Below are 57,355 nucleotides of genomic sequence, written 5' to 3'. Positions count from 1 at the left end.
CGTCGGCGGAGACCCAGGTCCCCAAGGACCTGAGCGGCGCCGCGCTGAACAAGTGGGTGGCCCGGCACCCGGACCGCCAGGAGGTGCGGATGACCGTCGCCGTGCTGCGGACCGGCGCCCGGGAGGCGGCGATCCGGCTGCGCGAGAAGGACTCGCCGACCGAGGTGCTGACCGGCCCGGACCTGGTGCCGGGGCTCGCCGACGCGCTGGCCGCGACCTTCGAGGGCTGAGCGGTACGGGTACGGGGCCCCGGGCGGGGTCCCGTACCGGCTCAGCTCTTCGAGCAGGTCGGCAGGTTCGCCGTGTCGCCCTCGCGGAGCTTCTCCAGGGACTTCGTCGCGTCGTCGATGGTGTCGACCTTGACGAGGGTGAGCCCGTCCGGCGTGTCACCGGCGGCGGTGGCGCAGTTGTCGGCCGGGGTGAGGAAGTACTCGGCGCCCGCGTTCCGCGCGCCGACCAGCTTCATCTGGATGCCGCCGATCGGGCCGACCTTGCCGTCGTCGTCGATGGTGCCGGTGCCGGCGACGAACTTGCCGCCGGTCAGGCTCTCCGGGGTCAGCTTGTCGACGATGCCGAGGGCGAACATCAGGCCGGCGCTGGGGCCGCCGACGTCGGCGAGCTTGATGTCGATGGTGAACGGGAAGACGTGGTCGGTGCCGGCCTGGATGCCGACGATCGCCCGGTCGCCCTCCTCGGACTTCACTGTGGTGATGGCCACCTTCCGGGTGACGGTGGCCTCCTTGTGCGCCTTCTCGGCGGCCGCCGCCTCCTTCGCCGGGACGATGGTGAACTCGACCTTGTCGCCCGGCTTCCGCTTCGTGACCTGCGCGGCGACGTCGGCCGGCTTCGTGACCCGCACCCCGTCCACGGCCTTGATCACGTCTCCGGCGTGGAGGGTGCCCTCCGCCGGGGAGTCCTTCACCACGGAGGCGACGACCACACGGGTGGTGAAGGGGATGCCGAGCTCGTCGAGGGCGGCGACCTTGGCGCTCTCCTGCGACTGGCTGAACTCCTCGGCGTTCTCCTGGCTCGACTCCTCCTCCGTCTTCCCGTCCGGGTAGAGGGTGTCGTGCGGCACGATCACGTTGTCGTGCGTGAGCCAGCCGTAGACCGCCTCGACGGCGTTCATCTTGTAGTCCGCGCTGGTGACCCTGACCGTGGTCATGTTGAGGTGGCCGTCGGTCGGGTAGGTCTTGCGGCCGGAGATCTGGAGGACCGGCTCGCCGCGTGCCTCGCCGAGCGTGTTGACCGTGGGTCCGGGGCTCATCTCCGAGTACGGCACCGGGATCAGGACGCCGGCGATGAGCAGGCTGATCAGGACCAGGGTGGAGGCGAGCATCGTCGCGGTGCGGCGTGGCATGGAACGACAGTACGGGACTCGCCTGTGCGCGCACCCCTGGGGCGCTCCACGTGCCGGACGGCGGACCGGGGCGTCAGGATTCGGCGGGGGCCGGTTCGGGGACCGGGCGCAGCGGCGCGGAATCGGGTGCGACGGGGTGGGAACGCTCCATGGCGTCCCTGAAGCGGGCGTAGCCGGCGAGTTCGGCCACGTCACCTATGGTCTTGCTTCTCTGGACCCAGCTTCCCCATATCGCCGCGCCGACGACTGCGAAAAGCGGAATCAGCAACCAGGCCAGCACTGCCATTCCGACCTCCCATCCCCAGTGAGTTGATCAGCAGATTATTCATCTGTGCCAACAACGCTCGGGCCTGGGGGCCGGTTACGCAAATCGGGCGTTCGGCTACGCCGTGTCGGCGCGCCGCCTTGCCCCTTCGGCAGAAGTGGGGACCCCAGGTTCAGCAGGCGCCCACCCTCCCCCAGACTCCGTCCGGGGGGACCCCCAGTCTCGGGGTCGAGGTTCAGCAGGCGCCCACCCACTCCTCTGTGCCGTCCGAGAAGGTCTGGTGCTTCCAGATCGGGACCTCGTGCTTGAGGTCGTCGATCAGCTTGCGGCACGCCTCGAACGCCTCGCCGCGGTGCGGGCAGGAGACGGCGACGACGACCGCCAGGTCGCCCACCGCGAGGTCGCCGACGCGGTGCACGGCGGCCAGGGCGCGGACCGGGAAGTTCGCCACGACCTTCTCCGCGACCCGGCGCAGCTCCGCCTCGGCGCTCGGGTGGCAGGAGTATCCCAGCCGGTCGACGTCGGCGCCGCCGTCGTGGTTGCGCACGGTGCCGACGAACAGGGTCGTCCCGCCCGCGGCGTCGTCGCCGACGGCCCGGAAGACCTCGTCGACCGAGAGCGGGGTGTCGCGGATCGCGAGCAGCTTGATCGGGTCGTCCGCGGCCTGCTCACCGGGGTGGTCGTGCGTCGTGGTCATGCCGTCCATGGTGCCGCACGCCGCCGACATCCCGGAATAGCGCTTTCGACCGGTGGACCGGGACCCTCCGTAGGAGGGTCCTACAGGCCGCGCCGCTTCCTCATCTGCCGCACCAGGGCCGCGGTGCCCAGGAGGGCCACCGTGGCACCCGCCGCGCCCGCCGCCGTGGCGTCCTTGCGGCCCAGCCGGCGGCCCGCGACCGTGTGCCGGCCCTGGACCTCCTCCAGGAGGGACGCGAGGACCTCCTCGTTGGTCCACCGGGGCCGCCAGCCCGCGTCGTGGAGCCGGCCGACGCTGACCACCCAGGGGTGCATGGTGTAGGCGAGGTCCCCCGCGGGGGACGGGGTGAGGCCGATCCGGTGCAGCCGTGCCGCGGCGCCGAGGGCGACGGCGGACGGCAGCTCCATGCGGCGGATGCCCGACAGTTCCTCGACCTCCTCCTGCTCCAGCCACCCCTCGCAGCCGACGGCGAACTCTCCGTCGACCTTTTCGAGGGCCGCGTACTCCAGGGCGCTGACCAGGTCCTCCACGTGGCAGAACTGCCAGGTGGGGCGGGATCCGGCGACGACGAGGAGGCGCGGCGACTCGAAGTAGCGGGTCAGCGCCGTGTCCGTGCCGCCGACGAGGACGGCCGGGCGGACCACGGTCACGTTGAGTCCGGGGTGGGCGCGGGAGCCGCGGCGGCCGAGCCGCTCGATCTCCAGCAGGTCGCCGACCCCGGTGGCCTCGGCGGTGGCCCGCAGCTCGGCGTCCTCGGAGAGCGGGATGTCGTTGTCGGGCAGGGCCCCGTAGACCATCGTCGAGGTGCACAGGACGACCCGGTGGACGCCGGCCGCGGCGGCGGCCGTGAGGACGGTCTGCGTGCCGCGCACGTTGTAGGCCGTCCGGGCGGCGGGGTCGGTCTCCAGGTCGAGGTCGACGGCGAGGTGCACGACGACGTCGGCGCCCCGCAGCTTCTCCGCGATGGCCGGATCCCGCACGTCGAGGACATGCCAGGTGGCCTCCGCGACCTCGCCGCGCCGCTCGTCGATGGCGACGACCTGCCGGATCTCCTCCGAATCGGCGAGACGCCTGGTCAGCAGGGCGCCGACACCCGTGGCGGCGCCGGTGACCGCGACGACGGGGCCGCGCACGGCGGACCGGGTTGAGTGGTTTCGCGCTCCGCGAACCTGCGGATCTGGGGAACTCACCGACCGACTCCAGTGGTTGTCTTCAGTACGTACGCGGATGACGCGTACGTACCAGGTGGCGTCCATCCTGCCGCAGGGCACGGCCCGGCGGAGACTTGAGCCCATATCCGATCCGGATGTCTACGCTGGTGTTGTGCAGCGGGCAGTCGCCGCCGGCAGAAGCCGGTGGCCCTAGGAGCCGAGGAAACCTGTGAGTGACACCCCATTCGGATTCGGCCTTCCGCCGGAGGAGCCGGAGGACGGCGACGAAGGCAAGAAGAAGGACCCCGCCGGAGGTGGCCAGGGGTCCGGCAACCCGTTCGGGGCGAACCCGTTCGGTTTCGGCGGCCTGCCCGGCATGGGCGGCCAGGGCGGCGCGGACAATCCGTTCGCCGCGATGTTCGGGGCGATGAACCCGACGGACCTGGGCGCGGCCTTCCAGCAGCTCGGACAGATGCTGAGCTACGAGGGCGGTCCCGTGAACTGGGACATGGCCAAGCAGATCGCCCGCCAGGTGGTCGCCCAGGGCACCGCCGACGGCGTCAAGGACGCCAGCGTGGGCCCCGCCGAGAAGGCCGCCGTCGAGGAGGCCGTCCGCCTCGCCGACCTCTGGCTCGACCAGGTCACCTCGCTCCCCTCCGGGGCGAACACGGCGGTGGCGTGGAGCCGCGCGGAGTGGGTCGAGGCGACCCTGCCCGCGTGGAAGGCGCTGGTGGACCCGGTCGCCGAGCGGGTCGGCAACGCCATGGGCGACGTGCTGCCGCAGGAGATGCAGGCCATGGCCGGCCCCCTGATCGGCATGATGCGGTCGATGGGCGGCGCCATGTTCGGCCAGCAGATCGGGCAGGCCATCGGCGCGCTCGCGGGCGAGGTCGTCGGCTCGACCGACGTCGGCCTGCCGCTCGGCCCGGCCGGCCGGGCCGCGCTGCTCCCGCTGAACGTGGAGTCCTTCGGCAAGGACCTGAGCGTGCCCTCCGACGAGGTCCGGCTCTACCTGGCGCTGCGCGAGGCCGCCCACCAGCGCCTCTTCGCCCACGTGCCGTGGCTGCGGGCGCACCTCTTCGGCGCCGTCGAGAGCTACGCGCGCGGGATCAAGGTCGACACCTCGAAGCTGGAGGAGGCCGTCTCCCAGCTCGACCCGAGCCACCCCGAGCAGCTTCAGGAAGCGCTCCAGTCCGGCATGTTCCAGCCGCAGGACACGCCCGAGCAGAAGGCGGCCCTGGCCCGTCTGGAGACGGCGCTCGCGCTGGTCGAGGGCTGGGTCGACGCGGTGGTCCACGAGGCCGCCAAGTCCCGGCTGACCTCGGCGGACGCGCTGCGCGAGACGCTGCGCAGGCGCCGTGCCACCGGCGGCCCCGCCGAGCAGACCTTCGCCACCCTGATCGGTCTGGAGCTGCGCCCGCGCCGGCTGCGGGACGCCTCCCGGCTGTGGGCCTCGCTCACCGACGCGCGCGGGGTCGACGGCCGTGACGGCCTCTGGGAGCACCCGGACATGCTGCCGACGGCGACCGACCTGGACGACCCGGACGGCTTCGTCCACCGCGAGCACCTGGACTTCTCCGAGCTCGACAAGATGCTCGGCGAGGCGGCCCAGGGCGACAAGGGCGACACCCCCGAGGACGGGGACGAGAAGAAGTGACCCTGCACGACGACGCGGTCCTCGTCCTGAAGCGGTACGAGGACCAGCCCGAGCTGCGCGACCTGTACCTGGAGCACCTGGCGGCGCATCCGGACGGCATGTACAAGCCGTGCGGGGCCGGTCACCTCACCAGCAGCGCGCTGGTGATCGACCCCTCGCGCGGGCGGGTGCTGCTCACCCTCCACAAGAAGCTCGGCATGTGGCTGCAGATGGGCGGCCACTGCGAGGAGGGCGACCCGACGGTCGAGGCGGCGGCGCTGCGCGAGGCGGAGGAGGAGTCGGGCGTCACCGGTCTGACGCTGCTGCCGGGCGGCCCGGTGCGGCTCGACCGGCACGCGATCCCGGCGCCCTGCCACTGGCACCTCGACGTGCAGTACGCGGCGCTCGCCCCGGCGGACGGGGTGGAGCGGATCAGCGAGGAGTCGCTGGACCTGAGGTGGTTCGCGTACGACGAGGTGGCCGCGGTCGCGGACGCCTCGGTGGTGCGGCTGGTGGAGGCCACGCTGGCCCGCCTGTGACGGCCGTCATGCGGAAGAGGGCCCCCGGATTCCTTCCGGGGGCCCTCTCCGTACGTCCGTACCCGGCCGTCAGTTCCAGGCGTTGTTCTGGTTCTGCGCGTGGGCACCGTGCTGGCCGACGCCGAACTGGGCGGCCGCGCCCTGTCCGATCGCCGCGTTCTGCGGGGGCATGACCTCGCTGGGCTGGACGAGGGCGAAGCCCTGCCCGAGGAAGCTGAGCTCCCAGCCCTCGCCGGTGCTGCCGCGGCGGCTGCGGACGCTGCTGTTGTGCGTCTGGGCCTGCATCTGGACCCGGAGCGAGGTCGACCAGGCGACGATCGCGTCCGCGTCGGCGCTGACGTACTTCTCCGGGGTGACCTGGAGCATCAGCGGCTGGCCCGAGGTCATCAGGGCCACCTTGCCGCGGCCGGTGATGTTGAGCTGGTACTTGCCGGTGCCGGAGACCCCGTACTGGCTGTCGACCGCGATGACCTCGGTGTGGAGGCTCGTGTCGAGGGCGAGCACGTAGGAGCTGTCGACGGTGAGGCCCTCGTGGTCGACCTCGACGACGTGGATGTACTGGGCGAGGTTGGCGAAGTAGACCGTGCCCTGGCCGGAGCAGCGCATCAGGTCCAGGCCCTCGCCGGTGCGGGCGCGGGCCTGCCGCTGGCTGCTGCTCTGGTACTCGCCGTCGAAGTCGACGAGCCCCTGGTAGGCGACCATGGCGCCCTTGCGGGCGAGGATGTCGTCATGGCCGGTGAGGCTGACCCGCAGCAGCTGCGGGTTCTGGATGACGTACCGCTCCTGGCTCTGCTGCTCGGCGTGGTTGAAAAGCGGGCTCTGCATGATGTGTTCTCGCTCCCCCTCAGCCCCGGACCCGCAGGCGGTCGCTGCTGTCCTCGCTGGGCTGTACGACGACGATGCCCTGGCCGGAGAAGGCCATCTGGTATGCCTCGCCGCTGCCCCGCCCGATGAGGGAGGACGCCTTGAAGCTGCGCTTGCCCTTGACCTTCAGCGCCGGCGACCAGGCGACGAGCGCGTCGGGGTCGACGTACGTCTCGTCCTCGCCGCGGCCGCAGTCGACGACGATCGGCGTGCCGCGCGAGGTGAGCGCGACCCAGCCGGTGCCGGCGATCCCCACGTTGAACAGGCCCTGGCCGGCGAACTTGGCGAGGCCCTTGACGCGCTCGACGCCCCACTGGAGGTGGGCGTCGAAGGCGAGGAGGTTGGTGCCGTTGACCGAGATCGCGTCGTTCTGGAGGTTGATCACGACGACGTCGGCGCCGTAGTCGGCGAGGTAGAGCAGGCCGTCGCCGGAGCACTTCATGATCGGCGCGCCCTCGCCGGTCGCCCATTCCTTGGCGACCTGGCGGACGGCGGGCGGGTTGGGCTCGTAGCTGATGAAGCCCTCGTAGGCGACCATCGAGCCGGCCCGGGCGTAGAGGTCCTGGCCGGAGGCCATGGCGACCTTGAGCATGGTGCGGCCGTGGTTCTCCATGCGGGCCGCGATGGGTGTCGGGGCATAGCCCGCGAGCTGCTGGTTCATGGTGTCGGGCTCCCTCAGACCTCGTACGGCTGGACGACGATGAAGTTGCCGGGGGCGCCCCGGAACTGGAGGTTCACGGTCTCCCCGCTGTGGCCGGGGAAGGCGTTGCGCCGGAGCCGGACCTGGCTGGAGAGGATGACCTGCGAGGCGGCGGACCAGGCGACGACCGCGTTGCAGTCGGCGAAGGTCGTCGGCGTGACGGGCAGGACCACGGGGACGCCGTGGGTCTTGACGATCACGGTGCCGGTGCCCTGGAACTGCATGGTGAACAGGGCGCCGCCGGGGATGCCGTGGCCCTCGATGCGGCGGACCTCGTACTGCAGCGACTCGTCGAAGGCGAGCACGTTCTCCGCGGAGACGCAGATGGCGTCGCCCTGGAGCTCGATCGGGTGCAGATGGGCGCCGTTCTCGGCGAGGAAGACCTGGCCGCGGCCGGTGCAGCGCATGAGCTGCATCTCCTGGCCGGTGGCGTTGCCGACGATCCGGCCGGCGAAGCCCGCGCCCTTGTAGGAGAAGTCGACCTTGCCCTGGTACATGACCATGGAGCCCTGGCGGGCGAGGACGGGCGTGCCGCCCATGGCCAGGTCCACCCGCATGAGCTGCTGGTTCTGCGGGGTCCAGCGGGCGCCGGTGGCGGTCTCCTTGAACGGGGCGAGCGCGGCGGCGAGCCCGGCACCGGCCGCGGGCGCGCCCTGGGGCACTCCCTGGGGCGGCATGCCCGGGGGCATGCCCGGCTGCTGGCCGTAGCCGGGCTGCTGGCCGTACGGAGCCTGCGGCGGCTGCCCGTAGGGGGCGCCGTGCGGCGGGGTCTGGCCCGGGATCTGGCCGTAGGGCGCCTGCGGCGGCTGCTGCCCGTACGGCCCGGGGGCGCCGGGCGCGGGGGCCGGCGGGGGCACCGGGGAGGGGGCGAGGGGCGCGACCATGGTCGGCTGGGTGTGCACCGGCTGCGGGGCGGGCGGCGGGGTGGGCGGCTGGGCGCCGTAGCCGGGCTGCGGGGCCGGCGGCGGGGTCGGCGGCTGAGCGCCGTGACCCGGCTGCGGAGCACCGAAGGCGGGCGCGGGGGCCGGGGCCGGCGCGGCCTGGGCGGGGGCGCCGAAGGCCGGCGCGGCCTGCTGGGGGGCGGCGGGCGGCTGGGCCGCGGGCTGCTCCTCCTCCAGGACCTCGCCGCCGAAGTTCCGCAGCAGCGCTTCCAGACCGCCGTCGAAGCCCTGGCCGACGGCGGCGAACCGCCACACGTCCTTCAGGTAGAAGTCGCCGAGCATGACCGCGCGCTCGGTGGAGAACTCGGCACCCGTGAAGGCGTAGCGGGCGACCTCCTCGCCGCCGGCGACGATCCGGATCCAGCCGGGGCCGACCTGCGACATCTGGCCGTTGCCGTCGATGGTGGCGGTGAAGGACAGCTTGTGGATCTGCGGGGGGATCCGGTCGAGGGTGACGCGGAAGGACTCGGTGTCCCCGGACTGCGCCCCGAGCAGCTGGATGGACTCCTCGGGCGACTTCGGCTGGTTGAAGAAGACGAAGTACCGGTCGTCCGAGAGGCGCTCGTCGGCGTCGAGCCCGAAGCAACTGATGTCGAAGGTGAGCCCGGGCGCCGCGATCTGCACACCCACGTACAGATCGGTGCCCGCGGTCAGATCACTGATCTTGGCCTTGTGGCCGCGTTGGAATTCCCTGGCCATGCGTAACGACCGTCCCCCATCCCGATGGCGAATGACTCGCGTCAGGCTAACCGCTGAGAACGACATCCAGACAGGGCGGGGCGGTTCCGGTACGGAATCGGGAAATCTGCCCTCAGGCCGCGGGATCCCCGTCGGGCGGGTGCGGGAGGCGGTCTGCGGCGACCACTCCTTCGAGGTAGCCGCGGGCCCGCTCGGTCCGCGGGTACGCCTCCAGGAGCCGCCAGAACCCGGGTCCGTGACCGGGGACGAGAAGGTGGGCGAGCTCGTGCAGGAGGACGTAGTCGACGACGTACTCGGGCATGGGCTGGAGCCGGTGGGAGAGCCGGATGGAGCCCTCGGCGGGGGTGCAGGAGCCCCAGCGGCTGTTCTGGTTGGTGACCCAGCGCACAGAGTCGGGGCGGGCCTTGCCGTCGAGGTAGCGGGCGGAGAGGCGGTCGGCCCGTTCGGCCAGCTCGGCGTCGCCGCGGGTGGCGCGGCGCTCCTTGTCCCGCTCCTTCGCGGCGAGCTTCTCCAGCATCAGTCCGACCCAGCGGCGCTCCTCGGCCTCCGACATCCGGGCCGGGATGAGGACGACGGTGCGGTCCCCCTCGCGGTACGCGGAGACGGAACGGGTACGGCGGGCGCTCCTGCGGATCTCGACTGGCACGCCCTCGACGGTACCGGGCCCGCCCGGCGGAATCGCCTGTGGATGAGCTACACGACTTTCCGTCCGTATGACTTTCGGGCGGGCCTGTGGACAACTTTCCGCACGGTTGCGCTCCGGCGGGCAGCCTGGTCCGGGAGAGAACGCGGAGAGCGGACGGGGGCGGGGATGCATCCGATGGTGAAGCCGGCGCTGCGCCGGGCGTGGCGGAGTCTGACGTGCGCGCAGTACGGGGTGGCCCCGGCGCACGCGGTGGTGCTGGACCCGGTGGACGCGGCGACGGGCCGGCTGCTCGGGCTGATGGACGGGACGCGCGGGACCGCGCTGCTGCGGCGGGAGGCCGCGGAGCTGGGGCTGCCGGAGGGCCGGTTGGACGCGCTGCTCGCGCGGCTTCACACGGCGGGCCTCCTCGTGGAGGCCGGGGCCGGGCGGCCGGGGCGGGCGGGTCCGGCGGCGGGGCCGGTGGACACGGCCCTGGATCCGCTGCGGGCGGATCTGGCCGCGCTGTCGGTGGTGTGCCCGGAGCCGGACCGGGCGCTGCGGACGCTGGCGTCCCGCCGGGAGCGGCGGGTGCTGGTGCGGGGCGCCGGGCGGGTGGGCGCCACGGTGGCGGCGCTGCTCGCGGCGGCGGGCGTCGGCACGGTGGAGGTGGCGGACAGGGGCCGGGTGGAGCCGTGGGACACGGCGCCGGGCGGGCTGCCCGCCGAGGCGGTCGGCGAGCGGCGGCTCACGGCGGCGCGGCGGCTCGTGGCCCGCTGGGCGCGGGGTCCGGTGGCCGCCCGGCGGACGGCCCGGCGGTCGGGAGCGGGGCCTGGGGCGGGTGACGGGGACGGCGAGGTGCCGGTGTCGCTCGTGCTGGTGACGCCCCGGGACGGGCTCGGGGTGCTGCTGCCCGATCCGGTGGCGGCCGAGCCGTGGATGGCGGCGGGGGTCCCGCAGCTGTACGCGGGGGTGCTGGAGGCGACCGGCCTGGTGGGGCCGCTGGTGCTGCCGGGCGGGACGGCCTGCGCCCGGTGTCTTCAGGAGGGGGCGGTGGACCGGGACCCGGAGTGGCCTCGGCTGCTCGCGCAGTGGCGTTCGGGGCCGCCGCATCCGCTGCCGGCCTGCGACGTGGCGCTGGCGACGGCGGTGGCGGGGCTCGCCGCGGCGCACGCGCTTGCCTTCCTGGACGGGGAGCCGCCGGCGAGCACGGGGAGCCGCTGGGAGGCGGTGGCTCCGACGCTGGCATGGCGGTCCGAGCGGCTGGAACCGCACCCGGCCTGTCCCTGCGGGGCCGCGCGCGGCAGGGTGGGGGTGGGCGCCTCGGCAGCCGGGGAGGCGCGGTCCACAATGGCGGGGCGCAGCCCTGCGCGGCACGACAGTCTGGGAATTGGAGGGGCGCATGTCTGATCTTCCCCGGAAGGCGGTCACCCGGACCGCCAAGTTGGCCGCGTTGCCGCTGGGCTTCGCGGGCCGCGCGACCTGGGGTCTGGGCAAGCGGATCGGCGGCAAGTCCGCCGAGTTCGTCGCCCGGGAGCTCCAGGAGCGCACGGCGGAGCAGCTGTTCAAGGTGCTCGGGGAGCTCAAGGGCGGGGCCATGAAGTTCGGCCAGGCGCTGTCGGTCTTCGAGTCGGCGCTGCCGGAGGAGATCGCCGGCCCCTACCGGGCGGCGCTGACGAAGCTTCAGGAGGCGGCGCCGCCGATGCCGGTGCGCACGGTGCACGGGGTGCTGGAGGAGCGGCTCGGGGCGGATTGGCGGGAGCTGTTCCTGGAGTTCGAGGACAAGCCTGCGGCGGCCGCGTCGATCGGGCAGGTGCACCGGGCGGTGTGGCACGACGGGCGCGAGGTCGCGGTGAAGGTGCAGTACCCGGGCGCGGGCGAGGCCCTGCTGTCGGACCTGGCGCAGCTGAGCCGGTTCGCCCGGCTGCTGGGGCCGCTGGTGCCCGGGATCGAGGTGAAGCCGCTCATCGCGGAGCTGCGGGAGCGGGTGACGGAGGAGCTGGACTACGCGCTCGAGGCGCGGGCGCAGCGGGCGCACGCGGAGGTCTTCGCGGGCGATCCGGACGTGGTGGTGCCGGCGGTGGTACACCAGGCGGAGCAGGTGCTGGTGACCGAGTGGATGGACGGGATCCCGCTGGCGGAGGTGATCGCGGACGGCGGGCAGGAGCAGCGGGACCGGGCAGGGCAGCTGCTGGCCCGGTTCCTGTTCTCGGGTCCGGCGCGGACGGGGCTGCTGCACGCCGATCCGCATCCGGGGAACTTCCGGCTGCTGCCGGCCACCGACGGATCGGACGATCCGGCGGGGTGGCGGCTCGGGGTGCTGGACTTCGGCACCGTGGACCGGCTGCCGGGCGGGCTTCCGGAGATGATCGGGACCTGTCTGCGGATGACCCTGGCCGGTGAGGCGGAGCCGGTGTACGCGCTGCTGCGCGAGGAGGGCTTCGTGAAGGAGTCGGTGGCGCTCGACCCCGAGGAGGTCCTGGAGTACCTGCTGCCGATCATCGAGCCGGCGGAGGCGGAGTCCTTCGTCTTCACCCGGGGCTGGATGCGGACGCAGGCGGCCCGGATCGCCGATCCGCGCTCCCCCGCGCACCAGCTCGGGCGGCAGTTGAACCTGCCGCCGTCGTATCTGCTGATCCACCGGGTGACGCTCTCCACGATCGGGGTGCTCTGCCAGCTGAACGCGACGGTCCGGCTGCGGGACGAGCTGTCCGACTGGCTGCCCGGCTTCGACCCGGCGGCCTGACGGGGGCGGCGGTCACCACCAGGAGGAGTCGAGGCGGCCCTCGATGGCGCGGAGGTTGGCGCGGGCGCATTCCTCGCAGAAGTACTGGCGGCGGCCGTTCTCGACGGAACAGGTCCAGGTGAGGGGGAGGGTGTCGGCGGTCCTGCCGCAGCGTGCGCAGGCCACGGGCTCCTCCGCGGCGCGGGGCTCGTTCATCCTCGTGACGATAGCCCGGCGGGGCGGCCACGGCGGGGCAACGCACCGCGGGGGCCGGTCCGTTCGGACCGGCCCCCGCGGGGACGCCTGGTGGGGCGCTCAGTTCATGACGGCCATGGCGAGCGCGCGGCGGGCGCGCAGCGAGACGCGCTCGGCGCGGCGCTGCATGCGCCGGGCGGCGATCAGGCGCACGGCCTGACGTTCCGCCTCGGCCTCACGCTGTCGCTCGTGCATATGGGCACGGGCCAGGGCTTCTGGGATGAGTTGCATGTCACGGGTCCTGTTCTGACGCAGCGCGGGGGCGCCGGCGGTGGAGAAGTCGGGGGTAGCGGAGCGGATGGGCTCGGTGGCGGGCGTGGTCATCGGGGCCTGCTTCTGGGGATCGTGCGTGAGGGGGTGGTCGATCGTTCCGGTACGCCTGGGGGCCTTGTGGGGTGCCTCCCAGGTGCGGGCGGTCATGCCGCGACCGGGTTCTTGCGCGGGCGGCCACGGGGCCGCTTGCGGGCGACGACGACGCCCTGGACGAAGAGCTCGCCGCCCCAGACACCCCAGGGCTCACGGCGCTCCTTGGCGCCGGCGAGGCAGGCCGCGACCAGCGGGCAGGTCTTGCAGAGGGACTTGGCGTACTCGACGTCGGCCGGGGACTCGGCGAAGAAGACCTCCGGGTCGTAGGCGCGGCACGGGACGGGGACGCCGAGGTTCTCGATGGCGTCGTCGAGCGCGGTGAGCGATGTCAGGGGGGTCAAGGTGTGGTCCTCCGTGAGGCCGGACGGGGGGATCGTTTCGGAAGGCGGTACGGACGGGGCGTGCGCTTCGAGTTGCACGGGTGTCTTTCCTCGTCTGGTCGTTCCGGCCGGTCGGCCGGGTCTTCGGCTGGTACCGGGTTTCTTGTCCCGAGGCCCCTTCGCTCCGTCGTCCCCGTTCGGGGACAAACAGAAGGGCCGCGGATCCCGGGTGGGGTTCCGCGGCCCTGAAGGCGCCGGCCTGATCAGGTCAGGCTGGATCACTCCAGGGTTCGAGCCCACGGAAGGCCCACATCGTGTGGTGCTGCGTCGTCTGCTGCTTGCCGGCACCGGCCGCCGCGAAGCCATAGGCCGTGATTCCGGCCTTGCCCTCTTCAGCCACCCGTGCCTTGGTCGGTCGCTCCTCGCGCTCGATGGCGGCCATGCCGCGGCCGGACAGACCGGTGGCGGGCAGACCGCTGCCAAGGAGCGCAAAGGCGGAGAGGCCGAGCGAGCAGGTGGAGACGACCGAGCGATCGGTCATTTTGGCGGTGCTGACGACGGTGCTGACATCGCTGCTGATGACGTTGCGGCTGATGACGTTGATGTTGCTGATCACTGGAATCGCCTCCTCTCGGCGTCTCGGAGAGCTCGGGTGCGAGCCGGGCTCTCGATGTTTATTTGGACAAGTACAGCACGAGACAGGGCTTCATAAGAAGCCGCTGTTGCGTGGTTAAGAACCTATGGGGCTTGACGGGGCGGGCGCAAACTATTTTTCCCACGAGTTTCGATCAGACGTCGTCCGTGCCCGTCACACCCTCCTCACCTGCGCAGATGGCGAGGACATCGGCTCCGAAGCGGTCCAGCTTGCGTGCGCCGACCCCGGCGATCATGGCCAGCTCGCCGCCGGAGGACGGGACCCGCTCGGCGATCGCCATGAGCGTCTTCTCGGTGAAGACGCAATAGGCGGGCTGGCCGAGCGCCCGGGCCCGCTCCTCGCGCCACGCCCACAGGCGCTCGTACAGGCCCTCGTCCATGTCGGAGGGGCAGTCCTCGCAGCGGAGCAGCTTCATCGCGCCGGCCTCGGTGAGGGTGGTGCCGCAGACCCGGCAGCGGACTGTGCCGCGCGGGCGGCGGCGGGTGCCCTCGCCGGCCCGGCCGGAGCCGCCGCGCTCGATGCCGCCTCCTGCGGCGCCGTGGCCGGTGCCGCGGCTGCCGGAGCCGGGGCGCAGGCCCTTGAGGAAGCGGCTGGGGACGCGGCTCGGGCGGCCGCCCGGGGAGCGGGAGAGCGCCCAGGACAGCGTGAGGTGGACGCGGGCGCGGGTGACGCCGACGTAGAGCAGCCGGCGCTCCTCCTCGATCTGCTCGTCCGTCTTGGCGTAGGTGATCGGCAGCATGCCGTCGGTGAGGCCGACCAGGAAGACGGCGTCCCACTCCAGGCCCTTGGCGGCGTGCAGGGAGGCGAGGGTGACGCCCTGGACGGTGGGGGCGTGCTGGGCGGCGGCCCGCTCGTCGAGCTCGGCGACCAGGTCGGAGAGGGTGGCGCCGGGGCGGGCGGCGGCGAAGTCGTCGGCGAGCCGGGCGAGCGCGGCGAGCGACTCCCAGCGGTCCCGGACGGCGCCGGAGCCGGTCGGCGGCCGGCTGCTCCAGCCGTGGCCGGAAAGCACCGCTCGCACCTGGGCCGGCAGGTCGTCGGCGCCGTCCAGGAGCGCGTCGTTCGCCCCGAAGCGGGCCGCGCCGCGCAGGGCCGCGCCGGCCTCCCGCACCTCCTGGCGCTCGAAGAAGCGCTCGGCGCCGCGCAGCTGGTAGGGGACGCCGGCGTCGGCGAGGGCCTGCTCGTAGACCTCCGACTGGGCGTTGATCCGGTAGAGGACGGCGATCTCGCCGGCCGGGACGCCGGCGGCGATCAGGTCGCGGATCCGGCGGGCGGTGCCCTCGGCCTCGGCGGGCTCGTCCCCGTACTCGGTGTAGACCGGCTCGGGGCCGCGCTCGCGCTGCGAGACGAGCTCCAGGCGGTGCTCGGCGGCCCGGCCGCGGGCCTGGTCGAGGAGGCCGTTGGCGAGGTGGACGACCTGGGGGGTGGAGCGGTAGTCGCGCACCAGCTTGACCACGGTCGCGTGCGGGTGCCGGACGCGGAAGTCGAGCAGGTGGTCGGGGGTGGCGCCGGTGAAGGAGTAGATCGTCTGGCCTGCGTCGCCGACCACGCAGAGGCTGTCCCGCTCCCCCAGCCACAGCTCCAGGAGGCGCTGCTGGAGCGGGGAGACGTCCTGGTACTCGTCGACCACGAAGTGCTGGTACTGGCGGCGGATCTGCTCGGCGATGTCGAGCCGGTCCTGGAGGATGCCGACGGTGAGGAGCAGCACGTCCTCGAAGTCGATCACCGAGCGCTCGCCCTTGAGCTGCTCGTACATCGCGTAGAGCTGGCCGATCTCGGCCGGGTCCCGCGGGGCGTCGCGCCGGGTGCGGGCGACGGCCGCCGGATAGTCGGCGGGCACGGTCTGGGTGACCTTGGCCCATTCGATCTCGGCCGTGACGTCCCGCAGCTCGTTCCGGTCGAGGCGGACCCGGCAGCGGGCCGCCGCCTCGGCGACGAGCTGGACCTTCCGCTCCACCAGGCGGGGCAGCGGGCCACCGATCGCTTTGGGCCAGAAGAACTGGAGCTGCCGGAGGGCGGCCGAGTGGAAGGTACGGGCCTGGACGCCGCCCGCGCCGAGCTGGCGGAGCCTGCCGCGCATCTCGCCGGCGGCCCGGTTGGTGAAGGTGACGGCGAGCACGCTCGCGGGCTGCAGCACGCCCGCCCGGACCCCGTAGGCGATCCGGTGGGTGATCGCCCGGGTCTTGCCCGTGCCGGCGCCCGCGAGGACGCACACCGGGCCGTGCAGGGCCGTGGCGACCTCGCGCTGCTCCGGGTCGAGCCCGTCGAGCACCGCGTCGGCGGTCTCCGGGACCCGCGGGAAGAGGGGGGAATGCGTTGCTGCTGTCACTCCGCCATGCTGCCAGGTCGGGCGGGGTCGGTGCGGCGCGTCGTCCACAGGCCGGGGTCCGTGGTCGTACCGTCGCATGATCCTCCCGGCCGGGGGCGGGGAGCGGCGCAGCTCACGCGGCGGGCGGGAATGGTGGGCCGGGTGGCGTACGTTCTCCCTTCGGCACCGACCCCCGAACCGATGAGGAGCGCCTGGCCATGCAGGGCACTGTGACGATGTACAGCACCGAGTGGTGCGGCTACTGCCGCCGGCTGAAGGGCCAGATGGACCGCGAGGGCATCGCGTACACCGAGGTCAACATCGAGCTGGACCCCGAGTCGGCCGCCTTCGTGGAGAAGGCCAACGGCGGCAACCAGACCGTCCCGACCGTCCTCTTCCCGGACGGCTCGACGCTGACGAACCCGTCGCTGGCCCAGGTCAAGCAGAAGCTCGGCGCCTGACCCCGCGTCGCGCCCGCACAGCGAGGAGCCCCCGCCGGAAGCGTCCGGCGGGGGCTCCTCGCTGTGCGCGGGATCTCAGACGACGTCGCCGGGCTTCGGCAGGGGCTTGCCGTACCAGAGCTCGATCAGGCGGGAGGCGATCGAGATGCCGTACGGCGGCAGGATCTCGCCCGAGGCGAAGCCGGCCTCCAGGTCCGCGCGGGAGAACCAGCGGGCCTCGTGGATCTCCTCGCCGTCCACCTCGATCTCCGGGGAGGTGGCCCGCGCGAAGAAGCCGAGCATCAGGCTGGACGGGAACGGCCAGGGCTGGCTGGCCACGTACTCGACCTCGCCGACGGTGACCCCGGCCTCCTCGAAGACCTCCCGGACCACGGCCCGCTCGATCGACTCGCCCGGCTCGACGAAGCCGGCGAGCGTCGAGAAGCGGCCCTCCGGCCAGTGCACCTGGCGGCCGAGCAGCGCCCGGTCCTGGTCGTCGGTGACCAGCATGATCACCGCGGGGTCGGTGCGCGGGTAGTGCTCGGCGCCGCAGACCGGGCAGCGGCGGATGTGCCCGGCCGCCGCGATCACCGTGCGCTCGCCGCAGCGGGAGCAGAAGCGGTGGAGGCGCTGCCAGTTCTCCAGGGCCACCGCGTGGGTCATCAGGCCCGCGTCGCGCGGCGACAGCAGCATCCCGGCCTCGCGCAGGCCCGCGGGGCGCGCCGACTGGTCCATCCGGCCGGGCAGCGAGTCCTTCTGGAGCGCGAAGTACGACACCCCGTCGGCGTCGGTCCCGAGGAAGTAGCGGTGCGTCTCGGTCATGGGCGCCTCGAACGCCGGGGTCATGACGAGCTCGGTGGTGCCGTCGGGGCGGTCGTCGATCAGCACCTGGCCGCCCGACACCACGAAGACGCGGGTGGTCGGGTGGCTCCAGGCGGCCGCGAGCCACGCCTCGTCGAGGCGGTGGTGGGCGGCCCGGTCGACGCCGCTCGGGGCGGTGAGCGAGATCGGGCGGTCCGCGAACGCGTTGTTCAAGGTGCTCACAGGTGCTTCCAACTCCCCCGGATCGGTGACGGTGATGACGGCGTGCGGGCCCGGCGCGCTCAGCGCTCGCCCGCCCGCAGGGCGGCCGGAAGGTCGCCCCACAGGTGGGCGGTCGCCTCGACGCCCTTCATGAGGAGGTCGAGCTCGACCTTCTCGTTCGGCGCGTGCCAGCCGTCGGACGGGACCGAGATGCCCAGGAAGAGCACGGGCGCGTCCAGGACGTCCTGGAGGTCGGCGGCGGGTCCCGAGCCGCCCTCGCGCGTGTAGCGGACGGTGGCCCCGTCGAAGGCCCGGCTCATCGCCCCGGCCACCGCCTTCAGGGCCGGGTGGCCGAGCGGGGTGAGGCAGGGGCGGGTCGGGGCGCCGAAGACGATCTCGTACCGGACGCCGGCCGGGACGAGTCCGGCCAGCCACTCCCGCACCAGCGTCTCGATCCGGTCCGGGTCCTGGCCCGCGACCAGCCGGAAGGAGAGCTTGAGGTGGGCGGAGGCGGGGACGATGGTCTTGCCGCCGGGGCCCTGGTAGCCGCCGCCGATGCCGTTGACCTCGGCGGTCGGGCGGGCCCAGACGCGCTCCAGGGTGGAGTGGCCGGCCTCGCCGAGGGTGCCGTGCGACTTGGCGGTGCGCAGCCACGCCTCCTCGTCGAAGGGGAGCTCGGCGACGAGCCGCCGCTCGGCCTCCGTGAGTTCGGCCACCCCGTCGTAGAAGCCGGGGATCGCGACCCGCTCGCCGGCGTCGTGCAGGGCGGCGACGATCCGGCCGGCGACGGTGGCCGGGTTGGGGACGGCGCCGCCGAAGGAGCCCGAGTGGATGTCCTGGTCGGGGCCGTACAGGTCGATCTCGCAGTCGGCGACCCCGCGCATGCCGGTGCAGACGGTCGGCGTGGTCTCGGACCACATGCCGGTGTCGGAGACGATCACCACGTCGGCGGCGAGCCGGCCGGCGCGCTCCTCGACGAGCGCGCGGAAGTGCGGCGAGCCGGACTCCTCCTCGCCCTCCACGAGCAGCTTCAGGTGGACGGCGGGGGTGGTGCGGCCGGTGACGGCGAGGTGGGCGCGGACCCCGAGGGTGTGGAAGAACACCTGGCCCTTGTCGTCGGACGCCCCGCGCGCGTACATCCGCCCGTCGACGACGGTCGGCTCGAAGGGGTCGGTGTGCCAGCCGTCCTCACGGGCGGCGGGCTGCACGTCGTGGTGGCCGTAGACCAGGACCGTCGGCGCGTCCGGGTCGTCGGACGGCCACTCGGCGAAGACGGCCGGGGCCCCGTCGGTCTCCCACACCTCGACCGTGGTGAAGCCGGTGTCCTTCAGGGCCGCGGCGAGCCATTCGGCGCTGCGCCGCACGTCCCCGGCGTGCTCCGGCTGCGCCGACACGGACGGGATGCGCAGCCACTGGGCGAGGTCGCCGAGGAAGGCGGCGCGGTGCTGCGCGATGTACGCGCGTACGGGGTGGACGGCGCTGTCCGGGGTCTCGCTCATGGCCCCGAGCCTATCCGGCGCCGGGGGGTGCCCCGCCCAGCAGGATGGCCTCCAGCTCCGCCCGTCCGGGCAGCCGGGCCGGGCGGGCCACCTCGCCCGTGCGCACGTAGACGAAGGCGGCGGCCACCTCCTCGGGGTCCAGGCCGTGCTGCTCGGCCCAGGCGAGCCGGTACAGCGCGAGCTGGAGGGGGTCGGCGGAGCGGTGGTGGCTGGTCTTCCAGTCGACGATCTCGTACGCGCCCGAGTCCGGGTCCCGGTAGACGGCGTCGATCCGGCCGCGCACCACCCGGCCCGCGAGGGTGAGGTGGACGGGGACCTCCACCCGGTACGGGGTGCGGTGGGCGTACGGGGTGCGGGCGAACGCCTCCTTGAGGGCCTCCAGGTCCCGCTCGTCGACGATCTCCGGCTCGCCCGCGAAGTCCTCGCCGCCGGGGAGCTCGTCGGGGCCGAGGAAGGGCAGCGGCAGCTCCTCGAAGCGGGACTCCACCCACGCGTGGAAGCGGGTGCCGCGGCGGGCCGCGGGCTGGGGGGCCTTCGGCATGGGGCGGGCCAGCTCCTGGGCGAAGCCGTCCGGGTCCTCGGCGAGGCGGAGGACCTGGGAGGCGGAGAGGTACGCGGGGAGGACGACGTCCCGGGTGGTGGCGCGGGCGCGGTGCAGCTCCGCCGTGAGGGCGGCGAGGTCCCTGTCCCAGGAGGCGATGGTGCGGAGCTCCTCCCTGGTCAGCTCGTGCTCGCGGGGGTGCGGAAGGGCGCCGTCCCGCGGGTGCGGGTGCGGGTCCTCGGGGTGCGGGGCCGGCGGATCGGGCGCCGCCCCTGAGGAGCCGTGCCCACCCGTGCCGCCCTGCGGAACGGAGGCCCACAGCTTGGCCCGGACGGCCTCCGCCGCCCTCCTGCGCCGCTCCAGCGCCGTCTCGTCCAGGGGAAGCGGCCAGGGGAGGTCCTGGTCGGCCTCCGCCAGGAGGGGGTTCTCGGCGCCCTTCTCCGGGGCGTCCGCCCATGCCTCGATGTCGCCGTGGCCCCGCTCGCAGTGGGCGTACAGCTCCGCCATGAAGTCCGAGGGGCCCCGGGGCTTCTTCTGGGCGGGGCCCCACCAGTGGGCGGAGGCGAGGAGGAGACTGCGGGGGCGGGTGAAGGTGACGTAGCCGAGGCGGAGTTCCTCGGTGCGCTGGTGGTCGGTCATCGCCGCCTTGAAGGACTTCATGGCGGCGGCGTCCCAGGTGTCGAGGTCCGGGAGGGTCGCCGCGTCGCCGCGCAGGGCGTGCGGGAGGACCTGGGGCTGGGAGGTCCAGGACTCGCGGGCGCGGGCGGACGGGAACTGGCCGGCGACCAGGCCGGGGACGGCGACGACGTCCCATTCGAGGCCCTTGGACTTGTGCGCGGTGAGCACCTTGACGGTGTTCTCGCCGCCCGGGAGGGCGTTGTCGAGGCCCTTCTCGAACTGGGCGGCGGTGCGCAGGAAGCCGAGGAAGGCGAGGAGGCTCGCCTCGCCGTCGAGGGAGGCGAAGCCGGCGGCGACGTCCAGGAAGTTGCCGAGGGTCTCGCGGCGGCGGGCGGCGAGCGCGTGCGGGGAGGCGGAGAGCTCGACCTCCAGGCCGGTGACGGTCAGGACCCGGTGGAGGACGTCCATGAGGGGGTCGGCGAGGGAGGCGCGCAGCGAGCGGAGCTCGGCGGCGAGGCGGGCGAAGCGGACCCGGGCCTCGGCGGAGAAGGGCAGGCCGTCGTCGGGGTGGCCGGCGGAGTCGAGGAAGGTGTCGAGGGCGTCGGCGAGCGAGATCACCTCGGCGGGGTCGACGCCCTCGACGGCGGCGGCGAGCTTCTGGCCCGGGTCGGGGTCGGTGTCGCCGCCGTGGACGAGGAGGCGGGCGCGGCGGCCGAGGAGGGCGAGGTCGCGGGGGCCGACGCGCCAGCGGGGGCCGGTGAGGAGGCGGACGAGGTCGGCGTTGGCACCGGGGTCCTGGAGGACCTCGCAGACGGCGACGAGGTCGGCGACCTCGGGGAGGTGGAGCAGACCGGAGAGGCCGACGACCTCGACGGGCACGCCCCGGGCGACGAGGGCGGCCTGGATCGCGGGGAAGTCGCCGGCGGTGCGGCACAGGACGGCCATGGAGCCGGGTTCGCGGCCGGTGCGGACGAGGTGGGCGAGGGAGTCGGCGAGCCAGTCGATCTCCTCGGTGTGGGTGGGGAGGAGGGCGATCCGGACGGTGCCGTCGGCCTCGGCGCCGGGTGCGGGGCGCAGCGCCTCCACGCCCGAGTGCATCGCGCGCAGCGGGGTGGCGAGGCCGTTGGCGAGGTCGAGGAGGCGGCCGCCGCTGCGGCGGTTCTCGGAGAGGGACTGGCGGGCGGCGGGGGTGCCGTCGGTGTGCGGGAAGTGGTCGGGGAAGTCGTCGAGGTTGGCGACGGAGGCGCCGCGCCAGCCGTAGATGGCCTGGCAGGGGTCGCCGACGGCGGTGACGGGGTGGCCGGTGCCCTGGCCGAAGAGGCCGGAGAGGAGGAGCCGCTGGGCGACGGAGGTGTCCTGGTACTCGTCGAGGAGGACGACCCGGAACTCGTCGCGGAGGATCGCGCCGACCTCGGGGCGGGTGGTGGCGAGCCGCGCGGAGAGGGCGATCTGGTCGCCGAAGTCGAGGAGGTCGCGGGAGCGCTTGGCGGCCCGGTAGCGGGTGACGAGCCCGGTCAGTTCGCGGCGGGCGGCGGCGGTGTCGGGGAGCTTGCGCAGGTCGTCGTTGGTGAGCGTGGCGGCGGCGAGGGCGGTGAGCAGCCCGGTGTCGTACGCGAGGAGGTCGGCGGGCTCGACGAGGTGCTCGGCCAGTTCGGCGTCGAGCGCGAGCAGGTTCTCGACGAGGGCCGGGAAGGACTTGGTGAGCGCCGGGTACGGGCCGGGGGCTTCGCGCAGCACGCGCGCGGCGAGCTGGAAGCGGGTGGCGTCGGCGAGGAGCCGGGAGGTCGGTTCGAGGCCGATGCGCAGGCCGTGGTCGGTGAGGAGCTGCCCGGCGAAGGCGTGGTACGTGGAGATGCGGGGCTCGCCCGGGGGGTTCTCGGGGTCGACCGGGTCGGGGTCGGTGACGCCGGCGCGGACGAGGGCGGTGCGGACGCGCTCGGCGAGTTCGCCCGCGGCCTTGTTGGTGAAGGTGAGGCCGAGGACCTGTTCGGGGGCGACCTGTCCGGTGCCGACCAGCCACACGACCCGGGCCGCCATCACCGTGGTCTTCCCGGAGCCGGCGCCGGCCACGATGACCTGCGGGGCGGGCGGCGCGGTGATGCAGGCCGTCTGCTCCGGGGTGAAGGGAATGCCGAGGAGCTCCTTGAGCTGCTCGGGGTCGGTGAGGTGCGCGGTCACCCTGAAGAGGCTAACCGGGCGGTCGGACATTCCCGTCCGGTACGTCCCTGACCTGCGCTTTCGGGGCGGGGGGTGGGGCGGGGCGGTCGGGGCGGTCGGGCCCTGGGTCAGGCGGGGGTGCCGGGGTCGAGGCGGGAGAGGTCGACGGTCTCGTCGGCCGGCGGGGCGGTGACCTTCACCGGGCGGTCGAACTCGGAGAGGGTCATGGTGCCGGGTTCGTCGCCGCCGGTCCTGACGACCTCCCGGATGTACGGCTCGCCCTCCTGTGCGACGGAGACGGTGGTGGTCTCGTCGCCGTCCTTCTTGACGAGGGTCGCCACGGGGGTGCCGTCGACCTCGCGGTCGGGGCCGCGGGTGAGGCCCTCGCGGTCCTCCTCGTCCCTGCCGAGGTCGTCGAGGAGGGAGTCGAGGTCGCAGACCTCGCCGAGGTCGGAGCTGCCGGCCTGGCCGGGGGCGATCTTGAGCCAGCGGCCCTTGACGAGTTCGATGACGGGGGCGATCTGGTTCTCGGGCACGCCCTGGGCGGTCATGGAGGTCCGCCAGAAGGACTCGTCGCCCTTCATGTACGTGATGTCGTCGACCCGGCGGAGTTCGGCCCTGCCGTCGTCGACGCCGATGCGGCCCTGGCAGGCGCCCCGGTCGTCGACGGAGAAGTCGACGGAGAGGTCCTGGCCCTCGGTGACGACCTCGCCGGTCATGCGCAGCGAGTCGGCGGAGCGGGTGGCGTCCACGGCCCGGTCGGCGATCGCGGCGGGCGTGAGCCCGTCGAAGGGGTCGGGCGTGGGGGCCGCGGCGGGCCGGGCGGGGCCCTGGGGTGCCGCTTGGGGTGCCCCCTGGGGTGCCGCTTGGGGTGCCGTCGCCGCCCAGGCCGCCGCCGGGGCGGGTCCCGCGACGGCGACGGCGGCGCAGACGACCGCCGCGGCGCGGAGCTTCCGGTGGCTGGACCGGGAAGACTGGGACCGCATACGAGCCTCCTCGTCCCCCCGGACCCTGTCACCAGGGTGGCCCCACGCGCGCGTGGTCGCTACTCGGCGCGGGGCGTTCAGCTGCCGGCGCCGGCCTTCATGAGCTGCTCCATGTCGACGACCTGGTCGGCCGGCGGGGCGGTGACCTCGACCGGCTTGTCGAAGTCGCTGAGGGTGACGGTGCCGGGCTCCTCGCCGCCGGTGGTCACGACACGGAGGATGTAGGGCTTGGCGGAGTCCTTGGCGACGTAGAAGGTCGACGTCTCGCCGTTCTTCTCGGGCTTGCCCTTGAGGACGACGGCCGCGGTGCCGTCGACGTCGGCGTCGGCCTCGCGCGTCATGCCCTTGCGCGGGGTCTCCTCGTCCATGTCCTTGGTGATGCTCTTGAGGTCGCAGAAGGCGGCGGGGCCGTCCTCGCCGGCCGGCATCTTCATCCAGCGGCCGTTGAGCAGCGTGGAGATGGCGCCGGCCTCCTCGGCGGAGGAGCCCTCCCCGCCGCCGGAGGACTTCCAGAAGGCGTCGTCGCCCTTCATGTAGCTGGTGCCGCCGGTGCCGATGACCTCGGCCTTGCCGCCCTTGGGGGCCTCCATGGAGCCCTTGCAGTTGCCCTTGTCGTCGACCGCGAAGTCGAGGGTCATCTCCTCGCCGTCGTTGGTGCCGCTGCCGTTCATGTGGAGAGCGGTGACGTTCTTGGTGGCCTCGACGGCCTTGTCGGCGATCGCGTCGGCGGAGAGGCCCGCGAAGGGGTCGGCGGCCTTGTCGTCGCCCTTGCCGCAGCCCGTGAGACCGACAACGGCGGTCAGGCAGATCGTCGTCGCGGCCCAGAGCTTCCGGTTCGCCCTCATGCACGTACTCCTCAGCGTGTTCGATGCGCCTTCGATGTGTTCGAAAGCGAATTTCACAGGTTCTCTTCACGCAGACCTTATGGGGTGCCGGGCCACCGGCGATCAACCGGGGTGGACAAAGGATGCGCAAACGGAAACGTGACGCGCGACACTCGCTCAGTCGACGACCTGGCGGCCCTCCGGCCGGGCGCTGCACGCGGCGCGGAAGGAGCAGGTCGCGCAGTGCTGGCCGGTCGTCGGGGTGAAGCGTTCGTCGAGGACGCGGCCGGCGGCGGTGGCGAGCAGGTCGCCGATCCACTCCCCCTCCGGCGGCGGCTGGGCCTGCACCTTGGGCAGCGCGTCGCCGCCCTCCTTCTTGGGCGCGGCCTGGCGGAGCTGGACGAGCTCGGCGCCGCCGGGTTCGGGGCGGCCGTCGACGACCCCGTCCAGGGCGCCCTCGCGGACGGCGAGCTGGTAGACGGCGAGCTGCGGGTGGTGGGCGACCTCGTCCCGGGTGGGGGCGGACTTCCCGGTCTTGAAGTCGACGACGTACGCGCGGCCCTCCGCGTCGGTCTCCACGCGGTCCATGGAGCCGCGGATGCGGACCTGGTACTCCCCCGCCTCCAGGGTGACGTCGAAGCCGTGCTCGGAGGCGGCGGGGGTCCGGCCGCCGCGGTCCATCACGTGCCAGCGCAGGAACCGTTCGAGCGCCACGCGCGCGTGCCCCTTCTCCTGCTCCGACTTCCAGGGGGCGTCGAAGGCGAGCGCGTCCCAGACCGTGTCGAGACGGGCCATCAGGACGTCCAGATCGGCCGGGGTGCGGCCGGAGGCGACCTCGTCGGCCAGGACGTGGACGACGTTGCCGAAGCCCTGGGCGGCGGAGGCGGGTTCGGCGGCCTTGACCTCGCGGCCCAGGAACCACTGGAGGGAACAGGTGGCGGCGAGGTTCTCCAGGGCGCTCGGCGAGAGCGCGACGGGCCGGTCGCGGTCGCGCAGCGGCACGGCGGACCGGGTCGGCTCGTGGAGGCCCCACCAGCGGTCCGGGTGCGCGGCCGGGACCATCGGCTGCCCGTCCTCGTCGGCGAGGGCGGCCAGTTCCGCGAGGCGGCGGGCGGCGGCGTCCCGGAGCGCGGGCGAGGCGTCCGGGTCGACGGTGGTGGCGCGCAGCTCGGCGACGAGCGCGGAGACGGCGAGCGGGCGGCGGGGCCGGCCCGGCACCTCCTGCGGCGGGGTGCCGAGTTCGGCGAGGAGGCGGGAGGGCTGGTCGCCGTCCTCGGCGGGGGCCTTCACGGCGGTGACGACGAGCCGGTCGCGGGCGCGGGTGGCGGCCACGTAGAAGAGGCGGCGCTCCTCGGCGAGGAGGGCGCCGGGGGTGAGCGGTTCGGCGAGGCCGTCGCGGCCGATGCGGTCGGCTTCGAGCAGGGAGCCGCGGCGGCGCAGGTCGGGCCAGAGGCCCTCCTGGACGCCGGCGACGACGACGAGGCTCCACTCCAGGCCCTTGGAGCGGTGCGCGGTCATCAGGCGGACGGCGTCCGGGCGGGTGTGCCGGCGGGTGAGGGTGTCGGCGGCGATGTCCTGGGCGTCGAGCTCTTCGAGGAAGTTGAGCACGCCTCGGCCGCCGAGCCGTTCCTCCGCTCGGGCGGCGGTCTCGAAGAGGGCGCAGACCGCGTCGAGGTCCCGGTCGGCGTTGCGGCCGGCGGGGCCGCCGCGGAGGGCGGCGCGCTCCAGGCGGCCGGGCCAGGGGGTGCCGTTCCACAGCACCCACAGGGCCTCCTCGGCGGTGCCGCCTGCGGCGAGGAGCGCGCGGGTCTCCTGGAGGAGGCGGCCGAGCCGCTGGGCGCCGCGGGCGTACGCGGGGTCGTGCGCGGTGAGGCGCTCGGGCTCGGCGAGGGCGCGGGCGAGCAGCACGTCGGACGGCGGCGGCAGGCGGTCGCCGGCGGCGCGGGCCTCGTCGCGGAGGGCGCGGCCGAGTCTGCGGAGGTCGGCGGGGTCGATGCCGGCGAGGGGGGAGGCGAGGAGTTCCAGGGCGGTCTGCGTGTCGAGCCAGGCGGGTTGCGGGGCGGGGGCGTCCGGTGCGGGGCCCTCCGGTGCGGGCGCGGCCGGTGCGGGCGCGTCCGGTGCGGGTGCGGGCGCGTCCGGTGCGGGCTCAGGATCGTGCGCCGGTGCGGCGCCGTGGGGGGTTGTGCCCACCCGTTCCGCCCTTGCGGAACGCCTGCCCACAACCGGGGTGGCGGAGGGGGCGCCCACAACCGGGGTGCCCACAACCTGGGGGGTCGCGACCGCTCGGAGGGCCAGGAGCAGGGGGGCCACCGCTGGTTCGTGGCGGAGTGGGGTGTCCGCCGCGTCGGTTTCCACCGGGACGCCGGCCGAGGTGAGGGCGCGGCGGAGGGCGGGGAGGCCGGCGCCGGCGCGGGTGAGGACGGCCATGGCGTGCCAGGGGACGCCGTCCTCCAGGTGGGCGCGGCGGAGCAGGTCGGCGATGTTCTCGGCCTCGGCGGAGGCGGTGGGGTACGTGTACGCCTCGGCCCGGCCTCCGTCGCGTACCGGCGTCAGCTCGCGGTGGGCGCGGACCGCGGCGGCGGGCAGGCGGGTCAGCGACATCCGCCGGGTCAGCTGCCGGGTGGCGGCGAGGAGGTCCGCGCCGGCCCGGCGGGAGGTGCCGAGGACGCGGACGGGGGCGCCGCCGAAGGCGGCGGGGAAGTCGAGGATGCCGTTCACGTCGGCGCCGCGGAAGGCGTAGATCGACTGGTCGGGGTCGCCGAAGGCGACGACCGTGTTCCGGCCGCCGGCGGTGAGCGCGGTGAGGAGCCGGACCTGGGCGGGGTCGGTGTCCTGGTACTCGTCGACGTAGACGGCGTCGTACGCGGGGAGGTCGACCCGCTCGGCGAGCAGGACGGCCCGGTGCACCAGCTCGGTGTAGTCGAGGACGCCCTGGAGGTCGAGGACGTCGAGGTACTCGGCGAGGAAGCCGGCGGCGGCCTTCCAGTCGGGGCGGCCGACGCGCTCGGCGAAGCGGCGGAGCGCGTCGGGGCCGAGGCCGAGTTCGCGGGAGCGGGCGAGGACGGCGCGGACCTCGTCGGCGAAGCCGCGGGTGGTGAGGCAGGCGCGGAGCTCGTCGGGCCAGCGGACCCCGCCGAGCCCGTTCCTTCCGAGGTCGATCTGGCCGGCGAGGAGCTCGCGGACGGCGAGGTCCTGCTCGGGGCCGGAGAGCAGCCGGAGCGGTTCGGCGAAGAGCTCGGCGTCCTGGTGGGCCCGGATGAGGGCGTAGCAGTACGAGTGGAAGGTGGTGGCCTGCGGCGGGCGCCGGCCGCCGAGCCGGCCCGCCATCCGGTCGCGGAGTTCGACGGCGGCCTTGCGGCTGAAGGTGAGGACGAGGATCCGCTCGGGGTCGGTGCCGCGCTCCATGCGGCTGGCGACGGCCTCCACCAGCGTCGTGGTCTTCCCGGTGCCGGGTCCGGCGAGGACGAGGAGCGGTCCCCGGTCGTGCTCAACCACCGCCCGCTGCGCTGCGTCCAGCTGAGGGGGATCCACCGGGGCCGGGGCCGTGCGCACCAGCCGGTACGCGCCGGGGGTCCGCCGCCGTCCCGCGCCCGGGTACGGCTGTCCCTGGTGCGGCGGCGTCGGCCGGGTGGTGGAGGAGGAGCTCACGTGGTTGGCCGGTCCTGGTCGATGGTGATGTGGTGCCGTCGCGCCGCGGTCCGTGTCCCCGCCGTGTCCGGCGCCGGGTGCGGCACGCCCGTCGACGTTACGCGAAACCGGGCCGCGGCGGGCCCCGGTCTCCCGGACCGGACGGCCGGGGTCCCGGCCTCCGCCGGGGCGGACCGGGCCCGCGGCGGGTGTGTGAGATCCCGCACGCCCGGCGCCTGCCGCCGGAAGCCGCGCGGGTCACTCCGGGGCGGGTCCGCCGTCGGGGTAGCCGTCGCCGCCGTCGCCGGCACCGCCACCGTCGGGGTCGCCGTCCCACCGGGCGCGGCGCATGTCGATCCGCGGTACGTGGCCCTCGGCGGCCGGGCCGCGCTCGCGCAGCGGGGTGCCCTCGTCGCGGTAGTGGCCGAGGGCGCGCAGCTCGTGGCCGGGGAGCAGGGTGCCGTCGGCGCGGACGACCCGCCACCACGGGGCGGAGCCGCCGTAGAGGGACATGACGCGGCCGACCTGGCGGGGGCCGCCCTCGCCGAGCCATTCGGCCACGTCGCCGTAGGTCATCACCCGGCCCGGCGGGATGCGGTCGGCGACGTCGAGCACGGACTCCGCGTAGGGAGGGAGCTCACCCTCCGCGTCCGGCGGGAGTCCGCCCTCCACGTACGGGGGAAGCTCGTCCTCCGCGTACGCGTCCGCCGGTCCGGAGCCGTCCGCTCCGCTCGGTCCGGTCTGCCCCACGGGTCCCTCCACGCTCATCCGCCCCATCCTGCCTCACCGCACCGACATGGCACCGATGCCTCCGCGCGGCGGCTCTTCGTGCCACCATCGTCCGGGCGGTGACCGGTGATACGAGATCAACAGCGACAGACACGGGCAGCGGAAGCAGCGGCGGACGCAGCACAATCAGAAGTAGCGGGACACGCAGAGACGGACATGGTGATGGGTCAGGACACTCAGCCTCCCGGTGAGGCTCGGCCCGACGTGCCCGAGCGGGTCTCCGGCGACGAGCCGCTGCTCGCCGCCCGTGTCCACCGGCCGTCCGACCTGATGCGTCTGCTGGCCGGGCTGCTGGCCATCGCCGTCGTCCTCGGCATCGCCGCCTTCGCCCACGGCACCACCTCGGGCCTCGAACAGGACATCAACAAGGGGGCCGTCGGCGCGCCCGACGTCTTCGTCAAGATCGCCGGTCTGGTCTCGTCGATCGCCATCCTGGTGCTGCCGGTGGCGTTCGCCATCGAGCGGCTGGTGAAGCGCGACGGGCTGCGGATCGCCGACGGCGTGCTCGCGGCCGTCCTCGCCCACGGGGTGACGCTGGCGATCGACCTGTGGGTGGCGAAGGCCGCGCCGGACACCATCCAGGACGCGCTGACCCAGCCGGCCGGCGGCGGCGGGCTGACCGATCCGGTGCACAACTACCTCGCGCCGGTGATCGCGTACATGACGGCCGTCGGCATGGCCCGGAGGCCGCGCTGGCGGTTCACGCTCTGGACGGTGCTGCTGCTCGACGCCTTCACCATGCTGGTGGCCGGCTACACCACCGCCTTCTCGATCATCCTCACCGTGCTGATCGGCTGGACGGTGGCGTACGGCACGCTGTACGCGGTCGGCTCGCCGAACGTGCGCCCGACGGGGCAGACCCTGCTGGCCGGCCTGCGCCGGGTCGGTTTCCGGCCGGTGACGGCGCTGCGCGCCGAGGAGGTCCCGGAGACGGCGGAGAGCGGGGACCGGGGCCGCCGGTACATCGTGAGCCTGGAGGAGGGGCCGCCGCTCGACGTCACCGTCGTCGACCGGGAGCAGCAGGCGCACGGCTTCTTCTACCGGCTGTGGCGGCGGATCACCCTGCGGACGGTGACCACCCGCCGGTCGATCGTCTCGCTCCGGCAGGCGCTGGAGCAGGAGGCGCTCCTCGCGTACGCGGCGATCGCGGCCGGGGCGAACGCGCCGAAGCTGATCGCCACGTCCGAGCTGGGTCCCGACGCGGTGATGCTCGTGTACGAGCACATCGGCGGGCGGAGCCTGGACTCGCTGGACGACGCCGAGATCACCGACGAGCTGGCGCGGGGCGCGTGGCGGCAGGTGAAGGCGCTCCAGTCGCGCCGGATCGCGCACCGCAGGCTGTCGGGGGACGCGATCCTGGTGGATCGTTCCGGCAGGGTCTTCCTGACGGATCTGCGCGGCGGCGAGATCGCGGCCGGCGATCTGGTGCTGCGGATGGACATCGCCCAGTTCCTCACCACCCTCGGCCTGCGGCTCGGGGCGGAGCGGACGGTGGCGACGGCCGTGGAGGTGCTGGGGCCCGACGCGGTGGCGGCCTGTCTGCCGCTGCTCCAGCCGATCGCGTTGAGCCGGTCGACCCGGGCCACCCTGCGGAAGCTGGCGCGGGAGCGCTCGCAGCGGGAGCGGGAGGCGGTGCTCGCGGCCTCCGAGGCGGCGAAGCGGGAGCGGGAGGAGGCCAAGGCGGCGGCGCACGCGGGGCTTGCGGCGCCCGGCACCGACCCGAGGGCCGAGAAGGCGGAGAAGCGGGCGGACAAGAAGGCGGAGAAGCGGGCGCTCGACGAGGCCCTGGACGAGGCCCGTGAGGAGGACCTGCTCGCGCAGATCCGCCGGCAGGTGCTGCTGATCCGGCCGCAGGCGCCGGTGGAGCCGGTCCGGCTGGAGCGGATCAAGCCGCGGACGCTGATCTCGCTGATCGCCGGCGCGGTCGCCGCGTACTTCCTGCTGTCGCAGATCGCCCGGACGCCGCTGTCCACGGTGAGCGAGGCGGACTGGCGGTGGGTGGCCGTGGCCGTGCTGTGCTCGGCGGTCAGCTATCTGGCGGCGGCGATGAGCCTGCTCGGTTTCGTGCCGGAGCGGGTCGGGTTCTGGCGGACGGTGGTGGCGCAGGTCGCCGGTTCGTTCGTGAAGATCGTCGCCCCGGCGGCGGTCGGCGGTGTCGCCCTCAACACCCGCTTCCTCCAGCGCGCGGGGGTGCGGCCGGGGCTCGCGGTGGCGAGCGTCGGCGCCTCGCAGCTGTTCGGGCTCGGGGCGCACATCCTGCTGCTGCTCTCCTTCGGCTATCTGACGGGGACGGAGAAGTCGCAGTCGTTCACGCCGTCGAGGACGGTCATCGCGGGTCTGCTGACGGTGGCGGTGCTGGTCCTGGTGATGACGGCGATCCCGTTCATGCGGAGGTTCGTCTCGACCCGGCTGCGGTCGCTCTTCGCGGGCGTGGTGCCGCGCATGCTGGACGTGCTCCAGCGGCCGATGAAGCTGGTCACGGGCATCGGCGGGATGCTGCTGCTGACCGGTGTGTTCGTGCTCTGCCTGGACGCGTCGATCCGCGCCTTCGGGCACGGCAGCCTGTCCTACAGCTTCGCGAGCGTGGCCGTGGTCTTCCTGGCGGGCAACGCGCTCGGCTCGGCGGCGCCGACGCCCGGCGGTGTCGGCGCGGTCGAGGGCGCGCTGATCGGCGGCCTGGTCACGGTGGCCAACGTGCCCATCGACGTCGCCACCCCGGCGGTCCTCCTCTACCGTCTGCTGACCCTGTGGCTGCCGGTCCTGCCCGGCTGGATCTGCTTCAACTGGCTCACCAAGCGGGGGGCGCTGTAGTCCTCCCGCCGGCCGTGGCCGCCCGCCCACCGGGACGCCGTCAGCCGTAGACGCCGGCCAGGAAGCCGAGCAGCAGCAGCGAGCAGCCGACCTCGACCGCTCCCACCACCGGGACCCTGAGGCCCCGGCCGGGCAGCACGGCGGCGCGGGCGAGATAGAGGGCGAACGGGACGGCGAGCCAGGGGTTCAGGACGGCCGCCGCGAGCAGCGCCAGGGCGTGGTAGGCGACCGAACCCCTGCGGTACGCCTCCGAGTTCCGCTCGCGGATCATCGTCTTCACGTACGGGACGGTGCCGGCGAAGTACAGCAGGCAGGCGAGCGCCGGGGCGAGGCCCTCGGCGACCTGGCCGCCGCCCGCGCGGAGCGCGACGAGCAGCATCCCGCAGGCGGGCACGACGGCCACGAGCCCGTTGACCAGGGCCCGTTCCCTGTTGCGGCGGGCGTAGGCGATGTTCACCGCGAGGAAGAGGGCCGCCAGGGCGGCGGCGATCCCCAGCCAGGGCTCCGCCACCAGCAGGGGCAGGCCGAAGGCGAGCGTCGCGCTTCCGAGGACCAGCGCGGGGCGCCGGTGGCGTGCCGCTGCCCGGGGGTTGCGGGACGCGCGTCGGAGCCGTACCCACTGCTCGAGGTGGAAGACGGCGCAGTAGGCGAGCAACCACGCCAGGAAGAGGGGGAGTTGGAGCCAGGTCGGGGAGCCGATCAGGACTCCCGCGAGGTAGGGCACGGCGAGCATGGCCCAGGCTCCGTGCTGGTTCGGTATCCACCGACGGACAGTGCTCACCCCACCAGGGTCACACGCCTCCCCCCGGGACAAATGCGGGATTTGGTCACCCCCTCACGGGACCATCGGCCCCCCTTCGCACCGTTTCGCCCGACCTAGGCTCAAGCTGCTGAACGCATCGTCGTGAAGGAGCCTGACGTGCAGCAGGAGCAGCCGGACGCCGCCGAGATCCTCCTCCGAGCGGGAAGGTTCTTCTCCCGTTCCGAGGTCTCCGATGACCTGCGGACGGTGCACCGCACCGGCGGCCGCGAGGGCGAGTCGTTCTACCGGGACCGCTGGAGCCACGACAAGGTCGTGTACTCCACCCACGGCGTCAACTGCACCGGCTCGTGCCGGTGGAAGGTGTACGTCAAGGACGGGATCATCACCTGGGAGACCCAGGCCACCGACTACCCCTCCGTCGGCCCCGACCGGCCCGAGTACGAGCCGCGCGGCTGCCCCCGGGGCGCCTCCTTCTCCTGGTACAGCTACTCCCCCACCCGGGTCCGCCACCCCATGGTCCGCGGCACCCTGCTCGCGATGTACCGGGAGGCGAGGAAGCGCCTGAAGGACCCGGTGCTCGCGTGGGCGGACATCCAGCGCGACCCGGTCCGCCGCCGCACCTACCAGCAGGCCCGGGGCAAGGGCGGTCTGGTGCGGGCGACCTGGGAGGAGGCGGTGGAGATCGCCGCCGCCGCGCACGTCCACACCATCAAGGAGCACGGCCCCGACCGGGTGGCCGGCTTCTCCCCGATCCCGGCGATGTCGATGGCCTCGCACGCGGCCGGCGCCCGCTTCCACTCCCTCATCGGCGCGCCGATGCTGAGCTTCTACGACTGGTACGCGGACCTTCCGGTGGCCTCGCCGCAGGTCTTCGGCGACCAGACGGACGTGCCGGAGTCGGGCGACTGGTGGGACGCGGCCTATCTGCTGATGTGGGGCTCGAACGTGCCGGTGACGCGCACGCCGGACGCCCACTGGATGACGGAGGCCCGCTACCGGGGCCAGAAGGTCGTCACCGTCTCCCCCGACTTCGCCGACAACACCAAGTTCGCCGACGAGTGGATGCACCCGCACCCGGGGACGGACGGCGCGCTCGCCCTCGCGATGGGGCACGTGGTGCTCAAGGAGTTCTTCGTCGACCGCGAGACGCCGTTCTTCGCCGAGTACGTGCGGACCTACACCGACCTGCCGTTCCTGATCACGCTGAGCGAGACCGAACGCGGCCTGGTCCCGGGGAAGTTCGTGACGGCCGCCGATCTCGGTCAGGACGTCGAGAACGCCGAGTGGAAGACCGTCCTCGTCGACGACGCCACCGGCGAGCCGGTCGTCCCGAACGGCACCCTCGGGCACCGCTGGGGCACCGGCGGCGAGCCCGACTGGAACCTCGACCTCGGGGACGTACGCCCCCGGCTGTCCCTCCTGGAGGAGGGCGCGTCCGCCGAGGTGGTGCTGCCCCGCTTCGACGAGGAGGGCGAGGTGCTGCGGCGCGGGGTTCCCGTGCGGCGGCTGTCCCCGGACGGGCCGCTGGTCACCACTGTCTACGACCTCCTGCTCGCCCAGTACGGGGTCGGGCGCCCCGGCCTGCCGGGCGTGTGGCCGGAGTCGTACGAGGACGCCTCGCAGCCCGGCACCCCCGCCTGGCAGGAGACCCTGACCTCGGTGCCGGCCGCCCAGGCGGCGCGCGTGGCGCGGGAGTTCGCGGACACCGCCGAACGCTCGCGGGGCCGCTGCATGATCCTCATGGGCGCGGGCACCAACCACTGGTTCCACTCCGAGACGATCTACCGCGCCTTCCTCGCGCTGCTGACGCTCACCGGCTGCCAGGGCCGCAACGGCGGCGGCTGGGGCCACTACGTCGGCCAGGAGAAGTGCCGGCCGGTGACCGGCTGGGCCACCCTCGCGAGCGCCTCCGACTGGGGCCGGCCGCCCCGGCACATGATCGGCGCCGGCTGGTTCTACCTCCACACCGACCAGTGGCGGTACGACACCCTGCCCGCCGAGTCGCTGGCCTCGCCGCTCGGCGCGGGACGCTTCGCGGGCATGACGGGCGCCGACTGCCTGGCCGCGTCCGCGCGGATGGGCTGGATGCCCTCGTACCCCACCTTCGACCGCAACCCGCTGGACCTCGGCGACGGGGACGACCCGGTCGCCGACACGGTGCGGGCCCTGAAGGACGGCACGCTCGGCTTCGCCGGGGAGGACCCGGACGCGCCGGCGAACTGGCCCCGCGTGCTCAACGTGTGGCGGGCCAACCTCCTCGGCTCCTCCTCCAAGGGCAACGAGTACTTCCTCAAGCACCTCCTCGGCACCCACTCCAACCTCCCCGAGGACGGGCCGCGCTGCGCGCCGAAGGACGTGCGGTGGCGGGAGGACGACGTCGAGGGCAAGCTCGACCTGCTCCTCGCCATGGACTTCCGGATGACGTCCACGACCCTGCTGTCCGACATCGTGCTCCCGGCCGCCACCTGGTACGAGAAGCACGACCTGTCCTCCACGGACATGCACCCCTTCCTGCACGCCTTCACCCCGGCCGTCGACCCGCCGTGGCAGGCCCGCTCCGACTACGACGCCTTCCACGCCCTCGCCCGCCGCTTCGGCGAACTCGCCGGGGACCACCTGGGCGTGCGCAGGGACCTGGTGGCGACCGCCCTCCAGCACGACACCCCGGGCGGCGAGATGGCACAGCCCGGCGGGGTGGCGCTCGACTGGTCGAAGGGCGAGTGCGAGCCGGTCCCCGGGCGCACGATGTACAACCTGACGGTGGTCGAGCGGGACTACGGGGCCGTCGGCGAGAAGTTCGCCGCGCTCGGGCCGCTGGTCGACCGGCTCGGGGTGACGACGAAGGCGATCACCTTCGACGTCGACGAGGAGGTCGCCTACCTCGGCGCCAAGAACGGCCTGGTCAGAGGCGGGATCGCGGACGGCCGTCCGCGTCTGGACACGGCGCAGCGGGCCTGCGAGGCGATCCTCTCCCTCTCCGGCACCTCCAACGGGCGGCTCGCCACCCAGGGCTTCGAGAAACTGGAGAAGCGCACCGGCCAGGAGATGGCCCACCTGGCGGCGGAGGCCGAGGGCAAGCGCATCACCTTCGCCGACACCCAGGCCCGGCCCGTCCCCGTCATCACCTCGCCCGAGTGGTCGGGCAGCGAGGCCGGCGGACGCCGCTACACCGCCTTCACCGTCAACACCGAACACCTCAAGCCCTGGCACACCCTCACCGGCCGCCAGCACTTCTTCCTCGACCACGACTGGATGCACGAGGTCGGCGAGGCGCTGCCCGTCTACAAGCCGCCGCTGGACATGCACCGGCTGTACGGGGAACCGGAGCTGGGGTCGGGCGACGGGCGCCAGGTCGCCGTCCGGTACCTGACCCCGCACAACAAGTGGGCCATCCACTCCCAGTACCAGGACAACCTGTACATGATGACGCTCGGCCGCGGCGGCCAGACGGTCTGGATGTCGCCGCGGGACGCCGAGGCCATCGGGGTCCGCGACAACGACTGGATCGAGGCGGTCAACCGCAACGGCGTGGTCACCGCCCGCGCGATCGTCTCCCACAAGATGCCCGCCGGCACGGTCTTCATGAACCACGCCCAGGAGCGCACGGTCGGCGTCCCGAAGACCGAGAAGACCGGCCGCCGCGGCGGCATCCACAACTCGCTCACCCGGGTGATGCTCAAGCCGACCCATCTCGTCGGCGGCTACGCCCAGTTGACCTGGGCCTTCAACTACCTGGGCCCGACCGGCAACCAGCGCGACGAGGTGACGGTCATCCGCCGCCGCGACCAGAAGGTGGAGTACTGAGAATGCGCGTTCTGGCCCAGGTCGCCATGGTCATGAACCTCGACAAGTGCATCGGCTGCCACACCTGTTCCGTCACCTGCAAGCAGGCGTGGACCAACCGGCAGGGCACCGAGTACGTGTGGTTCAACAACGTCGAGACCCTGCCCGGGCAGGGCTATCCGCGCCGCTGGGAGGACCAGGAGCGGTGGAAGGGCGGCTGGGAGCGGACCCGCTCGGGCCGGCTGCGGCTGCGGGCCGGCGGGCGGCTGAAGCGGCTCGGGCAGATCTTCGCCAACCCGGAGCTGCCGGAGCTCGACGACTACTACCAGCCGTGGACGTACGAGTACAAGAACCTCACCGACGCCCCCGCCGGCGACGACCTGCCGACCGCCCGGCCCGTCTCCCAGGTCACCGGCGAACCCCTCGACAAGGTCGAATGGGGCCCGAACTGGGACGACAACCTCGGCGGCGCCCCCGAGCACGGCCCGAGGGACCCGCTCGTGGAGAAGGTGCGGCAGCGGGTCGGGGAGAAGATCCGCTTCGAGTTCGAGCAGAGCTTCATGTTCTACCTGCCCCGGATCTGCGAGCACTGCCTCAACCCGGCGTGCGTCTCCGCCTGCCCGTCGGGCGCCATGTACAAGCGCGAGGAGGACGGCATCGTCCTCGTCGACCAGGAGCAGTGCCGGGGCTGGCGGATGTGCGTCACCGGCTGCCCGTACAAGAAGGTCTACTTCAACCACGCCACCGGCAAGGCCGAGAAGTGCACCTTCTGCTTCCCGCGCGTCGAGGTCGGCATGCCGACGGTCTGCTCCGAGACCTGCGTGGGCCGCATGCGGTACCTCGGCGTGATGCTGTACGACGCCGACAAGGTCGCCCGGGCGGCGGCGGTGGAGGACGAGCACGACCTCTACCCGGCGCAGCTGGAGTGCTTCCTCGACCCGCGCGACCCGGCCGTGGCCGCCGCCGCGCGCGCCTCCGGGATCACCGAGGAATGGCTGGAGGCGGCCCGCCGCTCCCCCGTGTACGACCTCATCGCCACCTACCAGGTCGCGCTGCCGCTCCACCCGGAGTACCGCACGATGCCGATGGTCTGGTACGTGCCGCCGCTCTCCCCCGTCGTCGACGCGGTCGCCGCCACCGGCAGCGACGGCGAGGACGCCGGGAACCTCTTCGGCGCGATCGACGCGCTGCGGATCCCGGTCGAGTACCTGGCCGAGCTGCTGACCGCCGGCGACACCGTGCCCGTGGACGCCGTGCTGCGCCGGATGGCCGCCATGCGCTCCTACATGCGGGCGGTCAACCTGGGCGAGGAGCGGGACGAGGGCGTCGCGGCGGCGGTCGGGCTGACCGGGCAGGAGATGGAGGACATGTTCCGGCTGCTCGCCATCGCCAAGTACGAGGACCGGTACGTGATCCCCACGGCCGCCCGCGCCGACGCGGACGCGCTCGCCGAGAGCCATCCACTGGACCTCGAAGCGGGCTGCCCGGTCGCCGACCAGGCCGGAGACGGCAGCAGGGGCCTGCTCAACCTGGGCCGTACGAGGAGGAGTTCATGAACCCGGACGCGGTGGTACGACTGGTGGCGGCGCGCTGCCTGACCTATCCGGACGAGAAGCTGTACGAGGAACTGGCCCTGCTGCGGCGGGCCTCGGGCAGCGCTCCCGGCGGCCTCGCCGGCTTCCTCGACCATGTGGAACGGACCCCGCTCCTCGATCTCGCCGCCCACTACACGGACACCTTCGACACCCGCAACCGCCGTTGCCTCTACCTCACCTGGTGGACCGACGGCGACACCCGGCGGCGCGGCCTCTCCCTCGTCCGGATCAAGCGGACCTACCGCGCGCACGGCCTGGAGTTCGACAGCGACGAACTGCCCGACTTCCTGCCCGCCGCCCTGGAGTTCGCCGCCCTCCACGAGGAGCCCGGCACCGGACTGCTCCAGGAGCACCGGGCGGGCCTCGAACTGCTGCGGCTGGCCCTCGCCGACGCCGGGACGCCGTACGCCGGCGTCCTGGAGGCGGTCTGCGGCACCCTGCCCGGGCCCTCCCCCGAGACGAAGGAGGAGGCGAAGGCGCTGGCCCGTTCCGGGCCGCCGCGCGAACGCGTCGGACTCGACCCGCTCGGGATCGACCCGCTCGGGATCGACCCGCTCGGACTCGAACCCCGCGGCCCCGGCGTCGAACTGCCCTGGCCGACCACGCACCGCGCCGAAAGGACCCCGGTCTGATGGATCTGCTGCTGTGGGGCGTGCTGCCCTACGTCTCGGTGGCCCTGCTCGTCGCGGGCACGATCTGGCGCGGCCGCTACGACCGCTTCGGCATCACCACCCACTCGTCCCAGCTGCACGAGTCCCGGCTGCTGCGGATCGGCTCGCCGCTCTTCCACTTCGGGATGCTCTTCGTCGTCCTCGGGCACGTCGTCGGGCTGCTGATCCCGATGGAGTGGACCGACGCGCTCGGGATCAGCGACCACGCCTACCACCTGATGGCCGTCTCCACCGGCGCCGTCGCGGGCGTCGCCGCCGCCGCCGGCATCGGGATCCTCGTGTACCGGCGGATGCGGGTGCCCGCGGTGCGCGGGGCGACGCTGAAGAGCGACCACCTCATGTACACGGTGCTGCTCGGGGCGATGGCCCTCGGGATCCTCGCCACGATCCTCAACTCCACCGGCGCGACGGACGGTTACAACTACCGCGAGGGCGTCTCCGTGTGGTTCCGGTCGCTCTTCGCGCTCAGCCCCGACTGGGCGCTGATGGCCGGCGCGCCGCTCGCGTTCAAGCTGCACGTCCTGTTCGGCTTCGCGCTCTTCGCGCTCATCCCGTACTCGCGGCTCGTGCACATGTTCGCCGTGCCGGTGCGGTACCTCTTCCGCCCGTTCGTCGTCTACCGGCGCCGCCGTCCGGGCCGGATCGCCCACCGGGCGCCGAAGCGCGGCTGGGAGCGGGTGTGAACACCACCCGGAGGACCCTCGTACGCCGGCCCCGACAGCCCGTCGGCGAGCGGCCGTTCCTCGTCATCTGGGAGGCCACCCGGGCCTGCCCGCTGGCCTGTCTGCACTGCCGGGCCGAGGCCGTGCCCGACCGGCACCCCGACGAGCTGGCCGGACCGGCGGCCCGCCGCCTGATGGACCAGATCGCCGCCTTCGGGAAGCCGGCCCCGCTCTTCGTGATCACCGGCGGCGACCCCTTCCAGCGGCCCGACCTCGCCGCGCTCGTCGCGTACGGCACCTCGGTCGGGCTGCGGGTCGCGGTCTCGCCGTCCGGGACGCCGACCCTCGACCGCGACCGCCTCGCGCGGATCAGGGACGCCGGGGCGGTGGCCCTCTCGCTCTCCCTCGACGGGTCGACCGCCGCGCGCCACGACGCCTTCCGCGGGGTCCCCGGCGTCTTCGGCCTCACCCTCGACGGCTGGCGCCACGCCCGCGACCTCGGCCTCAAGGTGCAGATCAACACCACCGTCGGCCGGCACAGCCTGCCCGACCTCGCCGACATCGCCGCGCTCGTCCGGCGCGAGGGCGCCCTGCTCTGGTCCGGCTTCCTCCTGGTGCCCACCGGCCGGGCGGGCGCGCTCGACGCGCTCACCGCCGACGAGTGCGAGGACGTGCTGCACTTCCTGTACGACCTCGGGGCGCGGATGCCGGTGAAGACCACCGAGGGCCACCACTTCCGCCGGGTCGCCCTCCAGCGGGCCGTGCTCGACCGGCGCGGCGAGCGGCCGGCCCTCGGCCCGCTCCACGCGCGGCTCACCGAACGGGCCGGGGAACTGGGCCTGTTCGACGGCGAGCGGCGGACCGCGCGCCGCCCTCCGATGGACGTCTCGTCCGGGCGCGGCTTCGTCTTCGTCTCCCACACCGGTGAGGTGCACCCGAGCGGCTTCCTGCCACTGTCGGCGGGCAACGTGAAGGAACGCGAACTGCCGCTGATCTACCGGGAGTCGGAACTCTTCCGGGCGCTGCGCGACCCCGGGCGGCTGGGCGGGGCGTGCGGGGCGTGCGAGTTCGCGCGGGTCTGCGGCGGCTCGCGCTCCCGGGCGTACGCGGTCACCGGCGACCCGCTCGCCGCCGACCCGTGGTGCGCCTACCGGCCGGGCTCCTTCCCCCACCAGGACGAACTCAGGGAGGTCCTGGCATGCGCCGGGTGATCGTGGTCGGCGGCGGGATCGCCGGCCTCGCGGCGGCCTGGTCGCTGCGCGGGCGGGCCGAGGTGACCGTCCTGGAGGCCGGCGACCGGATCGGCGGCAAGCTCCGCACCACCCCGCTCGCGGGCGTCCCCGTCGACGAGGGCGCCGAGTCCCTGATGGCGCTGCGCCCCGAGGCCGTGGAGCTGGCGGAGGCGGTGGGCCTCGGCGGGGACCTGCGGGACCCCGCGCCGGGGCCGGTCACGCTGTGGAGCCGGGGCGCGCTGCGGGCGCTGCCGGCCGGGCACGTGATGGGCGTGCCGCCGGACCCGGCGGCCCTGGAGGGCACGGGGCTGCTGTCGGAGGCGGGCCTCGCGCGGCTGCGCGAGGAGGAGCGGCTGCCGGCGCCGCCGCTGCCCGCCGGGGACCCCTCCGTCGCGGAGTACCTGTCCAGGCGGCTCGGCAGGGAGGCTGTCGACCGGCTCGTCGAACCGCTCCTCGGCGGGGTGTACGCCGGCGAGGTCGACCGTCTCTCGCTGCGCTCCGCGCTCGGTCCCGTGGCCGCGCTCGCCGGGCGCGGCGGCTCGCTGCTCGCGGCGCTGCGGGACCGGCCCGCGCGGCCGCCCCGGGCGGCGGTACGCGGCGTGACCGGCGGCACCGGGCGCCTCCCGGCGGCGGTCGCGCGGGCCTCCGGGGCGCGGATCGCGACGGGCACGGCGGTCACGGGGCTGCGGTGGGCGTCCGGCGAGTGGCGGGTGGCCACGGCGTCCGGCTCCCTGACCGCCGACGCGCTGGTCCTCGCGCTCCCCGCCCACGCGGCGGCGCCGCTGCTCGCGGGGCTCGCGCCGGAGGCGGCGGAGGCGCTGGGCGGGATCCGGCACGCGGACACGGCGGTGGTGGCGCTGGCCTTCCCGCCGGAGACGGAGGCGGCGCTGCCGCCCGGGAACGGGTTCCTCGTCCCCTCGGCCGAGGGCCGGACGATCAAGGCGGCGACGCTGCTCTCCCGGAGGTGGTCCTTCCCGGCCGGAGGCCCGTGCGTCGTCCGCGCCTCGCTGGGCCGGGCCGGTACGACCGGGCTCGTCGAGCAGCGGGACGAGGTCCTGGTGGAGCGGGTCCTCGCGGACCTCCGGGAGGCGCTCGGCGCGCTGCCGGTACCGGTCGCGACGCGGGTCAGCCGGTGGCCGGGCGGCCTGCCCCAGTACGACACGGGCCACGCCTCACGCATCGCCCGCGCGCGCGAGGGAGCCGCCGCGCTGCCGTCCCTCACGCTGTGCGGCGCGGCCCACGAGGGCGTCGGCATAGCCGCCTGCATCTCCTCAGCCACCCACGCGACGCCGTTCTTGTAACGCCCCTCACCCGCTGCGCGCGGGCCCGCCGACCCGTGGGGGCAGGCGTCCCGCAGCGCGGAGCCCACCCCCAGTTCCGGCCTCCGCCCCGGGGCGCGGCCTGCGGGACAGCGCGCTCTCCCGCGCCCCCCCGTGTGGGCAGGCGTCCCGCAGGGCGGGACGGGTGGGCACACGGGACGGCGCGCTCAGCCGCGCCCAGGCTTTCCGCGCCTGAACCCGCACCGGATGCACGACGCCGTACGGGTGCGGGTCCAGGCTCTGAAGCGGAGGCACCCGCGAACGGTGCCGTTCCGTTGTGCCCACCCGTTCCGCCCCAGCGGAACGATTGCCCACAACGGAACGGCGGCGCAGCGCACAGCGGAGCGGCGGCGCGGCGGCACCCGGTTGGCCGTGCGTCACGGGCGGGCGCGGGCGGCGGGGACGAGCATGAGGGCATGCCGATCTCCGCCGCCCAGCGCGCCGCCGCCCTCCTCACCGCCTCCGCCGTCCTCTGCCTGACGGCCGGCTGCTCGGACGACACCGGCGGCGACACCCCCGCGGCCTCCGCCCCCACCGGCACCGGCGGCCTGTCGGCGCTGACGGAGCAGCAGCTGGAGTGGGACACGTGCCCGCCGCCGTCCCCGGCGGAGGGCGGCGGCGCGGCGCCGTCGCCGCTGCCGGGCGGCGAGCCCTGGGAGTGCGCGTTCCTGACGACCCCGCTCGACTGGTCGAAGCCGGACGGCGAGACGATCGAGCTGGCGCTGATCAGGGCCCGGGCGAGGGACAACGCCCGCCGCATCGGCTCCCTCGTCTTCAACTTCGGCGGCCCGGGCGGCTCCGGCGTCACCGCCCTGCCGGGGTTCGCCAACGAGTACGAGACCCTCCGCTCCCGCTACGACCTGGTCTCCTTCGACCCGCGCGGCGTCGGCCGCAGCGAGCCGGTGGAGTGCATGACCGACAAGGAGCTGGACGCGTACTACGCGATGGACTTCACCCCGGACGACCTGGCGGAGGAGCGGACCCTGTCCGACGCGCAGAAGACGTACGCGGCGGGCTGCGAGAAGGACGCCGGCCCGGTCCTGCCGTACGTCGGCACGGAGAACGCGGCCCGCGACATGGACCTGCTGCGCCAGGTCCTCGGCGACGACAAGCTGCACTACTTCGGCATCTCGTACGGCACGGAGCTCGGCGGCGTCTACGCCCACCTCTTCCCTGAGCGGGTCGGCCGGGCCGTCTTCGACGCGGTCGTCGATCCGGACGCGGGCGTCGAGGACGGCGCGCTGGGCCAGGCGAAGGGCTTCCAGCTGGCGCTGGACAACTTCGCGCAGGACTGTGTGGACCGGGGTGACGAGTGCGCCCTGCCCGGCTCGACGGTCGCGGAGATCGAGGAGGGCGTCACCGATCTCCTCACCTCGCTCGACGAGAAGCCGATCACCGGCATCGGCAGCCGGAAGCTGACCCAGACCCAGGCCACCAACGGCATCGCCCAGGCCCTGTACTCGAAGGAGTTCTGGCCCTACCTGGAGCAGGGCCTGGAAGCCGCCGACGCCGGTGACGGCGCCCTGCTCCTCGCCCTCTCCGACTCCATGAACGGGCGCGGCGAGAACGGCAGTTACAGCAACATCCAGGCCGCCAACGCCGCCATCAACTGCGTCGACTTCAAGGAGCGCTACACCCTCGGCCAGGCCAAGGAGCGGCTGCCGCAGTTCCGCGAGGCGTCCCCCGTCTTCGGCGACTTCATGGGCTGGGCGCTGTCGAGCTGCTCGCAGTGGCCGGTGCCGGGCGCCTGGGACCACCCGGACGTGTCCGCGCCCGGCGCCGCGCCGATCCTCGTCATCGGCAACACCGGCGACCCGGCCACCCCGTACGAGGGCGCCCGCGCGATGGTGCAGGCGCTCGGCAAGGGCGTCGGCGTGGAGCTCACGTACGAGGGCGAGGGCCACGGCGCGTACAACGGCGGGAACGCCTGCGTGAAGAAGGCCGTCGACGGCTACCTCCTCGACGGCAAGGTCCCCGCCTCCGGCACCGTCTGCAAGTAGCCCCGCCCCCGAGGGCGCGGAACGGAGCCCCCCTAGGATGACGAGACCCGTCTCGATCCCAGGGGGTCTCCCATGCGCATACGCCGGCACCTGACGGCCCTCGCCGTCGGGGGACTCCTGGTCACCGGCTGTACGAGCACGGGATCCCCCGCCCCCGCACCCGCCTCCACACCCGCCTCCGACGCGAAGCCCGCACCCACGCCCGCGTCCGGTGCTCCCCTCCCCGCCTCCCTCACCGGCCAGCGGCCCGACTGGAAGCCGTGCGAAGGGGACGGGGCCGGCGCCGACTGGCGGTGCGCCACCGTGAAGGTGCCGCTGGACCACGCGAAGCCGTCGGGTGCCACGCTGCCCGTCGCGCTGATCCGCAAGGAGGCGACCGACCGGAAGGAGCGGATCGGTTCGCTGCTCTTCAACTTCGGCGGGCCCGGCGCCTCCGGGGTGGACATCCTGCCGCAGCTGTCCGGGGAGTACGGGGCGCTGAACGAGCGCTACGACCTCGTGGGCTTCGACCCGCGCGGGGTGGGCCGCAGCTCCGGCGTCGTCTGCCGCACCGACGCCGAGCAGGCGGCGGCCGAGACCCGCGTCGACTCCACCCCGGACACCCCCGCCGAGGAGGCCGCCTTCCTGAAGGACGCGGCCGGGTTCGGGGCCGGCTGCGCCCGCCGGTCCGGCGCGGTGATCCCGTACACCACCACGTCGGCCACCGCCCGCGACCTCGACCTGATCCGGCGGGTCCTCGGCGACGACAAGCTGCACTATTTCGGCATCTCGTACGGCACGCAGCTCGGCGGTGCCTACGCCCACCTCTTCCCCCGCGACGTGGGCCGGCTGGTCCTGGACGCGGTCGTCGACCCGACCAGCGACACCGCGGGCCACGCCCGGCACCAGACGGTCGGCTTCCAGCGGGCCCTGGACAACTACCTGAAGAGCACCGGGCAGTCGTCGAAGGCCGGCACCGCGCGGATCACCCGGCTGCTGGCGGAGCTCGACCGGCGCCCCCTGGAGGCCGGCGACCGGCGGCTCACCGAGGGGCTGGCGATCACCGGCATCGCGGTCACCCTCTACGCGGAGTCCACCTGGCCGCTGCTCACCGGGGCGCTGGAGGCGGCCGAGGCCGGCGACGGCGGCCCGCTGCTGCGGCTCGCCGACGCCTACAACGACCGGGACGAGCAGGGCCGTTACTCGACCCAGTCGCATTCCCAGCGGGCGATATCCTGCGCCGACTCCAGCGAGCGCCCGACGGCGGCCGACGCGAAGGCGCTGCTGCCGGAGTTCCGCCGGCTCTCCCCCGTCTTCGGCGCCTTCCTCGCCTGGGACACGGCCGGCTGGTGCGCCGACTGGCCGGTGGCGGGCGAGGCGAGCACCCCGGCGGCGTCGGCGCCCGGCGCGGCCCCGGTGCTCGTGGTGGGCACGACGGGCGACCCGGCGACCCCGTACGAGGGCGCGGAGCGGATGGCGGAGGAGCTCGGCGAGGGCGTCGGGATCCTGGTGACCAACAAGGGCGAGGGGCACGGCGCGTACGGCACCTCGGCGTGTGTGACGCGGACGGTCGACGCGTACCTGCTCGACGGGAAGGTGCCCGCGTACGGCACCACCTGCGGGTAGCAGGACGCGCGGAGGCCCCGGACTGTCACCCGGTCCGGGGCCTGGCGCGTCGCACCGACTAGTAGACGGGCTTCTCGGGCTCGATCTGGTGGACCCAGCCGATCACGCCGCCGCCGACGTGCACCGCGTCCGCGAAGCCCGCGGACTTGAGCACGGCGAGGACTTCCGCACTGCGGACACCCGTCTTGCAGTGCAAGACGATCCGCTTGTCCTGCGGGAGGTCCTGGAGGGCGGTGCCCATCAGGAACTCGTTCTTCGGGATCAGACGGGCGCCGGGGATCGAGACGATCTCGTACTCGTTCGGCTCGCGGACGTCGATGATGTCGATGTTCTCGCCCTCGTCGATCCACTCCTTGAGCTGCTTCGGAGTGATCGTGGAGCCGAGCGCCGCCTCCTGGGCCTCCTCGGACACGACGCCGCAGAACGCCTCGTAGTCGATGAGCTCGGTGACGGTCGGGTTCTCGCCGCAGACCGCGCAGTTCGGGTCCTTGCGGACCTTCACCTGGCGGTACTGCATCTCCAGGGCGTCGTAGATCATCAGGCGGCCGACGAGCGGCTCGCCGACGCCGGCGAGGACCTTGATGGCCTCGGTGACCTGGATGGAGCCGATGGACGCGCAGAGCACGCCCAGGACTCCGCCCTCGGCGCAGGAGGGGACCATGCCCGGCGGCGGGGGCTCCGGGTAGAGGCAGCGGTAGCAGGGGCCGTACTCGGACCAGAAGACGGACGCCTGGCCGTCGAACCGGTAGATCGAGCCCCAGACGTACGGCTTGTTCAGCAGCACGCAGGCGTCGTTCACCAGGTAGCGGGTGGCGAAGTTGTCCGTGCCGTCGACGATCAGGTCGTACTGGCCGAAGATCTCCATCACGTTGTCGGCCTCGAGCCGCTCCTCGTGAAGGATCACGTTGACGTAGGGGTTGATGCCGAGCACGCTGTCGCGCGCCGACTCGGCCTTGGAGCGGCCGATGTCCGCCTGGCTGTGGATGATCTGGCGCTGCAGGTTCGACTCGTCGACCTCGTCGAACTCCACGATGCCGAGCGTGCCGACACCGGCCGCGGCCAGGTACATGAGGGCCGGCGAGCCGAGGCCGCCGGCGCCCACGCAGAGCACCTTGGCGTTCTTCAGGCGCTTCTGGCCGTCCATCCCGACATCCGGGATGATCAGGTGGCGGGAGTACCGACGGACCTCGTCAACGGTGAGCTCGGCGGCCGGCTCGACCAAGGGTGGCAGCGACACGGGGACTCCAGGGTCATCCCCGCTCGCGCGGGGAGGGGACAGGCATCGTTCTTCCCTCGTAACCCTGCCACGCCCTATTTCATTCCGAGACTCCCTGTCCGATACGCGAGACGATTTCGTCCCAGTAGCCGGGCAGCGAGTGGAATGGCGCGGTTTGTCCCGCACCCCCTCCCACGCCCCCGCCGGCGGCGCGGTCGGTGAAGAAGATCGTGCCCGCGCCCTGCCAGCGGGCGATCCGCAGCGCCTCGTCGAGGTGGGTGCGCGGCACCCCGTGGACGAAGTGCGCGAACTTCCCCTCCGGGTACTCCGCGGTCCACTCCGCCACCTGCGACCAGCGGTAGTCCGCCCAGGCGCCGGAGAAGGTGACCAGCTGGTCCGCCGCCTCCGCGTAGCCGGGGTACGGATGGCTGCCCTGGCCCAGGACGAGGTGGGCGTCGCCGCCGAGGAGGGCCGACAGGGTGCTGGTGACCCTCCTCACTCCGGGCAGGTCGGTCCGGTCCGTGGGACAGCGGTCCAGATAGAAGCCGCCGACCCGGTACCAGTCGACGTACCGCTGGGCCTGCGAGACCAGCTCGCCGAAGGGGCGCGAACCGTGCGCGAGGTCCAGGTGCCCGAGCACCCGCACGCGCGCGTGCCGCAGCCGTCCCGCGGTCTCCAGGCAGTGCGGGTCGGGGCGGGAGCCCGGGCCGTCGGCGACGTTGAGCACCGCCCAGTGCACGGGGGTGCCGGGGCGGGTCAGTTCGGCCCATTCGACCGGGGCGAGCAGCGGGTGGGCGTAGCCGGGGGCGCCGACGCCGAGCGCCCGGACGGTGCCGGTGGCGGTCAGATGCGACACGCCGCCTCCATCCAGATGTCGGCGAGCGACTCCTCCAGGTTGATGCGGGGGCGCCAGCCGAGCCGGTCCCGGGCGGTGCGGACGTCGGCCTGCTGCCAGGGGCCGCAGCCGTCGGGGTACGGGAAGGGGGCGGAGGCCAGCTGTTCGGCGATGGTCGCCTCGGTGCGGGGGGCGCCGATGACGGGCCGCTGCGGGATGCCGTGCGGGGCGTCCACCTCGTGGAGGTTGCCCGCGTAGCCGGCGACGCGGGCGAGGACGGCGGCGGCGTCCCGGAGCCGGACGGCCCGTCCCGTACCGATGTTGACGACGCCCTGGGCGGCGGAGAGGGAAGCGGCGTGCACGGCGCGGGCCACGTCCCGGACGTCGACGAAGTCCCGCTGCACGCCGAGGCCGCTGAGCTTGAGCTCGCCGTCCCCGGCCTGCATCGCGCGGCGCATCGCCTCGGCCAGCCGCCCGAGCGGCGAGCCGGCGGGGGTGCCGGGGCCGACCGGGGAGAAGACCCGCAGGACGACCGCGTCGAGCCCGGAGCCGAGGACGAGTTCGGTGGCGGCGAGCTTGGAGACCCCGTACGGGCCTCCGGGGCGCGGCACGGCGTCCTCGGCGGTGGAGGAGCCGGGCTGGCTGGGCCCGTACTCGGAGGCGCAGCCGACCTGCACGAGCCGGGCGCCGCAGCCGCTGCGGCGCAGGGCCTCGCAGACGGTGGCGACGGCGACGGTGTTGTGCCGGGTGAGGTCGCGGGCGCCGCCGCGGGTGGCGCCCGCGCAGTTGACGACCACGCCGGGATGGACGGCGTCCAGGAAGCGGGTGAGCGCGCCGGGGCTGCCGGTGGCGAGGTCGAAGCGGACGTCGGCGTCGTCGCCGCGGCCGAGGGCGGTGAGGTGGACCGCCGGGTCGGCGAGCAGCCGGTCGGCGACGAACCGGCCGATGAAGCCGTTGGCTCCGAGCAGTAGCACCCTCATCGTGCGGCCCCTTCGTGCCGACCGGCCGGTGCTGGGGAGTGACGGGTCATGGTCTGGGTTCTCCTTGAGGGTGGTGAGTCGGGGGCCGGGCGCCCGCGGCGTCGGCTCCGCGGGTGCCCCGGGGTCAGGGGGTGGTGTGGGCCGAGGCCCGGGTGAGGGCGCCGGTCGCGTGGGCCAGCAGGCCGAGCGCGGCGGCGCCGCAGACGAGCGCGGGGAGGGCGCCCGCGCCCCAGGCGTCGACGGCGGTGCGCACGGGGAGGTCGAGCGCGTCGAAGCCGGGGAGCGGGAGCCGGGCGGCCAGCACGCTCGCGAGGCCGAGGGCTTCGGCGGCGCAGGCGGCGGCGAGGGTGGCGGCGGCGGTCTCGGGGTGTCCGTGGACGGTGAGCAGCCGGGCGAGGAGGAGCAGGGCGCCGAGGGCGAGGGCGCCGGCGGTGAGGCCGGTGAGCGCCAGCAGGGCGGTGAGGGCGGCGAGATGGAGGAGGACGGCGCCCAGGAGCCACGCGCGCGTGCCGGCGGCGAAGTCGGCGAGCCCCCGGCTGTCGGCGATGCGCCGCCGGGCACGGGCGGCGAAGAGGTGGGCGCACCAGGCGGCGGGCGCGACGGCGAGCGCGAGGCCGAGGAGCGGGGCGGGGCGCAGCGGCCACGCGCCGTCGGGTCCGCCGGCGAGCACCTGCTCCAGGAGGCCGTCACCGGCGACGGCGTAGGCGAGGAGCCACAGGGTCCAGAGCCGGGCGGCGGGCGCGGGGGCGGCGGCGCGCAGCGGGCCGCGCCGGACGGCGAGGACGAGCGCGGCGGCCAGCCCGAGCGCCCCGGCCGTTCCGGCGGCGACCCGGGCGGCGCCGTCGAGGTGGAGCAGGGCGGGCACCAGGAGAGCGGCCGCGGCTCCGGGGGCGAGCGCGGCGAGCGCCCACGGGGTACGGGGCGCGGGCGCGTCCGGTGGTGGCGCGGGTTCCTGGTGGCCGCGGGGCACGCGCGCGTACAGCTCCTCGGCGAGGGAGAAGACGTCGCGGTGCCGGTAGCGGGCGGCGGTCCGGTCGGTGAAGCCCTGCGCTTCGAGCCCGGCGGCGATCTCCAGCGGGTCGACGGCGCGGGCGCACAGCTCCCGGTGCCGGTGCATGAGCACCTTGACGGGGTCCCCGGCACGGCGCGCCTTGCCGGCGGGGCCGGCCGGGGCGGGGGCCGGCGCGACGGGCGCGGGCGGCTCCCCCCAGGCGGCCCCCGGCCCGGGCGCGACGGCCTCTCCGACGGGGTCGGCGGGGGGTGGGGGTACGGGATCGGGCTCGGCTACGGGGGTGGGCTCGGTTACGGAGGTGGGCGCGGGTCCGGAACCGGGCGCCCCCGGCGCGGGTTCGCCCTCGCGCCCGACCTCGGCCACGGGCTCCGACTCAGGCTCCGGCTCCGGCTCCGGCTCAACCTCCAACCCCGGAACCGGCACGGTCTCGGCCACGGGCTCCGGCACGCTCTCGGTCTCGACCACGGGCTCCGGCACGGTCTCGGCCACGGGCTCGGGCTCCGGTTCCGACGGCGCCTCCGGAGCCTCCGGCTCGGACGGTGCCGCCGGTTCCTCGGCCACGCGCGCGTGGGAGGACGGCCGGGGCGGGCCGAAGGCGGAGAGGAGGTCGTCCAGGGCGGACGGGCCGGGGGCGGGGTCCGGGCGCGCGGGCGACGGGTCCGCCTGGAGGTCGAGGCCGAGATCGAGGCCGAGGTCGAGGGCGGGGTCGAGAGCGGGGGCGGGGTGCGGGCCGGCGGGCCCCGGGGCTATGGCGGGCGGCGCGGGCTCCGCGTCCACCGCGGGGGTGCCGAGGAGGGCCTCGGACCGGGCGTCCCAGGCTCCGGGGCTCGTCGGGGCGGCGGGGCCGCGCATGGGTGTGCCTCCTTCAGGCATCGGGGGCCCCCGTCCCCGCGGCGACGGCCTTCGGCGCCCAGCTGCCGGGGAGGTGCGCCTCGGCGGGGTGGGCGAAGGGCACGTCGGACCCGGCGCGGTGGCGGACCGGCGCGTGGGAGAGGAGTTCCAGGTAGATGCCGCGGAACGCGGCGAGGTTCTGGTCGACGGTGAAGAGCTCCAGCGCCCGGGCGCGGGCCGCCGCGCCGAGCCGGTACCGGCGCCCGGGGTCGCTCAGCAGCGCGTGGCAGGCGTCGGCGAGCGCGCGGGGGTTGCGCGGGGGGACGACGAGCCCGGTGCCGCCGATGATCTCGACGACCGCGCCGACGTCGGTGGAGACGGTGGCGCGGGCGCAGAACATGGCCTCGACGAGGCTGGCGGGGAAGCCCTCGACGGTGCTGGAGAGGACGACGACGGCGGCGGAGGCGTAGACGTCCTCCAGGGTGGGTGCCTCGGGTCCGCCCAATTCCTCGAAGGAGACGGGGTTCTCGCCCACGGCGTGGGCGCCGGCGGCCTCGTCGGGGAAGAGCTGGGCGGCGAGCGCGGCGCACTGGGCGAGGTAGGCGCAGGGTTCGGCGGACTCCTCGGGGGCGCCCGCGTCGGCGGGGACGGAGACGATCCTCAGCCGGGTGCCGGGCCGGCGGGCGCGGAGTTCGGCGAAGGCGTGGAGGAGGGCGACGAGGTCCTTGGCGGGCTCCACCCGGCCGATCCACACGAGGGTGTCGGGCTCGCCGCTCTCCTCGTCCTCGCCGACCTCGGTGAACCGCTCGGCGGGCATGCCGGGGTGGACGGTGCGGACCCGGTCCCGGTCGGCACCGAGCCGCTCCTGCCAGCGGCGGGTGTGGGCGTTGCCGGGGGTGAGGAGGGCGGCCTGGCGGTACGTCTCGCCGGCGAGGCGGCCGTGGAGCGCGGCGAGCAGGGTGCGCAGCGCGGTGGAGGCGGCGGGGGTGTCCGTGCCGGGCCGGGCGAGGTAGTGGGAGCGGAGGCCGACGCCGTACTCGGTGACGAGGAGCGGGGTGCCGAAGAAGCGTTTGGCCAGCAGGCCCGGGAGCGCGACGGGCCCGCCCGCGGTGGCGTGGCAGAGGTCGGCGGCGCCGAGGGCGGTCTCGTCGTACCAGTCGAGGGAGAGGGGGCGCAGGGCCCGCTCCAGGTGGTCGGCGAGGGCGAGGTGGTCGCGCAGTCCCGCCGCCGCGGCGGCGCGGCGGGCGCCGGGGGCGCGGCAGGCGGTCTCCAGGAGGCGGACGGCGTCGTCGGAGCGGAGCGCGCCGGGCAGTCCGCCGCTGTCGCGGGCGAGGTCGGCGAGGGTGCCGAGGCCGGTGGCGAAGGAGTCGGCGGCGGCCTCGCCGGCCGGGTGCGCGGGGTCGGTCTCGGCGGTGAGGCCGGTGGCGAGGGCGTGGAAGCCCTCGGCGAAGCGGCGGCGGTCGCGGCGGCCGTAGGCGCGGCGGCCGGCGCGCTCGGGCGGTCCGGCGGGGAGGGCGCCCTCGCCGGTGGCGGGGACGGGGCGCAGGTGGGGCGGGAGCGGGCCGGCGGGGAGGGGGCCGCCGACGGCGTACAGGTCGAAGTCGTGGGGGGCGAGGCCGTGGACGAGCCGCCGCCACCACGCTCCGGTGTCACCGGTGGCGCACGGGAGGCCACCCTCCGTGAGCAGTCCGATCCGCACGAGCACACACCCCCGGTCCTTTTCGACGGCGCCCACCGGTCCCGTCGATGGCGCGCGCTGCTCGGCGGGATTCCCACGGCGGGATTCCCGCAGCGGGTAGAACGTAAGCGCAGGGAGCGGTGGCGCGACGGACGGTTGTCCGCCGCACCACCGGAAGGGGTGAATGCACGTAACTTTCCCACTCCGGTCGCGTTCGGTCGCGGTACGCCCCGGAGGGGTGACGGAGCGTCGGACCGCGACGGCGCGGCGGGCCCCGGCGAGGGCGGGGCCGAGGGCGGAACCTCTCGCGTGAACCGCGGCAAGGGAAAAGGGAATTCCGCGGCCGCGAGGAAATCACGGGACGAGAGAACACCGCGAGGAGCGAACACCGGGCGGGGAGAACACGGGGAGGGCCGCGCCCTCGGGAATGCGGTCACGGCCGGAATGGAGGAACGGCCGCCGGCGCGCTCCCGGCCGAGGGTTCCCGGGCGGGAATGCGCCGGAAGGCGTCAGCGGCGGAAACGCCGGCACCGGAATGCCCGCGAGCGCCCGGGCCCCCTCACCTCGCCGACCTTCCGGCTCAACTCCCGGGATACACCCAGGGGTTCGGACGGCATCCGATGCCGTCGATCTCCAGGGACTTGGTCTGCTGCTGCATCACCGGCGCCAGGGCGCCCGGCGTACGGCACGTCACATGGTTGTGGCCGAGCCGGTGTCCGACCTCGTGGTTGATGAGCATCTGCCGGTAGGCGTGCATCGCCTTCGGCCCGAAGGTCTCGGAGCCCTGCGCCCAGCGGAAGGCGTTGATCATCACGCGCTCGGTGGAGGCCGAGTCGCAGGAGACGTTGTCGACGGTGGTGTCCAGGCCGGACTTGGCGCACCACGTGCCCGTGGTGCCGGGGCTCGCGAGGGTGACGACGAAGTCGGGCTTCCCGGTGGAGATCCGCTCGAAGGTCATCGCGCCCTGGCCGGCCCAGCTGCGCTTGTCGTTCAGGGTCTGCTGGACGGCCCGGGCGAAGAGCTTGGCGTCGAGCCCGAGGCCCTTCTCGACGTCCACCCGGTAGCGGTATTTCTGCCCCTTGCCCGGCGCCTTGTCGAGTCCGGGCACCGCCTCGAAGTCGCCGGGGCCGGCGAGCTTCGGATCGATCGGGAACTGGCGGGTCATCAACTGCTCGTACGTGGGCGCCGGCTGCCGCTTGACGGGGGCCGGGCTCGCCGGCTTCGGCCGCTCGTCGGAGCGGGAGGCGGAGTCCTCCGAGGTCCGCTCGGCGGGCTGCTGCGCGGCGCGGACGGCCGGGGCGTCGTCCTCGCGGTCGGCGACCTGGCCGGCGACGACGATGGCGAGGCAGGTCGTGACGGCGGCGGCGGCGATCCCGGTGAGCGCCCGCCCCTTGCCGCCCTTGCCCGACGCCTCGTCCCCGGCGTCGGTCCCGGGCGCGTCGGGCCCGTCCGGCGGAGCCGCGGCGGCCCTGCGGGGACCGGGGAGCCGGGCCGCGCCCCCCGTGGCGGGCCCGTAACGCTCGGGCGCGACCGTCCCGCCCTCTTCGTGCGCGGGATGCCCCCCGCGCACGGGAATGCCGTGGGCGGGCGTGTGCGGGGCGCCGTGGGCGGGGGTGTCGGGACCCGGGGCCCGGTGGACGGGCGTGCCGTGAGCCGGGGTCCCGTGATGCGGGGTCCCGTGAGCCGGGGTCCCGTGGGCAGGAGTGCCGTGGGCAGGGGTCCCGTGCCCGTGGGTTCCGTGAGCCGGAGTGCCGTGAGAGGGAGTCCCGTACATCGGGGTGCCGTGGGCAGGGGTCCCGTACACGGGAGTGCCGTGAGCCGGGGTCCCGTGCCCGTGGGTTCCGTGGGTGGGGCTCCCGTGGGCCGGGCCGCCGGTACGGAAGCCGGGGCCGGGGCCGGGGCCGGGGCCGGGACCGGTACCGCCCTGCGCGGGCGCCCCGTACGCCGGGGTCCCCTGCGCGGGCGTGCCGTGGCCGTGGAAGGTGCCGTGGCCGCGTGCGGTGCCCGGGGGCGTGCCGTACTCCTCCTGGCCGGCGCCCGCGGCCCTGCGGCGGCGGCCTGTGCCCGCCCCGCTGTCCACGACCGGCGTGCGTCCGGTCTCGGCCGCCGGTGCGCGCCCGCCGTCCCGTGCCGGGCCGCGCCCGGTGTCGCCCGCCGGGGGCACGGCCCCCTTGCGACTATGTCGTCCCACCCCGGGTTCAGCTCCCGTCGTGCCGTGCGTCGTGGTCCGCGATCAGCTCCCGCGCGGCCGCGGCGACCGTCTCGGGGTACTCCATCATCGCCACGTGACCGGCGTCGGGCAGGCTCAGCAGCCGCGAGCCCCGGAAGGCGGCGGCGGCCCTGCGGGCCATCCGGTACGAGACGAGCCGGTCACGGCCGCCGTAGACGAGCAGGGTCGGAGCGAGCACCCGCTCCGCCTGCCGCCACAGACCGTGCTGGCCGCCGAGCGTATAGGCGTCGACGATCCCGCGCGAGGACCTGGCCATCACGTCCCAGAAATAAGGGAGTTCCAGCCGGCGCTCCATCTCCTCGACGGCGTGCCGGATCCCCTCGTCGGTGACCCGGCCGGGGTCCCCGTAACAGAGCGCGAGGACGCCCCGCACGCGCTGCTCGGCGGTCCAGTCCCGGGAGACGCGCGCGAAGAGCCCGGCGACGCCGGGCACGGCGAGCAGCGCCGTCGGCCAGGCGGTGCGCTGGGCGCGCAGCTCGGGGAGGGCCGGCGAGATCAGGGTCAGGGTGCGGACCAGGTCGGGCCGGACGGCGGCGACCCGGGTGACGACGGCGCCGCCCAGCGAGTTGCCGAAGAGGTGGACCGGGCCGCGCCCGGCGGCGTCGAGCAGCCGGATGACGGCGCGGGCGTGTCCGGTGACCGAGTAGTTGCCGTCGTCGGGCGGCGGGGAGTCGCCGAAGCCGGGCAGGTCGACGGCCTCGCCGTCGACGAGGTCGGCGAGCAGCGGCATCAGGGCGGACCAGTTCAGGGAGGAACCGCCGAGGCCGTGCACGTACAGGGCGGGCGGCAGACCGGGGCGGGAGCCGGGCCGGGCGCGCACGGTGAGGGTGAGTCCGGGGAGCGCGACGGAGCGGAGCTCCTCGCCGTCGGCGACCCGGACGGCGCGCGGACGCGGTGCCGGCTGAGCGGTGTCGGCGGCGGTCCGGGATTCCGGCAGCTCGGTCGAGGACATGGCCGCAATATTACGAGACGATCACGCGGGCTCGGGTGTGGGAGCGGTCACAGGCGCGCGTGGCGTCCGGCCGGGGGTCCGTTCGTCACGGGGAGCACGGGCGCCGGCGTCGGGGAGGGGAGCGCCCGGACCCGGGCGGGGGCGGCTCGGGTGCGGGGGGACGCCGGGGCTCCTACGCTCGTAGGGAGGGCCATCCGCGCGGACGCCCGCCCGCGCACGGGGAGGACGGGAAGGAATCGCATGACTGTCGATCCGTCCGAGCCGGACACGTTCCCCGAGGAAGAGGACGCCGTGCTCGACGAGGAAGTCCCGGAGGCCGACGCGGCCGAGCAGCACACGGAACTGCGTCCGAGGGAGGACGAACCGCTCGGCGACATCGACCACGAGGCGGCGGACGAGGGCGACGCCTCCGAGCAGGCACGCGTGGTCACCCTCGACGAGGACGACTACCGCTGACCCTCGACGAGGACCACCGCGACCGGGGACGACGACCACCGCGACCACCGCGGACACGGTCGGCGCCCCGCGCGGACAAGGGACGGCGGCCATCCCGCGACTTCCGCCGACGACTACCGCTGATTTGTTCGGTTTAATCTTGAATCGACTGTCGACCCCAACGTCCGGTCCGTGAAATTCTGCGTCCGCACCGCGCACAGCCGGGTTACCCAAAAGTACGATGGCGGCGCGGCGCGACAGCGCACATGGATCGAATTCTTGGGAGGCCGCGTGAGCGCCATCGAGCAGACAGAGGCAGCACGCCCTCGCGGTACGCGGCTGCCGCGCCGTGCCCGGCGGAACCAGCTGCTCGGCGCGGCCCAGGAGGTCTTCGTCGCCCAGGGCTACCACTCCGCGGCGATGGACGACATCGCCGAGCGGGCCGGCGTCAGCAAGCCCGTGCTCTACCAGCACTTCCCCGGGAAGCTGGAGCTCTACCTGGCCCTGCTCGACCAGCACTGCGAGTCCCTGCTCCAGTCGGTCCGCACCGCCCTCGCCTCCACCTCGGACAACAAGCTCCGGGTCGCGGCCACCATGGACGCCTACTTCGCGTACGTCGAGGACGAGGGCGGCGCCTTCCGTCTCGTCTTCGAGTCCGACCTCACCAACGAGCCGGCCGTCCGCGAGCGCGTGGACCGCGTCAGCCTCCAGTGCGCCGAGGCGATCTCCGAGGTGATCGCCGAGGACACCGGGCTCTCCACCGACGAGTCGATGCTGCTCGCCGTGGGCCTCGGCGGCGTCTCCCAGGTCGTCGCCCGCTACTGGCTCTCCAGCGAGTCCCCGATCCCCCGCGACACGGCCGTCTCGCTGCTCACCTCGCTCGCCTGGCGCGGCATCGCGGGCTTCCCGCTGCACCCCGTCGACGGCCAGCTGAGCGCCGAAGGCCACTGACCCGGGCGGGCGGCGGGCCGGTCGCGGGCTTTGTTCCCGCTCCCTGTTCGCTCCTGGCGTGCGGCGGCTGAGCCGTGCGCGTCCCCTCACCGGGCTAATGTGTGCAGCGTACGGCGCGGGTTCATCGCGCATGGCTGACCGTTCGGAGGGACATAGCCGTGGAGGTCAAGATCGGCGTGCAGCACGCACCCCGGGAGATCGTTCTGGAGAGCGGGCAGTCCGCCGAGGACGTGGAGCGCGCCGTCGCCGACGCGCTGTCCGGCAAGGCACCGCTGCTCAGCCTTGAGGACGAGAAGGGCCGCCGGGTCCTCGTTCCGTCGGACAAGATCGCGTACGTGGAGCTCGGCGAGACCGCGGTGCGCCGGGTGGGCTTCGGCACGCTCTGAGCCGCGGCTCCCGCACGAGGAGGCCCGGAGGGACACCGTCCCTCCGGGCCTCCTCGCGTCCGCCCGGATCCCCACCCGCGCGGTCCCGGACGCCCACACACGGGGCCCGAGCGTCCACCCGCACGGCCGGGGCTTCCCCATCCGCGCCCAAGCCCCCACGCAAGGCCCGCACGTCACCCCGCGCGGCTGCGGGCGTGCGGCCGTCCGGGTGGCGTGCGGGGGGTCCTCCCGTACGTGCTCCGGGGCCGCCGGGCCCGTGCTCCGGGACCCGGGGGCGGGCGCCTCACCGGGGTGTGGGGAGGGTTGCGTTCCGATGGCCCTGGGTAGAAGGGGCCTTGACCGCACCGCCCGCCCCGCACCCCTCGCGAGGTGATCCACCGTGTTCCTGGAAGCCCTCGGATCCGCCCTGCTCGGACTGGCCCTGGCCTGGGCCGCCGTGCACCGCCTGCCCGACCGCCTCCCCGCCCGGAGGACCGTCCTCCCGACCGGTGCGCTCGGCGCCGTCTTCGGCGCGCTCGTCACCCACGGGGCCCTCGGTCCCGGCCACTTCCTCGCCACCCTCGTCGGCGCCGTCGCGGTGGCGGCGGTGCTGCTCTCGCTGCTCGTCCGCCCGGCCGCCCGCCGGCTCCGCCGATCATCGCCCGCGGCGTACTGACCCGCCGCACCGGACGCGAGACGGCCGTGGGGGGCCGGGCCCCCCGCCCCCCCCACCCCCCCGCGGCCGGGGCGGGGTGTGGCCCGGGGACGGGGGGGGGGCCCGGGGCGCCGCCCCCGATGTGGGGGGCCGCGTGGATCGGGGGGTCC

47 protein-coding genes (1 of these 47 cut by a window edge) are annotated in these 57,355 nt (G+C 74.4%); 19 read left to right on the top strand and 28 right to left on the bottom strand.

The annotated features are described in order from the left end of the window. Positions 1-230, top strand: the end of a protein-coding gene (locus ACIGHB_RS16650) for a PPA1309 family protein (protein WP_360321301.1). It extends 310 nt beyond the left edge of the window; the window shows 230 of its 540 coding nt (coding positions 311-540); the start codon falls outside the window, past its left edge; it ends in the stop codon at positions 228-230. Between the two features lie 41 nt (positions 231-271). Here the strand turns inward: ACIGHB_RS16650 and ACIGHB_RS16645 are convergent, their stop codons facing one another. The 4 genes from ACIGHB_RS16645 to ACIGHB_RS16630 all read right to left on the bottom strand — a co-directional run bounded on the left by ACIGHB_RS16645 (position 272) and on the right by ACIGHB_RS16630 (position 3,512). Further along, the gene (locus tag ACIGHB_RS16645; RefSeq protein ID WP_360321304.1) at positions 272-1,360 is read right to left on the bottom strand and encodes a PDZ domain-containing protein; all 1,089 of its coding nucleotides are present in this window, start codon (positions 1,358-1,360) and stop codon (positions 272-274) included. Between the two features lie 73 nt (positions 1,361-1,433). Continuing rightward, positions 1,434-1,646 carry a hypothetical protein gene (locus ACIGHB_RS16640; RefSeq protein WP_360321307.1) on the bottom strand — a complete coding sequence of 71 codons (213 nt, stop codon included), beginning with the start codon at positions 1,644-1,646 and terminating at the stop codon, positions 1,434-1,436. Between the two features lie 214 nt (positions 1,647-1,860). Further along, the gene (locus ACIGHB_RS16635; protein WP_360321310.1) at positions 1,861-2,322 is read right to left on the bottom strand and encodes a molybdenum cofactor biosynthesis protein MoaE; all 462 of its coding nucleotides are present in this window, start codon (positions 2,320-2,322) and stop codon (positions 1,861-1,863) included. An 80-nt stretch (positions 2,323-2,402) separates the two neighbouring features. After that, on the bottom strand, positions 2,403-3,512 hold the full coding sequence (locus ACIGHB_RS16630; RefSeq protein WP_360321313.1) for an SDR family oxidoreductase: 1,110 nt from the start codon (positions 3,510-3,512) through the stop codon (positions 2,403-2,405). A gap of 190 nt (positions 3,513-3,702) precedes the next feature. Between ACIGHB_RS16630 and ACIGHB_RS16625 the strand changes: the two genes are divergently transcribed. Both ACIGHB_RS16625 and ACIGHB_RS16620 read left to right on the top strand, forming a co-directional pair. Then, positions 3,703-5,130, top strand: coding sequence for a zinc-dependent metalloprotease (locus tag ACIGHB_RS16625; protein ID WP_388871824.1), 1,428 nt, complete (start codon positions 3,703-3,705; stop codon positions 5,128-5,130). After that, the gene (locus ACIGHB_RS16620; protein WP_360321319.1) at positions 5,127-5,648 is read left to right on the top strand and encodes an NUDIX domain-containing protein; all 522 of its coding nucleotides are present in this window, start codon (positions 5,127-5,129) and stop codon (positions 5,646-5,648) included. Before ACIGHB_RS16625 ends, ACIGHB_RS16620 begins: the two co-directional genes overlap by 4 nt. A gap of 69 nt (positions 5,649-5,717) precedes the next feature. On the opposite strand, the gene ACIGHB_RS16615 is transcribed toward ACIGHB_RS16620, so the two are convergent. The 4 genes from ACIGHB_RS16615 to ACIGHB_RS16600 form a co-directional block, all read right to left on the bottom strand. Then, entirely contained in the window at positions 5,718-6,473 is a 756-nt protein-coding gene (locus ACIGHB_RS16615) for an AIM24 family protein (RefSeq protein ID WP_360321322.1), read from the bottom strand. 19 nt (positions 6,474-6,492) lie between these two features. Beyond that, positions 6,493-7,173 carry an AIM24 family protein gene (locus tag ACIGHB_RS16610; protein WP_360321325.1) on the bottom strand — a complete coding sequence of 227 codons (681 nt, stop codon included), beginning with the start codon at positions 7,171-7,173 and terminating at the stop codon, positions 6,493-6,495. Between the two features lie 14 nt (positions 7,174-7,187). After that, positions 7,188-8,852, bottom strand: coding sequence for a TerD family protein (locus ACIGHB_RS16605; protein ID WP_399913719.1), 1,665 nt, complete (start codon positions 8,850-8,852; stop codon positions 7,188-7,190). Between the two features lie 112 nt (positions 8,853-8,964). Next, a complete protein-coding gene (locus ACIGHB_RS16600; protein ID WP_360322279.1) occupies positions 8,965-9,498 on the bottom strand; it encodes a M48 family metallopeptidase in 534 nt (177 codons plus the stop codon). A 165-nt stretch (positions 9,499-9,663) separates the two neighbouring features. On the opposite strand from ACIGHB_RS16600, the gene ACIGHB_RS16595 reads away from it, so the two are divergent. After that, complete coding sequence (locus ACIGHB_RS16595; RefSeq protein WP_399913716.1) at positions 9,664-10,884, top strand: TOMM precursor leader peptide-binding protein; 1,221 nt, start codon at positions 9,664-9,666, stop codon at positions 10,882-10,884. Beyond that, entirely contained in the window at positions 10,877-12,220 is a 1,344-nt protein-coding gene (locus ACIGHB_RS16590) for an ABC1 kinase family protein (protein WP_399913713.1), read from the top strand. The genes ACIGHB_RS16595 and ACIGHB_RS16590 overlap by 8 nt, the downstream gene beginning before the upstream one ends. A gap of 12 nt (positions 12,221-12,232) precedes the next feature. Here the strand turns inward: ACIGHB_RS16590 and ACIGHB_RS16585 are convergent, their stop codons facing one another. The 5 genes from ACIGHB_RS16585 to ACIGHB_RS16565 form a co-directional block, all read right to left on the bottom strand. Continuing rightward, positions 12,233-12,415 (bottom strand): hypothetical protein, encoded by a 183-nt coding sequence (locus ACIGHB_RS16585; RefSeq protein ID WP_388871843.1) that lies wholly within the window; start codon positions 12,413-12,415, stop codon positions 12,233-12,235. Between the two features lie 99 nt (positions 12,416-12,514). Beyond that, positions 12,515-12,874 (bottom strand): hypothetical protein, encoded by a 360-nt coding sequence (locus tag ACIGHB_RS16580; protein WP_360322266.1) that lies wholly within the window; start codon positions 12,872-12,874, stop codon positions 12,515-12,517. After that, complete coding sequence (locus ACIGHB_RS16575; protein WP_030498052.1) at positions 12,871-13,239, bottom strand: WhiB family transcriptional regulator; 369 nt, start codon at positions 13,237-13,239, stop codon at positions 12,871-12,873. Before ACIGHB_RS16575 ends, ACIGHB_RS16580 begins: the two co-directional genes overlap by 4 nt. Before the next feature lie 169 nt (positions 13,240-13,408). Continuing rightward, the gene (locus ACIGHB_RS16570; RefSeq protein WP_360322263.1) at positions 13,409-13,756 is read right to left on the bottom strand and encodes a hypothetical protein; all 348 of its coding nucleotides are present in this window, start codon (positions 13,754-13,756) and stop codon (positions 13,409-13,411) included. 172 nt (positions 13,757-13,928) lie between these two features. Then, on the bottom strand, positions 13,929-16,121 hold the full coding sequence (locus ACIGHB_RS16565) for an ATP-dependent DNA helicase UvrD2 (RefSeq protein ID WP_399913707.1): 2,193 nt from the start codon (positions 16,119-16,121) through the stop codon (positions 13,929-13,931). A 197-nt stretch (positions 16,122-16,318) separates the two neighbouring features. On the opposite strand from ACIGHB_RS16565, the gene ACIGHB_RS16560 reads away from it, so the two are divergent. Continuing rightward, positions 16,319-16,561 carry a mycoredoxin gene (locus ACIGHB_RS16560; RefSeq protein ID WP_360313513.1) on the top strand — a complete coding sequence of 81 codons (243 nt, stop codon included), beginning with the start codon at positions 16,319-16,321 and terminating at the stop codon, positions 16,559-16,561. 75 nt (positions 16,562-16,636) lie between these two features. On the opposite strand, the gene nudC is transcribed toward ACIGHB_RS16560, so the two are convergent. The 7 genes from nudC to ACIGHB_RS16525 all read right to left on the bottom strand — a co-directional run bounded on the left by nudC (position 16,637) and on the right by ACIGHB_RS16525 (position 28,592). Further along, the gene (nudC, locus tag ACIGHB_RS16555; protein WP_360313511.1) at positions 16,637-17,584 is read right to left on the bottom strand and encodes an NAD(+) diphosphatase; all 948 of its coding nucleotides are present in this window, start codon (positions 17,582-17,584) and stop codon (positions 16,637-16,639) included. A gap of 59 nt (positions 17,585-17,643) precedes the next feature. After that, positions 17,644-19,062: a dipeptidase gene (locus ACIGHB_RS16550; protein WP_360313509.1), complete on the bottom strand. Its 1,419-nt coding sequence runs from the start codon at positions 19,060-19,062 to the stop codon at positions 17,644-17,646. A gap of 10 nt (positions 19,063-19,072) precedes the next feature. After that, positions 19,073-22,399, bottom strand: coding sequence for a UvrD-helicase domain-containing protein (locus ACIGHB_RS16545; protein WP_399913702.1), 3,327 nt, complete (start codon positions 22,397-22,399; stop codon positions 19,073-19,075). Positions 22,400-22,506: 107 nt separating this feature from the next. Beyond that, positions 22,507-23,364, bottom strand: coding sequence for a hypothetical protein (locus ACIGHB_RS16540; protein WP_399913699.1), 858 nt, complete (start codon positions 23,362-23,364; stop codon positions 22,507-22,509). A gap of 77 nt (positions 23,365-23,441) precedes the next feature. Then, entirely contained in the window at positions 23,442-24,209 is a 768-nt protein-coding gene (locus ACIGHB_RS16535; protein WP_399913696.1) for a hypothetical protein, read from the bottom strand. Between the two features lie 156 nt (positions 24,210-24,365). Next, a complete protein-coding gene (locus ACIGHB_RS16530; RefSeq protein ID WP_399913693.1) occupies positions 24,366-27,836 on the bottom strand; it encodes an ATP-dependent helicase in 3,471 nt (1,156 codons plus the stop codon). Positions 27,837-28,073: 237 nt separating this feature from the next. Continuing rightward, positions 28,074-28,592, bottom strand: coding sequence for an MGMT family protein (locus tag ACIGHB_RS16525; RefSeq protein ID WP_399913690.1), 519 nt, complete (start codon positions 28,590-28,592; stop codon positions 28,074-28,076). A 168-nt stretch (positions 28,593-28,760) separates the two neighbouring features. On the opposite strand from ACIGHB_RS16525, the gene ACIGHB_RS16520 reads away from it, so the two are divergent. Further along, positions 28,761-31,415 carry a lysylphosphatidylglycerol synthase domain-containing protein gene (locus tag ACIGHB_RS16520; RefSeq protein WP_399913686.1) on the top strand — a complete coding sequence of 885 codons (2,655 nt, stop codon included), beginning with the start codon at positions 28,761-28,763 and terminating at the stop codon, positions 31,413-31,415. A 40-nt stretch (positions 31,416-31,455) separates the two neighbouring features. On the opposite strand, the gene ACIGHB_RS16515 is transcribed toward ACIGHB_RS16520, so the two are convergent. After that, on the bottom strand, positions 31,456-32,196 hold the full coding sequence (locus ACIGHB_RS16515) for a YwiC-like family protein (RefSeq protein WP_399913683.1): 741 nt from the start codon (positions 32,194-32,196) through the stop codon (positions 31,456-31,458). Between the two features lie 138 nt (positions 32,197-32,334). On the opposite strand from ACIGHB_RS16515, the gene ACIGHB_RS16510 reads away from it, so the two are divergent. From ACIGHB_RS16510 to ACIGHB_RS16475, 8 genes are all read left to right on the top strand, one after another. Beyond that, positions 32,335-35,982 carry a nitrate reductase subunit alpha gene (locus tag ACIGHB_RS16510; protein ID WP_399913680.1) on the top strand — a complete coding sequence of 1,216 codons (3,648 nt, stop codon included), beginning with the start codon at positions 32,335-32,337 and terminating at the stop codon, positions 35,980-35,982. 2 nt (positions 35,983-35,984) lie between these two features. Beyond that, entirely contained in the window at positions 35,985-37,517 is a 1,533-nt protein-coding gene (gene narH, locus ACIGHB_RS16505) for a nitrate reductase subunit beta (protein ID WP_399913677.1), read from the top strand. Next, complete coding sequence (gene narJ / locus ACIGHB_RS16500; RefSeq protein WP_399913674.1) at positions 37,514-38,188, top strand: nitrate reductase molybdenum cofactor assembly chaperone; 675 nt, start codon at positions 37,514-37,516, stop codon at positions 38,186-38,188. The genes narH and narJ overlap by 4 nt, the downstream gene beginning before the upstream one ends. Continuing rightward, positions 38,188-38,910 carry a respiratory nitrate reductase subunit gamma gene (narI, locus tag ACIGHB_RS16495; RefSeq protein ID WP_360313487.1) on the top strand — a complete coding sequence of 241 codons (723 nt, stop codon included), beginning with the start codon at positions 38,188-38,190 and terminating at the stop codon, positions 38,908-38,910. The genes narJ and narI overlap by 1 nt, the downstream gene beginning before the upstream one ends. Then, the gene (locus ACIGHB_RS16490) at positions 38,907-40,100 is read left to right on the top strand and encodes a TIGR04053 family radical SAM/SPASM domain-containing protein (protein ID WP_399913670.1); all 1,194 of its coding nucleotides are present in this window, start codon (positions 38,907-38,909) and stop codon (positions 40,098-40,100) included. The genes narI and ACIGHB_RS16490 overlap by 4 nt, the downstream gene beginning before the upstream one ends. Further along, positions 40,088-41,422 carry a protoporphyrinogen oxidase gene (gene hemG / locus ACIGHB_RS16485; protein ID WP_399913667.1) on the top strand — a complete coding sequence of 445 codons (1,335 nt, stop codon included), beginning with the start codon at positions 40,088-40,090 and terminating at the stop codon, positions 41,420-41,422. The genes ACIGHB_RS16490 and hemG overlap by 13 nt, the downstream gene beginning before the upstream one ends. 434 nt (positions 41,423-41,856) lie before the next feature. Beyond that, positions 41,857-43,440, top strand: a complete 1,584-nt coding sequence (locus ACIGHB_RS16480; protein WP_360313481.1) for an alpha/beta hydrolase — start codon at positions 41,857-41,859, stop codon at positions 43,438-43,440. A gap of 72 nt (positions 43,441-43,512) precedes the next feature. Continuing rightward, positions 43,513-45,045, top strand: a complete 1,533-nt coding sequence (locus tag ACIGHB_RS16475) for an alpha/beta hydrolase (protein ID WP_399913664.1) — start codon at positions 43,513-43,515, stop codon at positions 45,043-45,045. 58 nt (positions 45,046-45,103) lie between these two features. Here ACIGHB_RS16475 and moeZ read toward each other — a convergent pair whose 3' ends face one another. From moeZ to ACIGHB_RS16440, 7 genes are all read right to left on the bottom strand, one after another. Next, on the bottom strand, positions 45,104-46,282 hold the full coding sequence (gene moeZ, locus ACIGHB_RS16470; protein ID WP_360313477.1) for an adenylyltransferase/sulfurtransferase MoeZ: 1,179 nt from the start codon (positions 46,280-46,282) through the stop codon (positions 45,104-45,106). 79 nt (positions 46,283-46,361) lie between these two features. After that, positions 46,362-47,117, bottom strand: coding sequence for a spherulation-specific family 4 protein (locus ACIGHB_RS16465; RefSeq protein ID WP_360313475.1), 756 nt, complete (start codon positions 47,115-47,117; stop codon positions 46,362-46,364). Continuing rightward, positions 47,105-48,076, bottom strand: coding sequence for an NAD-dependent epimerase/dehydratase family protein (locus ACIGHB_RS16460; protein WP_360313473.1), 972 nt, complete (start codon positions 48,074-48,076; stop codon positions 47,105-47,107). The genes ACIGHB_RS16465 and ACIGHB_RS16460 overlap by 13 nt, the downstream gene beginning before the upstream one ends. Positions 48,077-48,200: 124 nt before the next feature. Next, positions 48,201-49,940 carry a hypothetical protein gene (locus ACIGHB_RS16455; RefSeq protein ID WP_399913658.1) on the bottom strand — a complete coding sequence of 580 codons (1,740 nt, stop codon included), beginning with the start codon at positions 49,938-49,940 and terminating at the stop codon, positions 48,201-48,203. Between the two features lie 13 nt (positions 49,941-49,953). Then, positions 49,954-51,618 (bottom strand): glycosyltransferase, encoded by a 1,665-nt coding sequence (locus ACIGHB_RS16450; protein WP_360313525.1) that lies wholly within the window; start codon positions 51,616-51,618, stop codon positions 49,954-49,956. 559 nt (positions 51,619-52,177) lie between these two features. Continuing rightward, a complete protein-coding gene (locus ACIGHB_RS16445) occupies positions 52,178-53,167 on the bottom strand; it encodes a DUF3152 domain-containing protein (RefSeq protein WP_399913655.1) in 990 nt (329 codons plus the stop codon). Between the two features lie 628 nt (positions 53,168-53,795). Then, positions 53,796-54,779 carry an alpha/beta hydrolase gene (locus ACIGHB_RS16440; RefSeq protein ID WP_360313467.1) on the bottom strand — a complete coding sequence of 328 codons (984 nt, stop codon included), beginning with the start codon at positions 54,777-54,779 and terminating at the stop codon, positions 53,796-53,798. 240 nt (positions 54,780-55,019) lie between these two features. Between ACIGHB_RS16440 and ACIGHB_RS16435 the strand changes: the two genes are divergently transcribed. The 4 genes from ACIGHB_RS16435 to ACIGHB_RS16420 all read left to right on the top strand — a co-directional run bounded on the left by ACIGHB_RS16435 (position 55,020) and on the right by ACIGHB_RS16420 (position 57,206). Beyond that, the gene (locus ACIGHB_RS16435; protein WP_360313465.1) at positions 55,020-55,235 is read left to right on the top strand and encodes a hypothetical protein; all 216 of its coding nucleotides are present in this window, start codon (positions 55,020-55,022) and stop codon (positions 55,233-55,235) included. 270 nt (positions 55,236-55,505) lie between these two features. Next, a complete protein-coding gene (locus tag ACIGHB_RS16430; protein ID WP_388871926.1) occupies positions 55,506-56,165 on the top strand; it encodes a TetR/AcrR family transcriptional regulator in 660 nt (219 codons plus the stop codon). A 158-nt stretch (positions 56,166-56,323) separates the two neighbouring features. Further along, a complete protein-coding gene (locus ACIGHB_RS16425; RefSeq protein ID WP_030747376.1) occupies positions 56,324-56,551 on the top strand; it encodes a DUF3107 domain-containing protein in 228 nt (75 codons plus the stop codon). 379 nt (positions 56,552-56,930) lie between these two features. Continuing rightward, the gene (locus ACIGHB_RS16420; RefSeq protein WP_360313460.1) at positions 56,931-57,206 is read left to right on the top strand and encodes a hypothetical protein; all 276 of its coding nucleotides are present in this window, start codon (positions 56,931-56,933) and stop codon (positions 57,204-57,206) included. Positions 57,207-57,355: the final 149 nt, after the last annotated feature.

The organism is Streptomyces sp. NPDC085460 (assembly GCF_044541975.1).
Lineage (GTDB): Bacteria > Actinomycetota > Actinomycetes > Streptomycetales > Streptomycetaceae > Streptomyces.
This window is presented reverse-complemented; position numbering and strand designations above follow the sequence as displayed.

Excerpts from the sequence above, each read along its gene's own strand:
- ACIGHB_RS16475 (WP_399913664.1), top strand. The coding sequence starts at position 43,513 with ATGCGCATACGCCGGCACCTGACGGCCCTCGCCGTCGGGGGACTCCTG.
- ACIGHB_RS16540 (WP_399913699.1), bottom strand. The coding sequence starts at position 23,364 with ATGCGGTCCCAGTCTTCCCGGTCCAGCCACCGGAAGCTCCGCGCCGCG.
- narJ (WP_399913674.1), top strand. The coding sequence starts at position 37,514 with ATGAACCCGGACGCGGTGGTACGACTGGTGGCGGCGCGCTGCCTGACC.
- ACIGHB_RS16550 (WP_360313509.1), bottom strand. The coding sequence starts at position 19,062 with ATGAGCGAGACCCCGGACAGCGCCGTCCACCCCGTACGCGCGTACATC.
- ACIGHB_RS16580 (WP_360322266.1), bottom strand. The coding sequence starts at position 12,874 with ATGACCGCCCGCACCTGGGAGGCACCCCACAAGGCCCCCAGGCGTACC.
- ACIGHB_RS16615 (WP_360321322.1), bottom strand. The coding sequence starts at position 6,473 with ATGCAGAGCCCGCTTTTCAACCACGCCGAGCAGCAGAGCCAGGAGCGG.
- ACIGHB_RS16595 (WP_399913716.1), top strand. The coding sequence starts at position 9,664 with ATGCATCCGATGGTGAAGCCGGCGCTGCGCCGGGCGTGGCGGAGTCTG.
- ACIGHB_RS16605 (WP_399913719.1), bottom strand. The coding sequence starts at position 8,852 with ATGGCCAGGGAATTCCAACGCGGCCACAAGGCCAAGATCAGTGATCTG.
- ACIGHB_RS16610 (WP_360321325.1), bottom strand. The coding sequence starts at position 7,173 with ATGAACCAGCAGCTCGCGGGCTATGCCCCGACACCCATCGCGGCCCGC.
- ACIGHB_RS16455 (WP_399913658.1), bottom strand. The coding sequence starts at position 49,940 with ATGCGCGGCCCCGCCGCCCCGACGAGCCCCGGAGCCTGGGACGCCCGG.
- ACIGHB_RS16520 (WP_399913686.1), top strand. The coding sequence starts at position 28,761 with ATGGTGATGGGTCAGGACACTCAGCCTCCCGGTGAGGCTCGGCCCGAC.
- ACIGHB_RS16590 (WP_399913713.1), top strand. The coding sequence starts at position 10,877 with ATGTCTGATCTTCCCCGGAAGGCGGTCACCCGGACCGCCAAGTTGGCC.
- ACIGHB_RS16535 (WP_399913696.1), bottom strand. The coding sequence starts at position 24,209 with ATGAGGGCGAACCGGAAGCTCTGGGCCGCGACGACGATCTGCCTGACC.
- ACIGHB_RS16480 (WP_360313481.1), top strand. The coding sequence starts at position 41,857 with ATGCCGATCTCCGCCGCCCAGCGCGCCGCCGCCCTCCTCACCGCCTCC.
- narI (WP_360313487.1), top strand. The coding sequence starts at position 38,188 with ATGGATCTGCTGCTGTGGGGCGTGCTGCCCTACGTCTCGGTGGCCCTG.
- narH (WP_399913677.1), top strand. The coding sequence starts at position 35,985 with ATGCGCGTTCTGGCCCAGGTCGCCATGGTCATGAACCTCGACAAGTGC.
- ACIGHB_RS16525 (WP_399913690.1), bottom strand. The coding sequence starts at position 28,592 with ATGGGGCGGATGAGCGTGGAGGGACCCGTGGGGCAGACCGGACCGAGC.
- ACIGHB_RS16585 (WP_388871843.1), bottom strand. The coding sequence starts at position 12,415 with ATGAACGAGCCCCGCGCCGCGGAGGAGCCCGTGGCCTGCGCACGCTGC.
- hemG (WP_399913667.1), top strand. The coding sequence starts at position 40,088 with ATGCGCCGGGTGATCGTGGTCGGCGGCGGGATCGCCGGCCTCGCGGCG.
- ACIGHB_RS16435 (WP_360313465.1), top strand. The coding sequence starts at position 55,020 with ATGACTGTCGATCCGTCCGAGCCGGACACGTTCCCCGAGGAAGAGGAC.
- ACIGHB_RS16635 (WP_360321310.1), bottom strand. The coding sequence starts at position 2,322 with ATGACCACGACGCACGACCACCCCGGTGAGCAGGCCGCGGACGACCCG.
- ACIGHB_RS16460 (WP_360313473.1), bottom strand. The coding sequence starts at position 48,076 with ATGAGGGTGCTACTGCTCGGAGCCAACGGCTTCATCGGCCGGTTCGTC.
- ACIGHB_RS16440 (WP_360313467.1), bottom strand. The coding sequence starts at position 54,779 with ATGTCCTCGACCGAGCTGCCGGAATCCCGGACCGCCGCCGACACCGCT.
- ACIGHB_RS16640 (WP_360321307.1), bottom strand. The coding sequence starts at position 1,646 with ATGGCAGTGCTGGCCTGGTTGCTGATTCCGCTTTTCGCAGTCGTCGGC.
- ACIGHB_RS16645 (WP_360321304.1), bottom strand. The coding sequence starts at position 1,360 with ATGCCACGCCGCACCGCGACGATGCTCGCCTCCACCCTGGTCCTGATC.
- ACIGHB_RS16560 (WP_360313513.1), top strand. The coding sequence starts at position 16,319 with ATGCAGGGCACTGTGACGATGTACAGCACCGAGTGGTGCGGCTACTGC.